General features: G+C 70.9%; 45 protein-coding genes and 1 pseudogene (1 of these 46 running past the window's edge). 23 read left to right on the top strand and 23 right to left on the bottom strand.

What is annotated here, in order from left to right; all coding sequences use genetic code 11:
• The 5 genes from DMB66_RS22410 to DMB66_RS22390 all read right to left on the bottom strand — a co-directional run.
• Positions 1-50, bottom strand: partial view of an SAVMC3_10250 family protein gene (locus DMB66_RS22410; protein ID WP_125806077.1) — the 5' end (the start) only. 574 nt of this gene lie to the left of the window's left edge; only the first 50 of its 624 coding nucleotides appear in the window; the start codon lies at positions 48-50; its stop codon lies beyond the left edge, outside the window.
• 53 nt (positions 51-103) lie between these two features.
• Entirely contained in the window at positions 104-1,006 is a 903-nt protein-coding gene (locus tag DMB66_RS22405; RefSeq protein ID WP_125806076.1) for a hypothetical protein, read from the bottom strand.
• 125 nt (positions 1,007-1,131) lie between these two features.
• Entirely contained in the window at positions 1,132-3,441 is a 2,310-nt protein-coding gene (gene lon, locus DMB66_RS22400) for an endopeptidase La (RefSeq protein WP_125806075.1), read from the bottom strand.
• Between the two features lie 158 nt (positions 3,442-3,599).
• Positions 3,600-5,093 (bottom strand): MFS transporter, encoded by a 1,494-nt coding sequence (locus DMB66_RS22395; RefSeq protein ID WP_125806074.1) that lies wholly within the window; start codon positions 5,091-5,093, stop codon positions 3,600-3,602.
• Positions 5,094-5,179: 86 nt separating this feature from the next.
• Complete coding sequence (locus DMB66_RS22390) at positions 5,180-5,803, bottom strand: TetR/AcrR family transcriptional regulator (RefSeq protein ID WP_125806073.1); 624 nt, start codon at positions 5,801-5,803, stop codon at positions 5,180-5,182.
• 588 nt (positions 5,804-6,391) lie between these two features.
• Here DMB66_RS22390 and DMB66_RS22385 point away from each other — a divergent pair.
• From DMB66_RS22385 to DMB66_RS22375, 4 genes are all read left to right on the top strand, one after another.
• Positions 6,392-7,774, top strand: coding sequence for an IS1380 family transposase (locus DMB66_RS22385; RefSeq protein ID WP_199752569.1), 1,383 nt, complete (start codon positions 6,392-6,394; stop codon positions 7,772-7,774).
• Positions 7,775-8,282: 508 nt separating this feature from the next.
• A complete protein-coding gene (locus tag DMB66_RS22380; RefSeq protein WP_158647321.1) occupies positions 8,283-9,236 on the top strand; it encodes a GNAT family N-acetyltransferase in 954 nt (317 codons plus the stop codon).
• 9 nt (positions 9,237-9,245) lie between these two features.
• Positions 9,246-9,383: a hypothetical protein gene (locus DMB66_RS63920; protein WP_233624766.1), complete on the top strand. Its 138-nt coding sequence runs from the start codon at positions 9,246-9,248 to the stop codon at positions 9,381-9,383.
• 122 nt (positions 9,384-9,505) lie between these two features.
• Positions 9,506-9,709: a cold-shock protein gene (locus tag DMB66_RS22375; protein ID WP_125806071.1), complete on the top strand. Its 204-nt coding sequence runs from the start codon at positions 9,506-9,508 to the stop codon at positions 9,707-9,709.
• An 86-nt stretch (positions 9,710-9,795) separates the two neighbouring features.
• Here the strand turns inward: DMB66_RS22375 and DMB66_RS22370 are convergent, their stop codons facing one another.
• On the bottom strand, positions 9,796-10,482 hold the full coding sequence (locus DMB66_RS22370; protein ID WP_125806070.1) for an SDR family NAD(P)-dependent oxidoreductase: 687 nt from the start codon (positions 10,480-10,482) through the stop codon (positions 9,796-9,798).
• Positions 10,483-10,626: 144 nt separating this feature from the next.
• Between DMB66_RS22370 and DMB66_RS22365 the strand changes: the two genes are divergently transcribed.
• The 4 genes from DMB66_RS22365 (at position 10,627) to DMB66_RS22350 (ending at position 14,465) form a co-directional block, all read left to right on the top strand.
• The gene (locus tag DMB66_RS22365) at positions 10,627-11,235 is read left to right on the top strand and encodes a TetR/AcrR family transcriptional regulator (protein WP_125806069.1); all 609 of its coding nucleotides are present in this window, start codon (positions 10,627-10,629) and stop codon (positions 11,233-11,235) included.
• Positions 11,236-11,342: 107 nt separating this feature from the next.
• On the top strand, positions 11,343-12,176 hold the full coding sequence (locus DMB66_RS22360; RefSeq protein WP_158647320.1) for a S1 family peptidase: 834 nt from the start codon (positions 11,343-11,345) through the stop codon (positions 12,174-12,176).
• Positions 12,177-12,324: 148 nt separating this feature from the next.
• Complete coding sequence (locus tag DMB66_RS22355) at positions 12,325-13,017, top strand: response regulator transcription factor (protein ID WP_125806067.1); 693 nt, start codon at positions 12,325-12,327, stop codon at positions 13,015-13,017.
• Positions 13,014-14,465, top strand: coding sequence for a HAMP domain-containing sensor histidine kinase (locus DMB66_RS22350; RefSeq protein WP_125806066.1), 1,452 nt, complete (start codon positions 13,014-13,016; stop codon positions 14,463-14,465). Before DMB66_RS22355 ends, DMB66_RS22350 begins: the two co-directional genes overlap by 4 nt.
• A gap of 206 nt (positions 14,466-14,671) precedes the next feature.
• Here the strand turns inward: DMB66_RS22350 and DMB66_RS22345 are convergent, their stop codons facing one another.
• A complete protein-coding gene (locus tag DMB66_RS22345) occupies positions 14,672-16,819 on the bottom strand; it encodes an MMPL family transporter (RefSeq protein WP_125806065.1) in 2,148 nt (715 codons plus the stop codon).
• Between the two features lie 484 nt (positions 16,820-17,303).
• On the opposite strand from DMB66_RS22345, the gene DMB66_RS22340 reads away from it, so the two are divergent.
• Both DMB66_RS22340 and DMB66_RS22335 read left to right on the top strand, forming a co-directional pair.
• Complete coding sequence (locus DMB66_RS22340) at positions 17,304-18,665, top strand: family 43 glycosylhydrolase (RefSeq protein WP_158647319.1); 1,362 nt, start codon at positions 17,304-17,306, stop codon at positions 18,663-18,665.
• 40 nt (positions 18,666-18,705) lie between these two features.
• A complete protein-coding gene (locus DMB66_RS22335) occupies positions 18,706-20,157 on the top strand; it encodes a glycoside hydrolase family 43 protein (RefSeq protein WP_125806063.1) in 1,452 nt (483 codons plus the stop codon).
• 85 nt (positions 20,158-20,242) lie between these two features.
• On the opposite strand, the gene DMB66_RS22330 is transcribed toward DMB66_RS22335, so the two are convergent.
• Positions 20,243-23,584 (bottom strand): S8 family serine peptidase, encoded by a 3,342-nt coding sequence (locus tag DMB66_RS22330; RefSeq protein WP_199752565.1) that lies wholly within the window; start codon positions 23,582-23,584, stop codon positions 20,243-20,245.
• A gap of 346 nt (positions 23,585-23,930) precedes the next feature.
• Between DMB66_RS22330 and DMB66_RS22325 the strand changes: the two genes are divergently transcribed.
• Together DMB66_RS22325 and DMB66_RS22320 are read left to right on the top strand one after the other, a co-directional pair.
• Positions 23,931-25,586 carry a sensor histidine kinase gene (locus DMB66_RS22325; protein WP_125806062.1) on the top strand — a complete coding sequence of 552 codons (1,656 nt, stop codon included), beginning with the start codon at positions 23,931-23,933 and terminating at the stop codon, positions 25,584-25,586.
• Positions 25,587-25,598: 12 nt separating this feature from the next.
• Complete coding sequence (locus tag DMB66_RS22320; RefSeq protein WP_125806061.1) at positions 25,599-26,273, top strand: response regulator transcription factor; 675 nt, start codon at positions 25,599-25,601, stop codon at positions 26,271-26,273.
• Between the two features lie 143 nt (positions 26,274-26,416).
• On the opposite strand, the gene DMB66_RS22315 is transcribed toward DMB66_RS22320, so the two are convergent.
• On the bottom strand, positions 26,417-27,220 hold the full coding sequence (locus tag DMB66_RS22315; protein WP_125806060.1) for a hypothetical protein: 804 nt from the start codon (positions 27,218-27,220) through the stop codon (positions 26,417-26,419).
• A gap of 331 nt (positions 27,221-27,551) precedes the next feature.
• Entirely contained in the window at positions 27,552-28,754 is a 1,203-nt protein-coding gene (locus DMB66_RS22310) for a histidine kinase (RefSeq protein WP_125806059.1), read from the bottom strand.
• Between the two features lie 130 nt (positions 28,755-28,884).
• On the opposite strand from DMB66_RS22310, the gene DMB66_RS22305 reads away from it, so the two are divergent.
• The 5 genes and pseudogenes from DMB66_RS22305 to DMB66_RS22285 form a co-directional block, all read left to right on the top strand.
• Positions 28,885-29,592: an ABC transporter ATP-binding protein gene (locus tag DMB66_RS22305; RefSeq protein ID WP_125806058.1), complete on the top strand. Its 708-nt coding sequence runs from the start codon at positions 28,885-28,887 to the stop codon at positions 29,590-29,592.
• Positions 29,547-31,583 (top strand): hypothetical protein, encoded by a 2,037-nt coding sequence (locus DMB66_RS22300; protein WP_199752564.1) that lies wholly within the window; start codon positions 29,547-29,549, stop codon positions 31,581-31,583. Before DMB66_RS22305 ends, DMB66_RS22300 begins: the two co-directional genes overlap by 46 nt.
• Before the next feature lie 54 nt (positions 31,584-31,637).
• Positions 31,638-32,357 (top strand): response regulator transcription factor, encoded by a 720-nt coding sequence (locus DMB66_RS22295; protein WP_125806057.1) that lies wholly within the window; start codon positions 31,638-31,640, stop codon positions 32,355-32,357.
• Positions 32,358-32,540: 183 nt separating this feature from the next.
• The gene (locus tag DMB66_RS22290; protein WP_125806056.1) at positions 32,541-32,960 is read left to right on the top strand and encodes an MmcQ/YjbR family DNA-binding protein; all 420 of its coding nucleotides are present in this window, start codon (positions 32,541-32,543) and stop codon (positions 32,958-32,960) included.
• Between the two features lie 148 nt (positions 32,961-33,108).
• Positions 33,109-33,459, top strand: a pseudogene (locus DMB66_RS22285) (ADP-ribosylation/crystallin J1); the annotation flags it as partial.
• A gap of 642 nt (positions 33,460-34,101) precedes the next feature.
• Here the strand turns inward: DMB66_RS22285 and DMB66_RS22280 are convergent.
• From DMB66_RS22280 to DMB66_RS22225, 12 genes are all read right to left on the bottom strand, one after another.
• Entirely contained in the window at positions 34,102-34,923 is an 822-nt protein-coding gene (locus DMB66_RS22280; protein WP_233624765.1) for a metallophosphoesterase, read from the bottom strand.
• Positions 34,924-35,025: 102 nt separating this feature from the next.
• Complete coding sequence (locus tag DMB66_RS22275; RefSeq protein ID WP_125806055.1) at positions 35,026-35,838, bottom strand: hypothetical protein; 813 nt, start codon at positions 35,836-35,838, stop codon at positions 35,026-35,028.
• An 87-nt stretch (positions 35,839-35,925) separates the two neighbouring features.
• Positions 35,926-37,512, bottom strand: coding sequence for a fatty-acid--CoA ligase FadD8 (gene fadD8 / locus DMB66_RS22270; protein ID WP_125806054.1), 1,587 nt, complete (start codon positions 37,510-37,512; stop codon positions 35,926-35,928).
• Entirely contained in the window at positions 37,512-38,708 is a 1,197-nt protein-coding gene (locus tag DMB66_RS22265) for a Nonspecific lipid-transfer protein (protein ID WP_125806053.1), read from the bottom strand. Before DMB66_RS22265 ends, fadD8 begins: the two co-directional genes overlap by 1 nt.
• Positions 38,705-39,862: a thiolase domain-containing protein gene (locus DMB66_RS22260; RefSeq protein ID WP_125806052.1), complete on the bottom strand. Its 1,158-nt coding sequence runs from the start codon at positions 39,860-39,862 to the stop codon at positions 38,705-38,707. The genes DMB66_RS22265 and DMB66_RS22260 overlap by 4 nt, the downstream gene beginning before the upstream one ends.
• A gap of 174 nt (positions 39,863-40,036) precedes the next feature.
• Positions 40,037-41,110 carry a lipid-transfer protein gene (locus tag DMB66_RS22255; RefSeq protein ID WP_125806051.1) on the bottom strand — a complete coding sequence of 358 codons (1,074 nt, stop codon included), beginning with the start codon at positions 41,108-41,110 and terminating at the stop codon, positions 40,037-40,039.
• Positions 41,103-41,570 (bottom strand): Zn-ribbon domain-containing OB-fold protein, encoded by a 468-nt coding sequence (locus DMB66_RS22250; RefSeq protein ID WP_199752562.1) that lies wholly within the window; start codon positions 41,568-41,570, stop codon positions 41,103-41,105. The genes DMB66_RS22255 and DMB66_RS22250 overlap by 8 nt, the downstream gene beginning before the upstream one ends.
• A gap of 52 nt (positions 41,571-41,622) precedes the next feature.
• Positions 41,623-42,051, bottom strand: coding sequence for a Zn-ribbon domain-containing OB-fold protein (locus DMB66_RS22245; RefSeq protein WP_199752561.1), 429 nt, complete (start codon positions 42,049-42,051; stop codon positions 41,623-41,625).
• 4 nt (positions 42,052-42,055) lie between these two features.
• A complete protein-coding gene (locus DMB66_RS22240) occupies positions 42,056-42,892 on the bottom strand; it encodes an SDR family NAD(P)-dependent oxidoreductase (RefSeq protein WP_233624764.1) in 837 nt (278 codons plus the stop codon).
• On the bottom strand, positions 42,889-44,334 hold the full coding sequence (locus DMB66_RS22235; protein WP_125806049.1) for an aldehyde dehydrogenase: 1,446 nt from the start codon (positions 44,332-44,334) through the stop codon (positions 42,889-42,891). The genes DMB66_RS22240 and DMB66_RS22235 overlap by 4 nt, the downstream gene beginning before the upstream one ends.
• 165 nt (positions 44,335-44,499) lie before the next feature.
• Complete coding sequence (locus DMB66_RS22230; RefSeq protein WP_125806048.1) at positions 44,500-45,834, bottom strand: acyltransferase; 1,335 nt, start codon at positions 45,832-45,834, stop codon at positions 44,500-44,502.
• Between the two features lie 322 nt (positions 45,835-46,156).
• Positions 46,157-47,074: a hypothetical protein gene (locus DMB66_RS22225; RefSeq protein ID WP_125806047.1), complete on the bottom strand. Its 918-nt coding sequence runs from the start codon at positions 47,072-47,074 to the stop codon at positions 46,157-46,159.
• A gap of 147 nt (positions 47,075-47,221) precedes the next feature.
• Between DMB66_RS22225 and DMB66_RS22220 the strand changes: the two genes are divergently transcribed.
• The 4 genes from DMB66_RS22220 to DMB66_RS22205 all read left to right on the top strand — a co-directional run bounded on the left by DMB66_RS22220 (position 47,222) and on the right by DMB66_RS22205 (position 53,590).
• Positions 47,222-48,178, top strand: a complete 957-nt coding sequence (locus DMB66_RS22220) for an acyl-ACP desaturase (protein WP_125806046.1) — start codon at positions 47,222-47,224, stop codon at positions 48,176-48,178.
• 92 nt (positions 48,179-48,270) lie between these two features.
• Positions 48,271-48,762 carry a DUF2975 domain-containing protein gene (locus DMB66_RS22215; RefSeq protein ID WP_125806045.1) on the top strand — a complete coding sequence of 164 codons (492 nt, stop codon included), beginning with the start codon at positions 48,271-48,273 and terminating at the stop codon, positions 48,760-48,762.
• Positions 48,762-48,983, top strand: coding sequence for a helix-turn-helix transcriptional regulator (locus DMB66_RS22210; protein ID WP_125806044.1), 222 nt, complete (start codon positions 48,762-48,764; stop codon positions 48,981-48,983). The genes DMB66_RS22215 and DMB66_RS22210 overlap by 1 nt, the downstream gene beginning before the upstream one ends.
• Positions 48,984-49,192: 209 nt before the next feature.
• Positions 49,193-53,590, top strand: a complete 4,398-nt coding sequence (locus tag DMB66_RS22205; RefSeq protein WP_125806043.1) for a S8 family serine peptidase — start codon at positions 49,193-49,195, stop codon at positions 53,588-53,590.
• Positions 53,591-53,641: 51 nt separating this feature from the next.
• On the opposite strand, the gene DMB66_RS22200 is transcribed toward DMB66_RS22205, so the two are convergent.
• Positions 53,642-54,151 carry a winged helix-turn-helix domain-containing protein gene (locus DMB66_RS22200; RefSeq protein WP_125806042.1) on the bottom strand — a complete coding sequence of 170 codons (510 nt, stop codon included), beginning with the start codon at positions 54,149-54,151 and terminating at the stop codon, positions 53,642-53,644.
• 505 nt (positions 54,152-54,656) lie between these two features.
• Here DMB66_RS22200 and DMB66_RS22195 point away from each other — a divergent pair.
• Both DMB66_RS22195 and DMB66_RS22190 read left to right on the top strand, forming a co-directional pair.
• Positions 54,657-56,969, top strand: a complete 2,313-nt coding sequence (locus tag DMB66_RS22195) for a hypothetical protein (RefSeq protein ID WP_125806041.1) — start codon at positions 54,657-54,659, stop codon at positions 56,967-56,969.
• 112 nt (positions 56,970-57,081) lie between these two features.
• Positions 57,082-57,671 (top strand): transposase (locus DMB66_RS22190; RefSeq protein ID WP_148112757.1); only part of this gene is annotated, 590 nt, incomplete at its 3' end.

Below are 57,671 nucleotides of genomic sequence, written 5' to 3'. Positions count from 1 at the left end.
ATCATCTCGACTTTGGAATCACTGATGTAAACGTAATAGCGGAGCGACACACCGCCACTGTACTGACACCGGGCTATCCGACCGGTCGTCACCGGCGCCGCGTTCAGATCCAGGCGGTGCTGCGGCTGTCGACGTCTTTCCAGGTCGCGATCCCGTACGCGCTGAGCAGGAGCTTGCGCAGCAGGACCAGCAGCGCCGGCACGACGGTGACGTCACCGATGCGGGACAGGTGCGCCAGGTCGGGCGGGTACGGCGGGAAGTCCGTGCCCATCCGCAGGTTGAGCTCGTTCTCCTCCAGCATGGCGCCGACCAGGGCGATCAGGCTGTCCCGATCGTCGGTGGCGCGCAGCCGGCGGGTGAACCGGTAGGGCGCGGCCGGCCCCTGCCCGGCGGTGAGTTCGGCGAGCAGCGTGCCCCGGTCCGTCTCCGGCAGATAGCGGATGATCGCGGTGAGCAGCGAGCCGGGATGAAAACGCACGAAGAAGCACGCGCGGTTCGGACCCTGCCCGACCGCGACGACCAGCGCGACGATTCTGTCGTCGCGCTGGTCGAGCAGCCGGTCGGTGGAGAGCAGCGTCAGCGGCGAGCGGGCCCGCTGTGCCCACGGCGGCTCATCGACCCGGTCCATCCGCGCGGCGGCCCGGCTCGCGAGCGTCTCGAGCTGCCCGTCGGTCGCCACGGCGAGCGCCAGCAGGGCCGCGCGGGCGTCGGGGGTGCCCATCTCGACGATCGCGTCGAGGACGATCTCCCTGGGCATCCCCATCAGGTCGGTGATCGAGATGAACGGAGCGCCCAGCGCGGCGCCGACCGACGCCGCGCAGAGTGGATCGCGCAGCGGGGTGAGGCGGAAGCCGTGATCCCGGAACAGCCCACGGAACTCGTCGAGCCGTCGCCGCACCGAGACGTCCGCCCCGGAGCGGTGCGAGCGCCAGATCTCGGTGTCGGAGTCCACTTCCCGCAACGTCGAAAAGGGGCTCGAGGTGTCCCGGCGCCGTCCGAAGAACATGCTGTCGATGATGACATCTCAGTGATGTGTCTCGATAGGCGCGGGGCCGGTAAAGGGCACGCGGCGTCCGCCGCCTCCCAGAAGATCGACGAGATCGCCGCGTCTTCTGGGAGGTCGGCCGGGCGTCAGGCTGCCGCGACCATGCCGGTGGACACCGGGTCCAGGGCGGTGCCGAGGATCTCGCGGACGTCGGAGACGATGTGCACGGTCAGCGCCTTCAGCACGTCGTCGGGGACGTCGTCGAGGTCGGGTTCGTTGCGCTGCGGCAGGTACACCTCGGTGAGGCCGGCCCGCTGGGCGGCGAGCAGCTTCTGCTTCACGCCGCCGATCGGCAGCACCCGGCCGGTCAGCGAGACCTCGCCGGTCATCCCGACCTCGGCGCGGATGGTGCGGCCGACCAGCAGCGAGACCAGCGCGGTCGTCATGGTGACGCCCGCCGAGGGCCCGTCCTTGGGCACCGCGCCCGCGGGCACGTGCAGGTGGATCGGGTGGTCGAGCTGCTCCGGCGAGATGCCGAGCTCGGCGGCGTGCGCCCTGACGTAGGAGAGCGCGATCTGCGCGGACTCCTTCATCACGTCGCCGAGCTGGCCGGTGACGGACAGCCCGCCCTTGTCGCCGGGCAGCAGCGACGCCTCGATGTAGAGCACGTCGCCGCCCATCCCGGTCACGGCCAGGCCGGTGGCCACGCCCGGGCCGGCGGTGCGTTCGGCCGACTCCGGGGTGAACCGCGGCCGCCCGATCAGGTCCTTGAGGTCGGCGGTGTCGACGGTGGCGGGCAGGTCCCGCAGCGCCACCTTGCGGAACGCCTTGGCGAGCAACCGCTCGAAGGACCGGACGCCGGCCTCCCGGGTGTAGTACGCGGCGATCTCGCGCAGCGCGTCCTCGCTGACCGTCACCTCCTCAGCGGACAGGGCGGCCCGCTCCAGCTGCCGGGGCACCAGGAAGTCGCGGGCGATGGCGACCTTGTCGTTCTCGGTGTAGCCGTCGATCGAGATCAGCTCCATCCGGTCGAACAGCGCCTGCGGGATGGTCTCCAGCACGTTCGCGGTCGCGATGAACAGCACGTCGGACAGGTCCAGGTCCAGGTCGAGGTAGTGGTCGCGGAAGGTGTGGTTCTGCGCCGGGTCCAGCACCTCCAGCAGCGCCGCCGCGGGGTCGCCGCGGTAGTCGCTGCCGACCTTGTCGACCTCGTCGAGCAGGACGACCGGGTTCGTCGAGCCGGCCTCCCGGATGGCCCGCACGATGCGGCCGGGCAGTGCGCCGACGTACGTCCGGCGGTGGCCGCGGATCTCCGCCTCGTCCCGGACGCCGCCGAGGGCGACCCGGACGAACTTGCGGCCCAGCGTGCGCGCGACCGACTCGCCCAGCGAGGTCTTGCCGACGCCGGGCGGGCCGGCCAGCAGGATCACCGCGCCGGACCCGCGGCCGCCGACGACCGTCAGGCCACGGGCCTCGCGGCGGGCGCGGATGCCGAGGTATTCGACGATGCGTTCCTTGACCTCGTCCAGGCCGTGGTGGTCGGCGTCGAGCACCGCCCGGGCCGCGGTGAGGTCGGTGGCGTCCGTGGTGCGGACGTTCCAGGGCAGGTCCAGCACCGTGTCGAGCCAGGTCCGGATCCAGCCCGCCTCGGGGTTCTGGTCGCCGGCGCGCTCCAGCTTGTCGACCTCGCGCAGCGCGGCCGCGCGGACCGCCTCGGGCAGATCGGCCGCCTCGACGCGGCTGCGGTAGTCGTCGGTGCCGTCGGACTCGCCCTCGCCGAGCTCCTTGCGGATCGCCTTGAGCTGTTCGCGCAGCAGGTACTCGCGGTTGCGCTTCTCGACGGACTCGCGTACGTCCGTCTCGATCTTGTCACTGACGTCGGACTCCGCCAGGAAGTCCCGGGTCCATTCGACGAGCAGCCGCAGCCGGGCCTCGACGTCGGGGGTCTCCAGCAGCTCCCGCTTGCGGTCGTTGGACAGATAAGGTGCCCAGCCCGCGGTGTCGGCCAGGTCGCTGGGATCGTCGATGGCGCTGACCGAGTCGATGACCTGCCACGCCTCGCGCCGCTGCAGCACCGAGACGACCAGCTGCTTGTATTCGGCGGCCAGCTCGCGGACGTGCTCGCTCGGCGTGCCGGCCGCGACCAGCTCGGCCTCGACCCACAGCGCCGCGCCCGGCCCGGTCACGCCACTGCCGATGCGGGCGCGCACGCCGGTGCGCAGCACGGCGGCCGGCGCGCCACCGCGGACCTTGCCGGTCCGCTCGACGCTGGCCACCACACCGTACGACGCGTAGCGGTCATCGAGCCGCGGGGCGATCAGCAGCTCGGAGCCGGCCGAGGTGCGGGACGCGTCAACGGCGGCCTGGGCCGCCTCGTCCAGCTCGACCGGGACGACCATGCCCGGCAGCAGGACGATGTCGTCGAGGAACAGCACAGGAAGTCGCTTGCTGGTCACGGGGACACCTCCGGAAAAGTTGAGTACAGGCGACTCAACCGCGCGAGGGCTCACGATCTTCCGGCGTTCGCTGCGGGCGAACACCGGCTCGCCGGCGCACGGTTCTGCCGCCCGCCGGGGTAGCGGCGGGCGGCAGAGTCGACGGTGCGGCGGGCTCGTCAGATCGCGACGGGCACGCCCTCGGTGTTGGCCACCTCGTCGTGGCTGGCCCGGACGAGGACCAGGGCGATCAGCGCGGCCAGCCCGATCAGCCCGGCACTCACCCAGAAGGCGACCGTGTAGCCGTGGATCGTCGCCGCCCCTTGGATCGCCGGTGACGCGGCCGATGCCGCGTGATCGGCGACGTATCCGGCCACCACCGAGGTGAAGATCGTGTTCAGCAGCGCCGTCCCCAGTGAGCCGCCGATCTGCTGGGTGGTGTTGATCAGCGCGCTGGCCACCCCGGCGTCGTGGTCGGCCACGCCGACCAGGGCGGTGTTCGACATCGGGCCGAAGGTCACGCCCATGCCGAAGCTGATCAGGAGTTCGCCCGGCAGGACGTGGGTCCAGAAGCTGGTGTCCGCGCCGATCCGGGTCAGCGCCACCATACCGATCGCGGACAGCAGCATGCCGCCGAACATCAGCGTGCGGGGGCCGACCCGGGTCAGCAACTGGGCGGAGAGGGCGGCGCCACCGATGATGCCGAAGGTGAACGGCAGGAACGCGACGCCGGTCATCATCGCCGAGTAGCCCAGCGTCACCTGCAGGTAGAAGGTCAGGAAGAGGAAGACGCCGAACATGCCGACGCCGATCAGCAGGGCGGACAGGAACGCGCCGCCCCGGTTGCGGTCGAGGATCACCCGCATCGGCAACAGCGGGTGCTCGGACCGGATCTCGATCACCACGAAGGCCACCAGCAGCACCACGGCGGCGACCAGGAAGGTGATGGTGCCGCCCGAGCCCCAGCCGTCGCTGGCCGCCTTGGTGAAGCCGTAGACCAGGGAGACCAGGCCGGCGGTCGACGTGATCGCGCCCGGCAGGTCGTACTTGGTGTTGCCCTCGGCCTTGCTCTCACTGACGTAGCGCACGGCGGCCAGGGCAGCCAGGACCGCGATCGGCGTGCCGACCAGCAGCGTCCAGCGCCACGAGGCGTACTCGGTGAGTACGCCGCCGAGCAGCAGGCCGATGGCGCCGCCGCCGCCGGCGATCGCGCCGTAGACGCCGAACGCGCGGGCCCGTTCCTTGGCGTCGGTGAAGGTGACCGTCAGCAGCGACAGCGCCGCCGGGGCCATCAGCGCACCGAAAGCGCCCTGCAACGCCCGGGCGGAGAAGAGCATTTCCGCGTTCTGGGCCAGGCCACCGAAGGCGGAGGCGGCGGCGAAGCCGAGCAGGCCGATGATGAAGGCCCGCTTCCGGCCGGTGTAGTCGGCGATCCGGCCGCCGAGCAGCAGCAACCCGCCGAAGGCGAGGGTGTAGGCGGTGATCATCCACTGCCGGTCGGCGTCGCTGATGTGCAGCGCCGTCTGGGCGGTGGGCAGCGCGATGTTGACGATCGTCGCGTCCAGCACGATCAGCAGCTGGGAAACGGCGATGACGGCGAGCGCCAGCCACTTACCTTTCCCATTTTCCGATGATATATCCGGTGCTGGTGGGACGGCGGCGGCAACGGACATGGGGGTCTCCTTGAATGAGCGTGCGGTAGCCCGCCCGGGCATAGCCGGGCGCCGAAGTGACGAAGGAAAGAAAGAGAGGGCTGGGGTTACTGCCGCAGCAGCGGCAGCACGATGTCGTCCACGACGTGGTCGATGAACTGCGCGTCGAGCGGCTTACCGAAAGCGAAGTGGTGCATGAAGAACAGGCCGGGCACGATCTCGTCGATCAGGCCGGCGTCGTATCCGGGGCGCAGCTCGCCGCGCTCCTCGGCCCGGGCGCAGATGGCCGCTGCGATCGGGGTCTTCGGGGAGCGCATCGACCGCAGCTCGGCGGCCAGCTCCGGATCCTGGTGCATCGCCATGAAGAGCCCGGCCATGATCGGGCCCTCCTCCCCGGCGACGGTCTCGCCGAGCACGCCGAACCAGGTCACCAGGTCGCCCCGCAGGTCGCCGGTGTCGGGCATGGTCTCCGCTGCGCCTTTGCAGAAGCGGACCGCGTCGGACACCAGGGCGGGCTTGGTGGGCCAGTGCCGGTAGAGGGTGGCCTTGCTGGCCTTGGCGCGGGCCGCGACCGCGTCGACGCGCAGCCCCTGATAACCGGCCTCACCCAGCAATTCGTAGGTCGCCCGGAGGATCGCCTGCTGCCGCTCGCCGTCGAGCGGACGGGGACCGCAGCCGAGGAACCCTGACACGCCGCCGGACTCTCGAACGGGGTCACCCTTGCTCGCCATCTGCCCTCCCCCACGCGATCCTGCCAGGACTGGTGATCAGAGTAGCCGACCGCCCAGCGAAACGAAACCGTTTCGTACACTACAGCCGGTGATCCACCCTGGCGCCCCCATGTGACGCGGGATACAGCCTCGAAGATCTCCCTCAGTCCGGTGGATCGGGCGGGAGCCGCCAGGACAGGCGGTCGCGGATTCCACACCAGACGGTCAAAAGCCGAGCGGCGCCTCGCCGCCGGCTGCCTCCAAGATCATGAAGATCTGGGGCGGTGCGGGCGGGCTGTCCACTCGGCGATACCGGGTCGATCCCGTACGACGTCGCACGGCGGCCCGGTGCGTCTCCGGTCGGAAACGCACCGGGCCCCTCTCAGCGACGCTTGTTGACGCGTTCGGAGAGGACGAGCATGCCGTCCCGGCCCGGTTTCGCCACTGTCGTGTCCTTTCGGTTTCGGAGCACTTCGCCGTTCTGCCTCAGCCTGGATCCACCGATGAATGTCGGATGGGTGGCGAGCCGGAGATAGAAGATGCCCTCTGAGCTGGAAGGATAGGAGTTCTTCAGGCTTCTATTCCGCCGCTCGAGAGGGCACCTCGCAGGTGAGATTACGCCATGACGCGCCGGTGGTCCGCGCAACCTTTGATGATCCGAATCTGGTGTCGTGTGCCGGGCTGGTGCCGGTGATGCGCCTGGCCCAGCAGGTGGGTCTGCACGACGCGGTCACCGACCGGGTTCGGCTGCCGACCGACAAGGGCGCGAACCCGGCAGGCAAGGTGGCCACGATCGTGGCCGGGATGCTGGCCGGCGCGGACAGCATCGACGACCTCGACATCGCCCGGCACGGCGGGATGCCGTCGCTGTTCACCAGCGTGTACGCCCCGTCAACGATCGGGTCATTCCTGCGCACCTTCACCCACGGTCACGTGCGGCAGTTGCAGGCCGCCGCCCGTGACACCTTGATCGGCCTGGCCGGGCGGGTGCCGATCCTTGCCGGTGCCGACGTTCTGACCTTTGTGGACGTCGACTCGGTGCTGCGCCGGGTCTACGGCAAACAGAAGCAGGGCATCGGGTTCGGCCATGCGAAGGTCGGCGGTTATGACGTCTGGCTGCGTGGCTACAACCCACTGATCGCCACGCTGTCCACACCACTGTCAGCACCGGTGATCGCCGCAACGAGGCTACGGGCGGGTAACGCCGGCTCCGCGCGGGGCGCCGCGAGCATGATCGCCGAGGCGATCACGACCGCCCGCGCGTGCGGCGCGTCGGGGGAGATCGTGGTGCGGGCCGATTCGGCGTTCTACGCCAAGACCGTGATCACCGCATGTCGGCGACGCAACGTGCGGTTCTCGGTCACCTGCCGGATCGACGCGAAGATCCGCACGGCGTGCGAGAGCATCAGCGAACACGAGTGGATCGACATCAAGTATCCGCAGGCCGTGTGGGATGAGGACGCCGGCAGGTGGATCTCCGATGCGCAGATCGCCGAAACCACCTACACCGCGTTCGCCGGCACCCGCTACCAGGTGACCGCACGGCTGATCGTGCGTCGGATCCGCCGTGACGACCCCGCCCAGCACCCCGGCCAGGGCGAACTGATGCCGTCTTATCGGTATCACGCGGTGCTCACCGACTCGCCGTTCGTGCTCGCCCAGGCCGAAGCGCAGCACCGCGGCCACGCGATCATCGAGCAGATCAACGCGGATCTGATCGCCGGGCCCCTGGCGCACCTGCCCTCGGGCCGGTTCAGCGCGAACGACGCCTGGCTTGCCTGCGCCGCGATCGCCCACAACCTCACCCGCGCCGCCGGTCATCTTGCCGCGGGCGCCTGGTCGGTCGCCCGGCCGGCGACCATCCGGACCCGGATCATCAACGTCGCCGCCCGGATCGCGCACCGGGCCCGCACCATCCACCTGCACCTACCCGACAGCTGGCCTTGGCAGACAGCGTTCGAGAACATCTACACCGCCACCGCACCAGGCTAAAAGCACCCCTACCGGACCGGAACAGGCGGCCGTCGCAGGCCACACCACCAACCCAACCATCCCGAAGACCACACCCCGGAGCGAGCCGACCACGAGATCGGCGGATTCCCCACGCCCACCGAAACGGCGAACCGCCCGACATCGAAACAATCAATCAGGGATCAGCGCCAACTGCGTCGGTGGATCCAGGCTCAGCGCCGATTCACAACCCGCTCGGAGAGCACGATCATGTTGTCGCGACCCGGACTGCTGCGGCGGTTGGTGTTTCGCATGGGCGTGTCCTTTCGCTGCACACCGGCCGTCCACACGGTGAAGTCCCGGACAACTGCCTCCCGGGACAACGGCCTTGGTGGGACGAGACGCTAGCCATTCGCTGCCGCCGCCGACAAGCACCGCCCGGGCAGCTGTCCGGAACACGCCTCAGCCATTGACGAAGATCCCGTCCGGCCGAACGCTGTGCGCACGCGGCGGGCACCCGACCGGCCGACCCTGAAGGATGGTGGCGACGATGTCGGTGGCGCTCGAACCGGTCCACGTAGGACCGTTGACCGAGGCGGAGCTCGGCTGGTGGGTCTCCGCCCTGGTCCACCAGCGGTCCACGGGGTCCGGCGCGGAGGCGGCCGATCTCGCGTTCGTCCGCCGCGTGGTCCGCGACGCGGTGGTCGCCGACGGCGGCGTCCTCGACACGGTGGCGGTGCGCCAGGCCGGTGTGGTGACGGCCGCGGCCCGGCTCTTCGAGTGCCTCCACCCACTGACACTCGCAGCCGACATGCGGCTCGACGGCCTGTGCGCGGCCGGGGCGCCGGCGGCGGCCCAACTGCTCGCCGCCGTGCCGCACCGGTGGGCGGTGCGGGCGGAACTGCCGCTGCGGGGTGACGCGGCGCCGCTGGCCGGGGTGCTTACGGCGGCCGGGTTTCAGCCCGAGGTGCTGACGATCCGCCGGTCGACGGCCGGCCTGGCCGAGGCGCCCGGCTGGCAGGTCCGCCCGGCGACCGCCGCCGACGCCGGCTTCGTCCGCTCATGCCTGGCCGCAGCGGTCCGCAACGGGCTGGCCGGCGAGACGACCCGGGTCGACGTCGACGCGTGGATCGCCGCCCGGTTCGCGGAACCGTTCCACCCGGAGGCCGCGTGCGTCGTCGCCGAGCGGGACGGCCGCCCGGTCGGGCACGGCTACGCCACCGTGGGCGACGACCGGTACCGCCCGGCGCGCGCGGCGACCGTCCACGACGTCTTCGTGCTGCCGGAGGCGAAGGGCACCGGAGGCGCGCACGCGATCACGGCCGCACTGGCGTCCGTGCTGCGGGCTCGAGGCGTACCGGTGATGGAGGGTGAGGTGATCATGAAGGGTGATCCGCAGGCGGCATTGCGCGCCGGCCTCGCCGGCACCGGCTGGCGCGAGGACCGGATGCGGTGGGTGCGCACGCCCGCGGATCCCGGGTCCGGTCATGAGCCGGTGCGATAGTCGCCGACGGTGGCCTGGATCCAGCGCCCGCAGGTGAGCCCGTTGTTCCACACGCCCATCTTTGGCGAGCTCGGCGCGGCCAGCGGGCTGCTGTGCTACGGTAACCCCGTTGCAGTTTTGATTTCCGTAGACGTTTTCGGCGCCTGATGGGTTATCCAAAACCCATTCCAGGCGCTTTTTCGTTTGTCGTGTCGGTTCGGCGCGGGTGATCAACGCAGCGGCGTGTGAGCCCGCACACTGCGGACTCCAACACCTGCGAAGGAGCAGACATGACTACAGGCACCGTGAAGTGGTTCAACGCCGACAAGGGCTTCGGCTTCATCACCCCCGACGACGGCGGCGCCGACGTCTTCGCCCACTTCTCCGCGATCTCGGCCAGCGGCTTCCGCAGCCTCGACGAGAACCAGAAGGTCGAATTCGACATCACCCAGGGCCAGAAGGGCCTCCAGGCGGAGAACATCCGCCCGCTCTGACCCACACGCACCACCGAACGGCGGCCCCCTGAACCAGCGGGCCGCCGTTCGGCGTCTCACTTCTCACCCGGGACGGTCCTGCGCGCCTACCAGCTCAGCTCTCCGAGCTCGTCCTGGAAGGTGCCGGTCGGGCCGTCCGCGCCGAGCGTGGCCAGGCGCACGACAGTCCTGGCGCTCTCCACCACCGATCTTCCGATGCCGAAGGCGGCGGTCATGTCGGTGGCGGTGGCACCGGGCTCGATCGCGTTGAACTTGATACCCGGCTGGGACTTGGCGTACTGGACAGTGAGCATGGTGGCTGCCGACTTGGACGCCGCGTAGAGCGCAAGCGGGAAATTGAACTCCGGCCGTTCGGGATTGGTCACCGCCCAGAAAGATCCCATGCTGCTCGAAACGGTGACCACCGTGGGGTTCGAGGACTTCCGCAGCAGCGGCAGCGCCGCCTCCGTGACCCGGACGATTCCCACCGCGTTGGTGTCGAACGCCCGCAGGGCCGCCGGCCCGTCGACGACTCCGTCCGCGAGGATGCCCGCGTTGTGCACCAGGACGTCGAGCCGGCCCTCGGCCGCAGCAACGGTTGCCAGCGCGTCGCTCACCGACGCGTCGTCGGTCACATCGAGCTGCACGAATCGTGCGCCCAGCTCCGCCGCGGCCTTCTCGCCCCGCTCGATGTCACGGGCTCCGATGTAGACGGTGTGGCCCACCTCCATGAGCTGCTTGGCTGTCTCGAAACCGATGCCCTTGTTCGCGCCGGTGATCAGTGTGACGGTCATGCGCTTCCTCTCGGTGTGCGGCCCGAGCGGCCGGCGTAGCGCCACCTCTTTTTGTACCGCCCGGTTGCGGGAAACCGTAGCAAGTTTTGTACCGCTCGGTTGGTGAGCCCGATCACCATTTGTACCGAGCGGTAGGATGGGCCGGTGAGCACTGAGACGCCCATCATCGGACGACCGCGGGCCTTCGACGAGGAGACGGTCCTCGGCCGGGCCGCCGAGGTCTTCTGGCGACACGGCTACGAGGGTGCGTCCATGACCGCCCTCACCAGCGCGATGGGCATCAACCGGCCGAGCCTGTACGCCACGTTCGGCAGCAAGCAGCAGCTGTTCCAGCGCGCCTTCGCCCGCTACCACGAGACCCAGGTGGCCAAGGCCCGCGCCGCACTCGACCAACCCACCGCGCACGCCGCCATCGAAGCCTTCCTGCGCTCCAGCGCCGATCGCCTCACCGCCAGCGATCAACCGCCGGGCTGCCTCTCCATCCAGGGCGGCCTGGCCTGCTCGCCGGAGAACGCCAGCATCTCCGAGATCCTGGCCGCCGGCCGAGCCGCCACCGAGACCGCCCTCGAAGAACGGCTGTCCCGCGCGGCAAGGGAAGGAGACCTCCCCCATGGCATGGATCCCCGGGCACTGGCACGATTCTTGATGGCGCTCAGCGAGGGTCACGCCGTCCACGCCGCGACCGGCGCGAGCCGCGAAGACCTCCAGGCCTCCGTCGACATCGCCCTGCGGGCCGTCACGCCCCACTCCTGACGGCCGTCAGGAGCAGCGCGACATTTTCCGACAGCGCCACCCGCACGGCCACGCCTATCATGGCCGCGACGCCCGGCCGGCGGCCGGGAGCGGAGGGAGGACACGCCATGCGCATCGGTCTTCGAGGGACAGTGGCAGGCATCGTGACCCTGGTGGTCATCCTCGTCAGCGGCGCCGCGGCCGTCGCCGCTCCGCCCGGCTCGGGCGCCGCCGTCCCCGGCACCGCCTGGTGGATCGACCCGGTAACCGCCCGGATCGTGGTCGCCGCCGACGACACGGTCACCGGTGCCGCCCTGGCCCGGCTCACCGGCGCGGTCGACCGGCTCGGCGGCCGCCTCGTTCGCGAGCCGGGCGTCCGCACCCGCCGGATCGCCGGCGGCGACGTGGTGTTCGGCAACGCCGGCTTCCGCTGCACGATCGGCTTCAACGCCCGCCAGGCGCTCAACGTCTACTTCCTCACCGCCGCGCACTGCGTCGGCGACATCGGCACCCCGGTATTCGCCGATCCGAACGGCCTCGTGCCGATCGGGGTGGTCGCGGCCAAGGACGAGACGCACGACTACGCCCTGGTCCGCTACACCGACGCCGCCATCCCGAAGCCCAGCGCCGTGAACCTGTACAACGGCACCCTCCAGCCGATCACGGCGGTGTCCGGCGGCTCCGTCGGACAGGCCGTGCAGCGCTCCGGCCCGGTCACCGGGGTGCGGAGCGGCCGGATCACCGCGCTGAACGTCACCGTCTACTTCGCCGGCGGCATGGTCACCAACCTGATCCGCACCACCGTCTGCGCCGAGCCCGGCGACAGCGGCGGACCGCTGTTCTCCGGCGCTACCGGGATCGGCATGACCGTCGGCGGCAGCGGCAACTGCACAGCCGGCGGCGTCACCTACTTCTCCCAGGTCACCCGGGCGATGAGCCAATACGGCGTGACCGTTTACTGAGTCCGCTCCCGATCATCGAGCAGCGCGGTTTCGCCGACGTCGTAGCGGTTGATCCGCGGTGAGGTGCCGGGCCGGGCGCTAATGCTGGTCTCAGGTTGATCGGGGAGGATGAGCGGCAAAAGCATCGACGGGAAGGGGGCGGGCCGGCGTGCGGATCATGATCGCGGATGATGATGCGGCCATCCGTGAGTCGCTGGAGCGGGTGCTCCAGGTCGAGGGTTACGACACCAGCACCGTCGCCAACGGTCTCGCCGTGCTCGACGGGGTCGGTGGGGCCGGCGGTGACACGCTGGATCTGCTGATCCTCGACGTGATGATGCCCCGCCTCGGCGGGTTGGAGACCTGCCGGCGGTTGCGGACCGCGGGCCGGGATCTGCCGGTGCTGATGCTGACCGCCCGTGACCAGGTCTCCGACCGGGTCGCGGGGCTGGACGCGGGCGCCGACGACTACCTGCCCAAGCCGTTCGCCACCGAGGAGTTGCTGGCCCGGGTGCGGGCCCTGCTGCGCCGGCGCACGCCGACCGACGGGGAGTCGCAGATCCTGTCGTTCGCCGACGTCCGGCTCGATCCCGACAGGTTCGAGGCGTGGCGTGGCGGGCGGCCACTGCGCCTGACCCGGACCGAGTTCTCCCTCCTGCAGGTCCTCGTGCGCAACGCGACCCGGGTCTTGACCCGCGACGCGCTGTTCGAGGCGATCTGGGGCTTCGACATGAGTGCCACCGCCAACAACCTCCAGGTATACGTGAGCTACCTGCGCCGCAAGATGGAGGCCGAGGGCGAGCCGCGAATGATCTACACGCTGCGCGGCCTGGGATACACGTTGCGGGAGACTCCTCCGTGAGCAGGCCCGCCAGCCGGGAACCGCGCCGGCTGAACCGATGGTGGCGCCGGCGGTCCCTGCGGACCAGGCTGACGGTGATCGCGGCGACGGCCATCGCGCTCAGCGTGTTCGTGGCCTTCCAGGTGGCCAGCGAGCTCCTGGCCTGGGAGCTGCGGCACACCGCCGAGAATCAGCTACGCGCCGACTCCCGCGTCCTGGCGACGAGCGCGGAGGGCGCCGGTCTGACCCGGGTCCAGCTACCGCCGTATCCCGGATCCGGTCGGCTGGTGCGGGTCATCCTGCCTGACGGCTCGACCCGGACGCCGGCCGGCCAACCCGCGCTGCCCCCCGTCAGCGAGCACGCCGGGCGCGTGGCGCAGGGCGCGTCGGCCGATCTGATGGAGTCGAACGACAGCGACGAGGACGGCTACATCATCTACACGCTGCGGGCGGGCGACGGCGCGGTCCAGGTGGCCCGCGTCGCCGACGACAGCCCGATCAACCAGTTCGGGTTGGGCATGCTGCTGATCGGGCTGCTCTGCGTGGTCGGCGGCGCCCTGGTCGGGCGTACCGTGGCGCGGACCGCGCTGGCACCGATCGACCGGCTGACCGCCGCCGCGGTACGTGTCGCGCACACCCGGGATCTCGACGCCGACATCCCGGATGAGGGCGGTGGGGAGATCCGGCGGCTGATCCAGTCGATCAACGACATGCTCGCCGCGCTCCGGGACTCCCGGCGGGCCCAGCGGCTGCTCGCCGAGGACGCCGCCCACGAGCTCAAGACCCCGCTCACCAGCCTGCGCCTCAACGTCGAGCTGCTGATCCGGCTCGATCGGCGCGGCACCCTGGACAGCGCACTGCCGGCGGAGAGCCGGACCCGGCTGCTCAACGATCTCGGCGCCCAGGTGGCCGAGTTGAGCACCCTTGCCGCCGAGCTGACCGACCTGGCGCGCGGCGACGTCAGCGACGAGAACACCGAGCTGCTCGACCTCGCCGACGTGGTGGTGGCCGCCGCGACCCGGGCGCGTTCCCGCGTGCCCGACATCGAGGTCGCGCTCGACGTGACCTCCGTGTGGGTGAGCGGGCGTCCCGCGGCGCTCGAGCGGGCGGTGCTCAACCTCATCGACAACGCCGGCAAATGGTCCCCCGCGGACCAGCCGATCCAGGTCCGGCTCCGGGCCGAGGGCGCGTCGGCGGTGCTCGAGGTCGACGACGCCGGGCCGGGCATCGACGCCGCCGACGCACCGCGGGTGTTCGACCGGTTCTACCGTGCCGACAGCGCCCGGGCGTTGCCGGGATCCGGTCTGGGACTGTCGATCGTGCAGCGGGTCGTCGACGCCCACGGCGGCCGGGCCACCGTCGCCCGCTCCGCACGCGGTGGCGCGCTGCTTCGGGTCGACCTTCCGGCCGCGGCCCCGCCCGCCCCGATCGCGCGGCTCGCCGCCGGGGAGGACACCGCGGTGCGCTGACCGCCCCGGTGGCGCGGCGCAGGACAAGGGACGGCGCCCCTCGGGCATCGCCCGGCGCGGCTCACCGTCGGGGGCAGGACACCGCGATGCGCCGACCCCAGCCCCGGCCGAACGGCGCAGGAGCACAGGGCGGCGACCGTCGGGCCCATGCAAAGATCCGGGACGGGGCTGGGTCCCCGTCCCGGATCTCGTCCGTGCCGCCGTGCTCACCGCTGCAGCGCGGGCTCCTTGTCGTCGGCGAGCGACTGTTGACCGTCCGGCAGCTCCGTCGCTGGACGGGACAGCCGGCTCGGCCACCAGATCCGCCGGCCGATCAGCAGGGTGAGGGCGGGCACCAGGACCGACCGCACCAGCAGGGCGTCGAGCAGCACGCCGAAGGCGACCAGGAACCCGACCTCGATCAGCATCACCAGCGGGAGTGTGGCGAGGACCGCGAACGTGGCCGCCAGGACCAGGCCCGCCGAGGTGATGACGCCACCGGTGGCGGAGAGGGCTTTGAGCATGCCCTCTCTGGTGCCGAGGCGCGCGGTCTCCTCCCGGGCCCGGCTGGCCAGGAAGATGTTGTAGTCGACGCCGAGCGCCACCAGGAACAGGAATGCCAGCAGCGGCACCGAATAGTCGACGCCCTTGAACCCGAGGATCGTGTCGAAGACGAACACGCTGCCGCCGAAGGCCGCGGCGAATGAGACGATCACGGTGGCCATCAGGATCAGCGGGGCCACGATCGCTCGGAGTAGCAGCCCGAGGACGATCAGGACGACGGCGAGCACCAGCGGGATCACCAGCTTCTCGTCGCGGCTGGTGGTCACCTCGGTGTCGAGGTTCTCCGCGCTCGGCCCGCCGACGATCGCCTCCGCCCCGCTCACCGCGTGCACGGCGGTGCGCACCCGCTTGATCGTGTCGTACTCTGCGACGGTGTCCGGCGCGTCCGTCGGGAACACGGAGATGTCGGCCCAGCCACCGCTGGTCTGACCCGGCATGGCCAGGGCCACCCCGCGAGTGCCCTTGACGATGTCGAGCACCCGCTCCTGGTGCGCCGGCCGCGTGAAGATCGTCATCGGCTGGCCGCCGAGCTCCGGGAAGTGCTGGCGGAGAACGGTGAAGCCGGTGACCGACTCCGGCGCGGACAGGAACTGGTCCTGCTCCCGCAGGGCGCCGGTGTTGCCCGCCAGCCCGATGGCGAGCACGCCGAGGATTCCGAACGAGCCGAGCGTCGCCACCCACCGGCGGCGGCTGATGGCGGCGCCGAGCCGTCCCCACACCCCCGGCTTCTCCTCCACGGCCGTGCTGAACCGCGGGATGGCCGGCCAGAAGATCCGCCTGCCGAGCACCACGAGCACCGCCGGGAAAAGCGTCAGCATGGCCACCAGCGCGCACAGGATGCCGGCCGCGCCGATCGGGCCCAACCCGCTGGTGCTGTTCAGGTCGGCGACGAGCAGGCAGAGCAGACCGGCGATCACGGTGGCCGCGGACGCGACGATGGCCGGCGCCGCGCCGCGCAGCGCGTGGACCATCGCGACCCGGACGTTCTCGTGGTGGTGCAGTGTTTCCCGATATCGAGCGATGAGCAACAGCGCGTAGTCCGTGCCGACGCCGAACACCAGGATCGTCAGCAGCGCCGAGTTCTGGTCGTTGACCACGATGCCGAAGCCCTTGACGAGCAGGTAGACGGTCGCCATCGCGGTCAGTGCGGCCGCGCCCACGGCCACGAGCGGGATGAACCACAACACCGGGCTGCGGTAGGTGAGGATGAGCAGGAGCGTGACGACGATGACGGTGGTGAGGAAGACCTGCAGGTCGATGCCGTCGAAGACGGCGTCCATGTCGCCGTCGATCGCGGCCGGGCCGGTCACGTCGAGTTCCAGGCCGGCGGGGCGGTCCTTCGCGGCGTCACGCAACGGGCCGACGAGGGCCTCCGGCGCGCCGTAGGTCGTGCTCACCTCGAGGGTGAACATCATCGCCTTGCCGTCGGTGGAGGGTCTCGTCGGTGGACCCTCGTCGTCGTCGGCCGGGGCCGCCACCTTCGGCGGGTACCGCTTGGCAAGGGTGTTGTAGTGGCGCTCGACCGTCGCGCGGTCGGCGTCGGTCATGCCGCCGGCGCGGTGGTAGACGAAGACGAACGTGTTGTCCTCACCGCCGGGGAGACTGTCCTCCAGTATCGCGACCTTGGTGGACTCGGCGCTGGCCGGCAAGGTGTCCGCGGCGCTGTCGGTGGTGACCGAACTCAACTTTCCGCTCAGCGGCACCATGACCGCCGCCAGCGCCACCCACAAGCCGATCACCAACCACGGCACCCACCGGCCTGCCAACCGACCGACCGGCGCTTCCCCGGACGGCGCTGCGTTGACTGCCATCACTAGCCTCCTACATACGGGTTACATCGCTTATCTGACGCCAACTTCCTAACGAGCGAACCTGAGACGACCGTTAGAGAGCCTGCGAAGTAACCGGCGTCCGTTGTAGATGGTGGTGTTGATCGGCGAGGCCGGCGCGGCGCAGCCGTCCTGCGGCGTCGAGCCAGCAGAGTGCGACCGGGTCCCGGCGGGCGGGGTCGAGCCAGCGGGTCGCTTCTCGGGCGTTGAATCCAGCTCCCGCATAACGCTTTTCGGCGACGACACTTTTCTCATCATCGCTGGTCAGAGTCGGCATGCACGGGGCTCGAGGCGATTCGCGACCCGACGCCGAGGAGGGCTTGACACCCAGGATGTGAACGATAACACTCACTCGAAATAGCGCCGTAACCATCGAGGTCCGCCAGTCCCCTTCGCCATTCCCCCGCAACACCTTTGGCGATTCATCCAGGGAGAGCAGTCCGCCATGGCACGACCGTCCCCGCTCATGCGTACCCTCACTGTCTTTGTTGTCGTCGCCGTCGTCACCGCCGGCCTCGGCCGGCCCGCTCAGGCCGCCGACATCCCCGCCGGGGCCCGATCGCTGGAGTCGGTCAACTACCCCGGCTCCTACCTCCGGCACGGCGATTACCTCGGCGGCATCGCCGCCGTCACCGCGGCCAGCTCGCCACAGGCGAAGGCCGACGCCACCTTCACCGTCACCCCCGGCCTCGCCGGCGGCACCGGCTGCGTGTCCCTGCAGGCCGCCAATGGCATGTGGCTGCGCCACCGCGATTACCGCATCCGGCTCGAGACCAACACCGGCACCCCACTGTTCCTCGCCGACGCCACCTTCTGCGTCCGCGACGGCTCAATCAGCGGATCGGTACGGCTGGAAGCGTCGAACTCGCCCGGCCGGTTCCTGCGGCACCGCGACAAGGAACTGTGGCTCGACCCGTCGACCGTCAACCCGGCCACCTTCGCCGCGGACAGCTCGTTCCGCATCGCCGCACCCTGGGCCACCGGCCGGCGCAGCCCCGTCATCAAAGGTCTCTACGCCGACCCGGACATCGCCTACCTCAACGGCCGCTACTACCTCTACCCCACCACCGACGGCTACACCGGCTGGAGCAGCAGCAGGTTCAAGGCCTTCTCGTCCACCGACCTCACCACCTGGACCGACCACGGCACCATTCTCGACCTCGGCCCGCAGATCACCTGGGCCGACAGCCGCGCCTGGGCGCCCGCCATCGCCTACCGCGACAACCGCTACTACTTCTACTTCTCCGCCGATACCAACATCGGGGTAGCCACCTCCGCCAGCCCCACCGGCCCGTTCACCGATCCGCTCGGCCGGCCGCTGATCGCCGCCGGCTTCCGCAGCGGCCAGATGATCGACCCGGCCGTGTTCACCGACGACGACGGGCAGTCGTACCTGTACTGGGGCAACGGCTCCGCCTATGCCGTGCGCCTCAACCCGGACATGACCTCGTTCGACCCGGCACAGGTCCGCACGTTCAGCCCGCCCAACTATCGCGAAGGCAGCTTCGTCTTCAAACGCGACGGCCGCTACTACTTGTCGTACTCCGTCGACGACACCCGCTCGGAGAACTACCACGTCGAATACGCGACCGGCACGACACCGTTCGGCCCGTGGACGCATCGCGGCACGATCCTGGCGAAGAACCTCAGCCTCGGCATCAAGGGCACCGGCCACCACTCGATCGTGATGGCGCCGACCGGCGAGTGGCACATCGCCTACCACCGCTTCGCCGTCCCGGCCGGCAACGGCTACAACCGCGAAGTCACGGTCGACCCGCTGCGATTCAACGCCGACGGCACTATCCAGCCGGTCATCCCCACCCTGTGAGGACGATTCTCCGTCCGCCATCGGCACCAAGGAGATTGCATTGTCTACGTCCAAACCCTTGGCCAGGCTGGGTGCGCTGCTCGCATTCGCCTGCCTGATATTCGCGTCCTGGTCGGTGGCGGCGCCGAAGCCAGCGGCCGCCCTGGATCCGTTCACCGGCTATCTGATGGTGCATTTCATCGGGGAGGGCGCGACCGGCCAGCAGATGTACCTGTCGCACAGCACGGACGGGCTGAACTGGACCGACCTGAACAACGGCGGAATGGTGCTGCGTTCCCCGATCGGCACCAAGGGTGTACGCGACCCCGCCCTGGTCCGCTCGCCGGACGGCAGCCGGTACTGGATCATCGCGACCGACCTGTGCATCGACTGCGGGCAGACCTGGGGCGACGCGATCAACAACGGCAGCCGCAACCTCGTGGTGTGGGAGTCGACCGACCTGGTCAGCTGGTCGGCGCCGTGGCTGCTCAACGTCGCCGGCGCGATCCCCGAGGGGCGCAACGCCTGGGCGCCGGAGGCGATCTGGAACGCGGCCACCGGTGACTACGTGCTCTACTGGGCGACGAACGGGGCGCTGAACGGCGTGCAGAAGCACCGGATCTACTCCGCCCGCACGACGAACTTCCGCAGCATCACGACGCCGCAGGTGTACATCAACCGGCCGGGCACCCAGGAGATCATCGACACCCAGATCGTCGAGCTTCCCTCCGGCGTCGGCAACCACCGCTATGTGCGGGCCTCCGGCGACGGCCAGATCACCCTCGAGGGCAGCAACTCCATCCTCGGGACGTGGACCACCCTCGGCAACCTCTCCGGCATCGGGCTGACCGGCGCGCAGGTGGAGGGTCCGATGTGGACGAAGTTCAACAACCGCAACGAGTGGGCGCTCTACCTGGACCAGTACGCCGCCGGCAGGGGGTATCTGCCGGTTCTGACCGCGAACCCGTCCAGCCCTGGCGTCTTCCGGCTGCCGGCGTCGGGCACCTACAACCTGGGCGCGACCAGGAAGCGGCACGGTTCGATCCTCAACCTGACCGCGGCCGAGACGACCCGGGTGTTCGCCAAGTGGGGCCCCTCGGCGCCGCGGCCCCGCCTCCAGTCGTACAACTTCCAGGACCGCTACGTGCGGCACGCGAATCTCGACGTACGGATCGACGCGAACGTCAGCCCGGTTCAGGACTCCCAGTTCCGGCTGGTTCCGGGCCTGGCGAACAATTCCGGCTACGTGTCGATCGAGTCCGTCAACTTTCCCGGTTACTACCTGCGGCACACCGGGTTCGACTTCTCGCTGGCGCCCAACGACGGCACGGCGTCGTACGCGGCGGACGCCACCTTCCGTCAGGTCGCCGGCCTGGCCGACGCGGGGTGGACGTCGTTCCAGTCGTACAACCACCCCGACCGGTACATCCGGCACTACGGGTTCGTCCTCCGGCTCGACCCGATCACCAACGCGGTCGGGCGCGGCGACGCCACGTTCCGCCTGACGTCCTGAGTTTCCGTCCCATCACGGCGGAGCCGAACGCACGAGCGGCCCCGGAACTGACGGTTCCGGGGCCGCTTCGCGGATCAGGGCGGTGTCACCTGCCGAGGTAGGCGTTGTGGATCGACACGGTGGACGTGTTCCCCGTTCTGTCCGAGAGCACGGTGCGGAAGGCGATGCCCTTGCCCCTGGCCGGGTTCCTGACGGAGACCTTGCCCCTGCTGACGGTCAGTTTCTTCCAGGTCCGGCCGCCGTCGTATGAGGCGTAGACCGACAGCGACCGGAGACTTCCGCGCGCCGCGGCGCCTTGCACGGTCACCGGAACGGACTGGGTCCGGCCGGCGGGAGCCGTGCTGTCCGGGCCGAGCGCGGGATGGAGGCGCGCCGTGGAGAGCGGCATCCAAACCGGCCCGGCGGTCCGCTGGGAGCGGAAGGTCCAACTCGCGTCGATACGGGTGGAGGTGGCTCCCACGGTCGCGCTGCGCGTGACGGACGTGGCCAGTTCGTACCAGGCCGGCGCGGCCGGGACCACGGCCGGCGGCCGGCGCCCCCAGGGCCGATCCGCATCGTCAGCGATCTTGACGCCGTCGCGGTAGAGGACCGTCCGGACCGACGTGTAGTCCGAGTCGCCGGGATGTCCCTTGCCGTCGGAGTAGACCCGCACATCGGCGGTCATCTGGTCGCCGTCGCGGCGGACACCGGTGTTCCTGGGCAGGGCCGGCCCGATGACGCCGACGCCGAAGGCCTCCTGGTAGGTCCTGCCACCCCGGTACGCCTGCGGGCCGGCATGCTGGAAACCGACTTCGCGCGCCGACCCCTCGGCCTGGAACTGCGCGGACGCGAGCGACCACCGGACCTGATCGGCCGTCGACAGGTATATGGTGCGCGTGTGCGGCAGCCTGTGCTCTACCGGATTCCCGGAGCCAGGGGCGACCGAGGGCAGCACGCCGGTAGCAGTGAGCTCGCCCGTCTTGCCCGGGGCGGCCGCCCCGACGGTGGCCTGCACGGTGGCGAACTGCGGGCGCGTGAAGTGCTTGGTGTAGCCGGTGGCGAGCTTCTGCACCGGGCCGCCGGACACCGTGTTGTACTCGGCTTTCGAACCCCGCACCCATTGGCTCGACCATTGCTGGGCCAGGCCCCGGGCGACCTGCGGGCCCAGATGAGCGGTGCGGAACGCCTTGATCGAATTCGTCCAGAACTCCCCGCCGGCCTCGAAGCCCTCGTCCGTGTACCCGTAGGACGATCCGGCAGTCGCCGGCTTGGCTCGAGCGTCCGGCACCGTCACATCGACCGGCTTGGTGGTGCGCGCGTCAATCGTCACCGTCATGTTCCTGGTGACCTCCAGCCTCGGCTGGACCAGCCAGTCGGTGCCCTTCGCGTCGTCGATGAGGTCCACGAAGATCCCACAATCGAGCAGATAGCTGCCCTTGGCCAGGCGGAGCCTGACAGCGCCGGACTCGTCGGGCTCCGGCCAGGCGAGGTATCCCCTGCCCAGACCGCTCGTGCCGCCCAGAATGGTGCCGGTGTTGTCGGCGGACGCCGGCTTGCCGTCGCGCGCTGTGTACCTCAGCGTCACGTCGTACGATTCGACCTCGCGGTTCACGCCCACCGCTGTCCGCACGTTCTGGCCGCCGCCCGTGGCCGCGACGTACAGGGAGTATCCCCCGTCCGTGCTGCCACCGAGCCTGGTGTCGGCGGTCACGTCGACCGAGGCCCGGCCGCCCGCCGGGACGGTGACAGCCGTGGCGCCGAGCGTGAAGAAGCCGGCCGGGACGGCCTGCCCCTTCGGGTCGGTGCCGGTCGTCGCGAGGTTCAGCGTGACGTCCCGCGTCCCGAGGTTGCGGTAGGTCAATTTCTTGGTGACCGGCGTATCGTCGACGTGCGGCCAGGCCTGCGTGCCCAGGTTCACCGAGGACGGCTCGGCGATCACGGACTGTTCGACGGCCTCGTCCACCTGGATCCGGCCCGCACCCTGCTGGAGAACCTGGTACGGACCGCCCTTGGCGGAGCCGATCAGGGCAGCCTTGAGCTCGGCATACCGCCAATCCGGGTGGGCCTGCTTGAGGATCGCCGCCGCGCCCGCGACGTGCGGTGTCGACATCGACGTACCTTCGATGCTCGCGTAGCCGGGCGGGTTCTGGCCCACGTTCCTGGCGATGATGCTGTCCGCCGGCACGGCGGCGGTGATGTCGACGCCCGGAGCGGTCACGTCGGGCTTGAGGCCGCCGTCGGCGGTCGGGCCCACACTGGACCAATCGGCCCATTGGTCCTTGTCGTCGACCGCACCGACGGTGAGCGCCGCCTCCGCGCTGCCGGGCGAGCCGAGCGTGCCGATGCCGGGGCCGCCGTTGCCCGCCGAGATGGTGAACAGGATGCCCCGCTCTGCCGACAGCTTGTTGACCGTGGCCTCGATCGGGTCCTCCCCGGGGCGGTCCTGGCCACCGAGGCTCATGCTCACGATGTCCGCGCCCTGTTCAGCGGCCCATTCCATGCCCGCGATGATGGTGGAGTCGGCACCGCTGTTGTCCTCGCCGAGCACCTTGCCGTTGAGAATCCGCGCGCCCGGCGCGACGCCCTTGAACTTGCCGCCGGACCTGGCGCCGGTGCCGGCCACAGTGGACGCGACGTGGGTGCCGTGGCCGATGCGGTCCCCGGCGTCGGGGGTTGTCGTGAAGTTCTTCTCGGCGATCACCTGGGTCCTGAGGTCGGGATGGGTGGCGTCGACACCCGAGTCCAGCACGGCGACCTTGACGCCCTTGCCGTCGTATCCCGCGGCCCACGCCCCGGGCGCACCGACCTGCGGGACGCTCTTGTCCAAGGTGGCCTCGCGGACCCCGTCCAGCCAGACGTGGTCCACGCCGGGTGCGGTGGCACGGAGACCGGAACGCTGCACCCTGGTGAGGGTCTGCCACAACTGCGTGGCGTCCGGCCGAGGCGTGGTGACCAGGTCGGCGTTCAGGGCCTTGAAGGTCCGGCGCACCTCGGTGTCGCCGGCGGCGCGGAGCGCGGACCTCGTGGTGGTGGCGGCGCCCCGGTAGCCGACGATCACGCGCACGCTGTCGTCCCGGCCCCTGAGCCTGGCCACCTTGGCCAACTCGCCGACGTCGAAGAGCCGCTGGTCGAGCCTGCCGTCGGCGATCATGCGGTACGCGTCCGCGGGAACGACCAGAGTGCGGCCGTTCAGCCGGTGCACCCGGAGCGTCACCTTCTCCCTTCCCTTCGCCGGTTCCGCGGCGATCAGGCGGCCGTCGGTGTCGACGTCGATCTGGTCACCGGTGAGCAGACTGACGCGGTATCCGGACGCGGATCGCATGGTCGCTCCGGCCGCAGCCCGGCCGCCCACCGCGTCCGCCCTGGCCGGTTCGCCCTCGGCGCCGGCCGACGCGGGACTGGCCAGGCCGGCGACCAGAACCATGGTTGTCGCCGCGGTGACGGCCACGAGACGAGCGCCGCCGACTGGTCCAGGCGGGTTCAGCGGTGGGGGGAGCAAGCCAACGGGCCGGTGTCTGTTACGCATACGGAACCCTTCTGCGAGGAATGCGACACGGCGTCGCGACCCGGCAGCCGCCAGGGGAATCGGTCACGAGATGAGCTGGACCGTTGCGGCGTTCATCAGCGCGTCGAGCACGCGATCGCCGTCGGCAGAACCATAGGCATTCTTGGATGGGCGCGTCCTCTACCGAACGAGCCAATCAGCTATACCGGTCGATATAGCCGCGCGCGCCGCCGACGGTCGGTGAACTACTGCTCAGCTGGACTCGTACTTACGCACATGAGGGGAGCCGATGCGGGTGTCTGAGTGGCGCGGCCGCACGGTCGCGCGGGAGCTCGGTCTGGCCGGGTTGATCGCCGCGGTCACGTGGGCCTCCGCCCAGGTGTCGTTCGACTTCGCCTGGACGTCCGCGCAGTGCGCGCCTGAATCGCCGTGGATCTGGCTCTTGATCGCGGGCACGGCCCTGCTGGGGCTGCTCCGGCTGAGACTTCCCGGGGTGGCCCTCGTCGGGGCGGCCGCACTGTTCGGCGCATGGCCGGCGGCCGGCAGCCTGCTGGCGCTGACCGTCTTCCACGCCTCGACGCACATCCAGCCGACGCGACGGCTGCGCGCCGTGCTCGGGTTGGCGGTGCTCACCGACTGCGGCGCCGCGCTGCTGTCGGCGCAATACGGCTGGCCGATCGTGGTGGTCGGGCACGCGGTCGCCCTCGCCGTCTGCATCGGGCTCCCGGTCGGCGGGCAGTTCCTGCTCCGCAAGGCGGACCGCCTGGTCAGCGCCCTCCGCGAACGCACCCACTACCTCGAGGACAACTACCGGCTGGCGCACTCGACCGCCCGGCTTCAGGAACGCTCGCGCATCGCCCAGGAGATGCACGACCAACTCGGCCACCGGCTGAGCCTCATCTCGCTGTACGCCGGCGCCCTGGAACTCACCACCGCGGGAAAGGTACCCAAGGCGACCGACGAGGCCCGGCTGATCCGCAGCACCGTGCACACCGCGATGCAGGAGCTACGCGGCACGCTCGGCATACTGCGCACCGCCGAGCCGGATCAGCCGCAGTTGCAGCCGGTGGACGAAACCGGCACACCCGCCGGCCTGGCCCGGCTGATCGCCCAGTCCCGCTCGGCCGGCGTACCGGTGGAACTCACCTGGCGCGGAGCCGATCTCGCAGACGCACCACCGGCTGTCCGGTGGGCCGTGCATCGCATCGTCCGCGAATGCCTCACCAACATCCATCGACACGCGGTCGGCGCCGCGGCGAACGTCGTGATCGAACGCGACCCGGAGCGAGTGCGCGTCGAAGTCACCAGCGGTTCCCCCATCGCTTCCGAGCCGAGGCCGGCCGCCTCGGGCACCGGCCTGGGCCTGGTCGGTGTCCAGGAACGGATTCGCCTGCTCAACGGGGACTTCCGCGCGGGCTCCACCCCCGACGGCGGCTTCCGGGTCTCGGCCGGGTTGCCGCTGGTCGGCTCCGCGCCACCTGACGGATTCAGCGGACCGTGGCCGGGCGTACCGAACGGCAGGATCATCCATCCGGCCGCCGGCACCGGACAGGCGGGTGGCGGCCTCCGGGGCAGCCTGCGCGACGGCCGGGGGGTGGCCGCGCTTCTCGCCGTCGGCCTGGTTGGCGTACCGGCACTGGTCTCTGTCGTCCTCAACGCCGCATCACTCGTCGTGCCGGGCAGCACCCCCTTCGACGCGCCCGTCGAATCTGCTCGGATCGGCATGACCAAGACAGAGGTCATCTCCCTCATCGGCGAGGACGACCCGCTCGCCCGGATGGCCGCCCAGACGATCGAAAAGCCCCCGCCGCCCGGCGCGACCTGCCTGTACTCGCAGACGTGGAGCGAAGCAACGGGCACAGCGGTCCTCCGGTACTGCTTCCAAGGAGACCGCCTGTCCCTGATGGACCGGCTCGCGGTTCCCGCCAGCCCCGAGGGACCGTAGGATGCGACCAACATGATCAACGACGCCCGAACGGTACGGGTTCTGCTGGCCGACGACGAGAGACTGGTCCGCGCGGGCCTGCGCCTGGTGCTGTCGCACGCCGACGACATCGAGATCGTCGCCGAGGCGGGCAACGGCGCGGAGGCAGTCGACCTGGCCACCCGGCACGACATCGATGTGGTGCTGATGGACATCCGGATGCCGGGAACGGACGGCCTGACCGCGGCGAAGGAGCTGGCCGCGCGCGCCCCGTCGGTCCAGGTCGTCATGCTGACGACCTTCGGCGAGGACGAGTACGTGGCCCAGGCGCTGCTGGCCGGGGCGGCGGGCTTCCTGCTCAAGGACAGCGGACCCGAGGAACTCATCCACGCCGTCCGCGCCGCGGCCGACGGACACGCGATCCTCTCGCCCCGCATCACCCGCGAGCTGATCGACCGCTACGTCGTCACCAGCGCCGGCCGGATCACCGAGGCCCGCCGCCGGGTCAGCGCGCTGACCGACCGGGAACGCGAGGTGCTCGCCATGATCGGCTCAGGACTCTCCAACGCCGAGGCGGGCAGGCAGCTCTTCATGGGCGAAGGCACCGTCAAGACCCACGTGCGACACATCCTGACCAAGCTGGACTGCGCCAACCGGGTCCAAGCGGCGATCCTCGCACGAGACGCGGGCCTGCTGCCGACAACCTGACGCCCCGTTCCGCACCAACCCCCGCGCATGGGCGGCGATCCACAGGAGTGGGCCTGATCGCACTGCACGGCAAGGCGCCCGTCGCCGTCGGAATGCTTGACGCGTGACGACAACGGGCGTCCGTGCCTGGGCTTACCGGCCCGCTACTGCGCTCCGGAGTTCCTGGCCGTGTTCTCCATGTTGTTCATGTCCCGCTGGTTCTCGGCCGAGCCGTCGGCTCCGTCGCCCTGCGCGTTCCCATTCTGCTGACCCTGGTTCTGGTTGGCGTTCTGGTTGTTGCAGCGGCGCCCGTTCTGGCCCTGCCCCTGACCGTTCTGACCCTGCCCCTGACCGTTCTGGCCTTGACCGTTCTGGTTCTGGTTCTGGTTCTGGTTCTGGTTCTGGTTCTGGTTCTGGTTCTGGTTCTGGTTCTGGTTCTGGTTCTGGTTCTGGCCATTTTGTTTGGCGGCTTTCTCCGCCGCGCGCAACTCGCCCAGGGCCTGTCGCGCGTTGTTCAGCGCCTGGTTCGTCGCCGTCCGCTGGGTGCGGAAGCGCGCGAGTGCGGCCTGCGCCGCTGCCGCCTTGTTCTGTGCGTCCTGCTGAAGTGCGGCGTTGCCCTGGTTGGCTGCGGCGTTGCCCTGGGCGGCCCGAGCAGCCCGGGCCGCATTGCGGGCCTCAGTCCGGGCCGCGCGGAGCTGCTTCGCCTGAGCGGCGAAGGCCTGTCGCGCGGCGTTGAACCGGGTCCGGGCCGCCTGCACACCGCCGGCACCATCCTGCTTCTGGCCCTGGTTCTGGTTGGCGTTCTGCGCGCCCGCGTCGGCATTCTGGACGGCACAGTTGGCGCCGGCGGCGCGACCGTTCTCGCGTGCCGAGCTGATGCCGGGAATCGTCGCGAGGGCACCCGCTGCCATCACGGCCGCGGCAACAATAGCGATCTTGATGCCTTTCTTGTTTCTGACTCTCCGCATGACTCTCCACCTCTCCGCTGGTCTGCCGTCTACTGGCAGCTGACCGTTCCTACGTCGCGAGAGAAGCTTCCAGTTCAATCCGAATTGAATTTTTTATTGATGTCTATCAATGCCCAGAACGCATTGCCCCGTGCCTTTTCAACAAGGGGCGACAGTAATTGTCCACGTGGGATCACGGGGAACCCGACATTGGTCAAGAGCCTCGCAGACGACCCGGGCCCAACGCGTCTCCCGACCGGCCGGACCGCCTCTCCCGATCGGGAGAGCATCAAGCGACAGGCACGGCGGCGCCCGCCGAGGAGACGTGCTTGTGGCCGATGGGAGAGCTGCCCTACCGGTGGAGAGAGTCGCTCGTCGGCAGCCGGGCCGCCACGCGCCAGCCACCGGTGGGCTCCGGTCCGGCGTGGAGGTGACCGCCGAGGGCGCTGACCCGTTCGGTGAGGCCGATCAGGCCGTAGTGGTCGCTGCGGCCACTCGCGGGCCGGGTCCGGCTGGTGCCGTCGTTGTGCACCGTCACCTCCAGGTGCCCGTCATCGCACCGGAGGTCGATGGTGGTCTCGGTGGCGTCGGTGGCGTGCCGTCCCACGTTGGTCAGCGCTTCCTGGATGACCCGGTAGGCGGCGGCCTGGACTTCCGGCGGCAGGGTGTCCGGCACACCCGGGTCGCGGTGCAGGGTGGCGTGAATGCGGTGGGCCGCGGTGAAACCGCTGACGAGGTCGGGGACCGCGGCCAGGTCGCCGGCGGCGGGGTGGTCGGCGTCGCTGCTGCGCAGGATGCCGACGGTACGCCGCATCGCGCCGAGGGCCTCGCCGGCCGCGTGTTCGATGCGTTCGAGCACGGGGTCGAGGCGGTCGGGTTCGCCGCCGGCGGCCAGTGCCCGGGCCATCTGCGTCTGGACCAGGATGCCGGTGACGTGGTGCGCGACGAAGTCGTGCAGGTCCGCCGCCATGGACAGCCGCTCGGTCCGGCGGGTCCGGGCGATCGCGGCTTCTCGACGACGGTCGAGGGAGCGCAGGTAGCCACCGAGCGCTGCGCCGCCGCTGGCGAGCACGGCGAGCACGGCCGAGACCGCGTAGGAGACGCCGGCCTCGCCGGGACTGCCGACGCTGACACGCAGGGGCGTCACGACGATGCTCGCGCCGATGACGAACGCGGCCACCGCGGCCGTTCCCGGCCGGCAGTTGCGGACCGCGACGACGAGCAGGCAGATCAGGATCAAGGGCTCGCCCGGTCCGATCGCGGTCGGCGTGCCGCCGAGCAGGACCCCGATCGTGTACGCCGCGGAGCCGAGCGCGGGCACGATGGTTCGCACCGGCGGGGTCAGCCACGGCGGACGGGCGCCCGCAGGCCACAGCAGCGCTGTCAGCCCCACCGCCAGGACGAGCAGGGTCACCCAGACCCGGTCGCCGTTGGTGGCCACGACGAGCAGATCGATGGTGGCGGCGAGGCCGAGCGCGATGATTCCGCCGATCGCCAGGCCGCCGCGCCGCCGCGTACGGGCGGTTGTGGTGTTCTCGGTCTGGCTGATCTCCATGGGCTTACGGTATGCGGCCGGGCCGCGGCCGCAGGGTCGGTCAAAAGAACGGTTCTGCGGCGGGGCACGCCGTCAACCATGGTCAGGTGACCGAGGCGCGAGGTGCGGTGCCTATCCGATCGTGGAGGCCATGAGCGACGTGCTGGCCGGATACGGCCTTGTCAAGAAGTACGGACCGACGACTGCCCTCGCCGGCGCCGAAGTGGCGGTCCGAGCGGGTGAACTGCTGGCGATCATGGGGCCGTCCGGCTCCGGAAAGTCCACCCTCCTGCACGTCCTGGCCGGCGTGATCCGGCCCGACGACGGCCGGGTCATGCTGGGCGAGGAACGCATCGACCGGTTGGGCGAGAACAGGCTCAGCGCACTGCGCCGCGACCGTTTCGGCTTCGTGTTCCAGTCCGGCCAGCTGCTTCCGGAGTTGCCGGCCGAGGAGAACGTCGCCCTGCCGCTGATGCTGTCCGGGATGCGCCGCCGGGACGCGGTGGCCCGGGCCCGCCGCTGGTTCGGCCCGCTCGGCCTCGACGGCCTGGAACGGCGCCGGCCGGGGCAGCTGTCCGGCGGGCAGGCGCAGCGAGTGGCGATCGCCCGCGCCCTGGTCGTCGAGCCGGACGTGGTGTTCGCCGACGAACCCACCGGCGCGCTCGACCAGGCCACCGGCGAGGAGGTGATCCGGTTGCTCACCACCGTGTCCCGGTCGCTCGGATCCGCGCTGGTGATGGTCACCCATGACGCCGGCGTCGCCGCCCACTGCGACCGGATCGTGCAGGTGCGGGACGGACACATCGTCGATGAGTGGCACCCCGCCGCCGCGGCTGCCCGGAACGGCGCGACCCGATGAACGTCATCGCCCTGACCTGGAGGTTCAACCGCGCCGGCGGTCGGCGCGGCTGGCAGGGCCACCTGCTGGCAGCCGCCGCCGCGGCGGTCAGCGCCTTGATTCTGCTCCTGGTGCTCGCCGTCTACCTCGGCGCCGGCACCCGTGGCGACCACGCCGCGTGGCGCACCCCCAGCCCCGATCCGCGCGGCACCGCGGTGCAGGCGTTGTCCACCACGTTCGTCCGGGGCACCCCGGTCACCGTGGTCCAGCTGGCCCAGCTGCCCGGACGTCCGGCCACCGCGGCGCCGCCCGGACTGGGCGCTTTTCCCCGGCCGGGCCAGGTCTACCTCTCCCCGGCGCTGGCCGCGCTCGCCCGGGAACTCCCCGCGGGGCAACTCGCCGACCGCTTCCCCCACCCGGCGTCGTACCGGACGATCAGCCGGGCCGGGCTGGCCTCACCCGACGAACTCGTCGCGGTGATCGGCCGTACCCCCGCCGACCCGGCGATCAGCGCCGCACCGACCTCCGACGCCGGGCTGGGCCTGGCCGCTCGTGCGGTCGTCGCCGGCTTCGCCCGTACCGCGGACAAGCCCGGCGGGTTCTTCGCCTTCGACCGGCTGGGTGCGCTGGTCGCGGCCGGCCTGCTCGTCGTACCCGTGTTGGTGCTCGCCGCGGCCTCCGGCCGGCTCGGCGCCGCCCGGCGTGAGCAGCGGCTCGCCGGGCTCCGGCTGGCCGGCGCGACACCCCGGCAGATCCTCGCCATGACCGGTGTCGAAGCCTTCGCGGTCGGCGCCGCCGGGGCGACGGCCGGCGCCGCCGCATACGGCCTGCTGCTGCCGGCGGTCGCCCGAGTTCCCTACGGTGTCGGCGCCTGGTATACCAGCGCGCTCTGGGTCGGCCCGGCCTACCTGGCCGCGATGGTCGTCGTGATCGCCGCCGTGATCGCGGTCAGCGCCATGTCGGCGCTGCGGCGGGTGGCGGTGGCCCCGCTCGGCGTCGCCCAGCAGGCCGATCCGCGCCGTACCCGGGTCGTCCGGCTCCTCGTGTTCCTCGCGGCGGCGGGGTACGTGGGGATCCGGGCGCGCGACGGCCACCTGGGCACCAGCGGCGCGGTCACGCTGATGGTGTTGTTCTACGGTGCGTACCTGACGCTCGGTCCCTGGGTCGTCGACCAGCTCGGCCGGATCCTCGGCCGCTTCGCCCGGCGCCCGACCACGCTGCTGGCCGCCCGCCGGCTCAGCGATGACCCGCGCGGCGCCTGGCGCACTGTCAGCGGCCTGGTCCTGGCCGGGTTCGTGGCCGGCTTCTGCAGTGTCGCCCAGCTCGGCGCCATCGGCGCGAGCTACCCCGGCCAGGTCGCCGTGGCGAGCACCCAGGCAGACGGTGCGAAGACCGACGAAGCCCTGGCCGAGCGGGCCCGTGACCGACTCCGGGCGGCCGGCGTCAAGGCCACCGTCGAGGCCGATCCCGAGGACTCCGTGCTGTGGGAAACCGGGATCGTGGCCCGGGTCGCCGGCGGCCCGGCCGAGATCGACACGGCGCTGACCGCACTGACCGGCCTCGTGCCGGGCGCGGTGCCCTTCACCCAGGAGCTGGGCAACGCCGACATCGCGATGACGGTCCGCCAGTTGGGCCAGGTCGGGTTCGGGGCGCTGGTGCTGAGCTTCCTGACCGCGGCGACCTCGGCCGGGCTCACCGCCGCCGCCACGGTGCTCGATCGCCGGCGCACGTACCGGCTGCTGCGCCTGGCCGGCACCCCGCTCGCCCTGCTCAACCGGGCCCGGACCTGGGAGACCGCGGTTCCGCTCGTCGTTCTCGCCGGCGGCACCACCGCGATCGGCGTCTTCGCCGCCACCAGGTTGAACAGCTCGATCGGCGGGGCGCAGAGCACCAATGCCGGGCTGCTCGCCGGGTGCGTGCTGATCGGCGCGCTGGCGATGGTCGCCGCGATCGGAGCCAGCAGACCGCTGCTTCGCGCGGTCACCGCGGATCCGGTACGCGCCGACGACTGACGAACGGGCAGGTCGGAGACGGGGTGGGGCACCGTGGCAGGCGATGATGTGACCATGGCAGCCCCACCCATCCGCGTCCTGATCGCCGACGACCAGGACATGATCCGCTCGGCGTTCCACTTCTTCCTGGACGCCCAGCCGGACATCACCGTCATCGCCCAGGCGACCGACGGCGAACAAGCCGTCACCCTGGCCCGGCAGCTCCGCCCGGATGTCTGCCTGTTCGACATCCGCATGCCCAAGCTCGACGGCCTCGCCGCCACCCGGCTGCTCGCCGGCCCCGACGTCGCGAAACCCCTGCGCGTCGTCGTGGTCACCACCTTCGACCTCGACGAGTATGTCTACACCGCCCTGCGCAACGGCGCCTGCGGCTTCCTGCTCAAGGACGCCGGCCCGGCCCTGCTCGCCGAGGCCGTCCGCGCCGCCGCGAACGGCGATGCGCTCGTCTCCCCGTCGATCACCGTCCGGCTGCTCAAACACCTGACCTCCGGACTCGCCGCCGAGGCCCGCGCGGACGACCGATCCGAACCGCCCGCCGCGCAAGGCCGGCAACCCCTGTCCGAACGCGAACTCGACGTCGTGCGCCTCGCCGCGCACGGCCGCACCAACGCCGAGATCGCCGCCACCCTCTACGTCTCCCTGTCCACCGTCAAGACCCACCTCGCCAGCGTCCAAGCCAAGCTCGACGCCCGCAACCGCGTCGAGATCGCCGCCTGGGCCTGGCAACACGGCCATGCCGAAGCCGCTCCGGGCCCTCGGCAGCTCCCCGGCTGACGAGCATCGCGGCCGTTCGGCGCTTCCGGGCGGGCGCGCATCCGTCGCGCGTGGGAGCGCACCTCTATTGGGAAAGGGCGTATGTCCGGACGGGGTCGAGGTGCAGGTGGCTGACGACCTGGGGTGCGGACCGCACGGGCTGTTGAGTGCGCGAAGTTCGCTGGCTGCCGCTACTGTCGGCCTATGTCCGGCCCTGGAGACGTGCCCCCGGAAATCCTGGACCGGTTGCGACCGATCTGCCGAGGGCTGCCCGAATCGTACGAGGAGCCGGCCTGGATCGGCATCCGCTGGCGGATCCGCAAGCGGACAATCGCCCATGTCTACATGCCAGACGTCGAACGTTTTCCGTTCTACGCCCGGTATCAGCTCGCCGGCGAGCCGCCGACCGTGCTGACGTTCCGCGTCCCCGCCGAGGATCTGCTCGGCCTGACCTCCGGCGGCCTTCCGTTCTTCCGCGCCCCATGGGGCCACAACGTCGCCGGCGCCCTCCTCGGCGACCACACCGACTGGACCGAGATCGCCGAGCTGATCGCCGACAGCTACTGCGAAATGGCCCCGAAGTTCCTCGTCGCCCGGGTCGTTCTTCCCCCGCCGACCAGCTGATCGGCAGCAGTGTCACACCAGTGGCGTGGCGGCTGCGCCGGCGAGGCGCTGGAATTCGTCGAGGGCCCGTTCAAAAGTTTTGGGCGCCGTCGATACTCGCAGGTCCGGCAATGCTGGGACTGTTACAGCAATTGGTGAGGAGCAGACCATCATCGACGACTCCGGCGCGATCACTCTGTGGCGGCCCACCGGCCAGGCTGAGCTGGACCTCGTGGCGGCGTCCGGCTGGCGGGCGTGGCCACCACGCCTGCCGGACCAGCCGATCTTCTATCCCGTGCTCAATCGCTGGTACGCCACGAAGATCGCCCGCGAGTGGAACGTGCCCGCCGAAGGCGTGGGTTACGTGACCCGGTTCGACGCAGCGCGTTCTTATCTGGACCGTCATGAGGTGCACCAGGCCGGTGGTCGCGACGTGCTGGAATACTGGATCCCGGCGGAGGAACTCGCCGATCTCAACGCCCACATCGTCGGAGCGATCACGGAGGAGTCCGAATACCGCGGCCCGGTGAGCGACCAGGAGTTCACCACCGCCGGCGACGCGTTGGGCGGAGCCCTGCCCCCGGCGTGGCGAGCCTACCTACAGGGTGAGTCCTGGTTTCGGCGAGGCTGGATGACGAACGGTGCCTACGTCTGCCTCAACACGCCACGCCAAATGCTCGAGCTGCACGAAGCGTGGGGCGAAAGCATCGAGGCGCACCCTGGCATCGCGATCATCGGTGGTGACGGCTCGCGTGAACAACTCGTGCTCGACTTGCGCAGCGACCCCGCACCGGTGTTGCTGATCGACATCGCAAGCGACGGATGGGGCAGTGGGATCCGGCAGGCCGACGATGTCAGCCGGTTCATCGATCGCCTTGAGGCCGGCACCTTCGAGTTCACTGCCGAGGAATAGCCGGGTCGGACGGGAGTCCACGGCATCCGAGCCGGATCTGATCGACCGGCTCGCCGTCCCGCCTCCGTTCGAGGTGATCTGCGAGCTGCTCGGCATCCCGTCGAGATGATCTGCGAGCTGCTCGGCGGACGCCTTGCCTGTTCGCCTCCGAACCGGGGCGTCACGATCACGCTGAGCGCCGCGGCTCGACGCTGTCGATGGTGCCGCCGACGGCGGCCGCCGCCACCCGGCCGGTGGCAGCCCGCTCGGTCACGGCTCGTCGCCGAGGATCCGGCGCATCGGCTTCGGCGTGTCCCCGGATCTTTTTTGCCATTCCCGGGGATAGCCCAGCGAGACCTCCTCGAAGCGCACCCCGTCGTGCCGCGTGGTGCGGGGGATGTGCAGGTGGCCGTAGACGGCCGCGGCGGCACGGTAGCGGATGTGCCAGTCCCGGGTCAGCTCGGTGCCGCACCATTGCGCGAACTCCGGATACCACATGACGTCGGTCGGCTCGCGCACCAGCGGCCAGTGGCTGAGCAGCACGGTCCGGGCCGCCGGGTCCAGGGCGTCCAGCCGCTCGCGGGTGGCGGCGACCCGGGCCCGGCACCAGGACTCGCGATCCGGGTACGGGTCGGGGTGCAGCATGAACTCATCCGTGCAGACCACGCCCGCCGCGTACGCCCGGCGCAGCGACTCGTCCTTGGTGTCGACGCCCGGCACCCGGAACGAGTAGTCGTACAGCTGGAAGATCGGCACGATCGTGACGTCGCCCCAGACCGGATAGTCGTCCTCCGGCGTGATCACGTCCAGCTCCCGGCAGCGGGCGACCAGCGCGTCGTACCGGGCCACCCCGCGCAGCGCGACCGGGTCGCCCGGGCGCGTCCACAGCTCGTGGTTGCCCGGCGCCCAGACCACGGTCGCGAACCGCTCTCTGAGCATGCCGAGGGTGCGGACGATGTCTGCGAAATCCTCGCCCACGTCACCCGCCACCAGCAACCAGTCCGTCGGCGACTCGGGCCGCAGCCCGTCCACGATCGCCCGGTTCTGCGGGTGCCCGACGTGCAGGTCGCTGACCGCGAACAAACTTCCCACCCTCTGATCATGCCCGACCGGGATCGACAACGGTCGACGATCGCCCGGCGCGCCGGGCCCCGGTTCCGGTGATCCTCAGCCTGCGGTTGTGCCCTGGCTCGATCAGTACGGCGGACCGAGGACCGCGTCGACCGCCTCGTCCAATGCCCGTTCGGGATTCTCGGGCCAGGGGGGATCGCACAGCGTTCGGAGCATGAGGTACGCCTTGCCGGTGTCGCGGGCCGCCGTGACGAAGACGATGTCGATCGTGTAGGGCGGGCCGGGGTTCGCGATCCGGCAGCCCGCGTGGTTGATCGGCCTGACCGGTGGCAGCGCCTTGTCGAGCGCCGCCGCGAAGACAGCCAGATCACCCGCGACCGGGCCGCGCGTCAGGGTGTTGTGGCCTTCGCTGGTGTCGAAGGTGCTGTGCTCGTAGCGGCACAGTGTCACCGCCGACACCCGTTCTGGCCAGGTGGTGGCGTCCCAGGGGTTGTGGGTGGGAAGTCGCATCGGATCCACCGACGTGGGACAGGTGCCTGAGGGTGGCAACGGCGCGTCACGGGGCGGCAGGTCCGTCGGGTACGGCGTGTCCGGCCCGGGCGAGACGGTCACGTACGCCTGGGACACCGCCGGGCTCGCGAAGGCCGAGGTCGCGACCTGACCGCTCGGGTGCGCGGTCACCGGCTGACCGTTCGACGGCACGGCCGGAGGCGCGGTCCGACTGTTCGGGTGCGCTGCCACGTTCTCCAGGTGGCGTTCCTGGGCCGGGATTCCCAGCAGGGCGCCGACCACCGCCACCCCGGCTACCGCCGCCACCGCAGCCACCGCCGCCATCGCTGCCGAGCCCGTCCGGCCTCGTCGTCGCGCCGTGGCCCGATCGGACAGCACCGCCAACCGGTCCGGCCGCTCGGGCAGTCTGACCTCGTCCTCGCTCATCGCGGGTCCTCCTCATCGTTACCGACTCGGGTCTCCGACGGTCGGGCACGATGATCCGTTCCCGCGCGGGTCAGCGGCGGGCAGCGGTCACGAGGTGGGCGAGTACGTCGCGCGGAGGGCCTTCTTGTCGGGCTTGCCGAGGGCGGTCAGCGGCAACCGGTCGGTCATGATCACGTGCTTGGGGGTGTGCACGGGACCCTTACGCTCGCGTACGGATGCCTTGATCTCCTCCTCGAGCGTGGCGGCGGCCGCGTCGTCGTGGGGCTTCTCGCGGGGCACCACGATCGCCGTGACGGCTTCGCCCCAGGTCGCGTCGGGCACGCCGATGACGCCGACCTGGGCGACCGCGGGATGCGCCGCCACCGCGTCCTCCACCTCGCGGGGGAAGACGTTGAAACCGCCGGTGACGATCATGTCCTTGACCCGGTCGACGATGAACAGGAACCCGTCGGAGTCCTCGCGGGCCACGTCGCCGGTGTGCAGCCAGCCGTCGCGGAACGCCTCCCCGGTCGCCTCGGGCTGGTGCCAGTAACCGCCCGCGAGCAGCGGCCCGGCCACGCACACCTCACCCGGCTCGCCCGGGGGGACCTCGCTGCCGTGCTCGTCGAGCAGGGCGACGCGCAGGAACGCCGAGGGCCGGCCGCAGGAGGCCAGCCGGGCGTCGTCGTGTTGCGCCCGGGCCAGGTAGCTGATCGCCATGGGCGCCTCGGTCTGGCCGAAGAACTGCGCGAAGATCGGCCCGAACCGGTCGATCGCCTCACGCAGCCGCACCGGGTTGATCGCGGCGGCGCCGTAGTAGACCGTCCGCAGCGAGGACAGGTCGCGGGTGTGCGAGTCCGGGTGGTCGAGCAGCGCGTACAGCATGGTCGGCACCAGCATGGTGGCGGTGATCCGGTGCTCCTCGATCGCCCGCAGCACCTCGCCCGGGTTGAACCCGGGCAGCACCACGAGCGATCCGCCCTTGATCAGGGTCGGGGCGAAGAACGCGGCGCCCGCGTGCGACAACGGCGTGCACACCAGGAACCTGGGCTCGGCCGGCCACTCCCACTCGGCCAGCTGAATCTGGGTCATGGTGAGCATCGACTGCGCGGTGCCGATCACGCCCTTCGGCTTGCCGGTGGTGCCGCCGGTGTAGGTGATCGAGACGATGTGGTCGGGCGGCAGGGTGGCGGGGCGCAGCGGCTGCGCGTCATAGCCGGCCGCGGCGGCGACCAGGTCGCGGGCGTCGGTGCCGGCCAGCGCCTCGGGCACCGGGCCGATGGTGAGCACCTGCTTGAGGCCGGGCACCCGCTCCAGCAGCCCCAGGGCACGCTCCACGAAGGCCGGCACCGGATCGATGATCAGCGTGGTGATGCCGGCGTCGTCGATGGCGTACGCGTGATCGTCGAGCGAGCCCAGCGGGTGCAGCGCGGTGCGCCGCGAGCCCCGCATCTGCCCCGCCGCGATGATCAGCAGGACCTCCGGGCGGTTCAGCGACAGCAGCGCCGACGGGGAGCCGGTGCCCACCCCGAGCGCCTCGAAGGCCTGCGCGTACCGGCTGACCGCCTCGGCGGTCTGGCCGCCGGTCAGGGTCGTGTCGCCGAGCCGCAGCACCGGCTTGTCCCGGTGCTGCCGCAGGGCGGACACGACCAGGTGTCCGAGGTGGTTCGGATGCCGCATCTCCTGATCGGTCACTATCGTCCTTCCCCTCGATCCGACGGGGCGCCGTAGAGGGTGACCACGCAGGCGCCGCCCAGTCCCAGGTTGTGTGCCAGTCCCAGCCTGGCCGCGGGCACTTGACGGTCGCCGGCCTCGCCGCGCAGCTGCCAGGTCAGCTCCGCGCACTGGGCCAGCCCGGTCGCACCCAGCGGGTGCCCCTTCGAGATCAGCCCGCCGGACGGATTGACCACCCACTCGCCGCCGTAGGTGGTGGCACCGGAGCGCACCAGCCCGGCGCCCTCGCCCTCGGCGCACATGCCCATCGCCTCGCAGCTGAGGATCTCGTTGATCGAGAAGCAGTCGTGCAGCTCGACCACGTCCACGTCGCCGATGCCCACGCCCGCGTCGGCCAGCACCGCGCGCACGGCCCGGCGGGTCATCGGGGTGCCCACCACGTCGATCGCCGAGCCGGTGGAGAACGCGTCCGGGCCGTCGGTGACCAGCCGCTGGGCCAGGATCTCCACGCGCCTGCCCGCCGGCAGCTGCCGGCGGGCGAACCGCTCGCTCACCAGCACGGCCGCGGCGGCACCGTCCGACATGGGCGAGCATTGCGTACGGGTCAGCGGGCCGGCCACCGGCTTGTCCGCGAGCACCTCGCCGAGCGTGAACGGCCGCTGGAACTGGGCCAGGGGGTTGCGGGTGGAGTGCTCGTGGTTCTTCACGGCCACCCGGGCCAGGTCCTCGGCCGTGCTGCCGAAGCGGCGCATGTGCTCCTCGGCGGCCCGGGCGAAGAGCCGCGCGGTCAGCGGCGCGCCGTCGCCGGGCTCGGGCGGGAGCGCGGCCAGATGGTGGTCGATTGTGGACACTCCGGTCGGGCGGCCGGACATGGCTTCCCGGGACATCTGCTCGAAGCCGACGGCGAGCGCCACGTCAGCGAGGCCGCTCTGCACCCACTCCCGGGCGAGCAGCAGCGCGGTGGAGCCGGTGGCGCAGTTGTTGTTCACGTTGACCACCGGGATGCCGGTCTGGCCGAGGCCGTAGAGGGCACGCTGGCCGGCGGCGGACGGCTGGAACACGTACCCGACGGCGGCGCGCTCGACCTGGCCGTACTCAAGTCCGGCGTCGGCCAGCGCCGCACCGACCGCCGTGGCGACCAACTGCGGGTAGGTGACTTCGCCGCCGATCCTGACGAACGGCGTCATCCCGACGCCCGCGACCACCACGCTGCTCATGCCGGCACCTCGCTGCCCACGACCCAGAGCGCGTGGAACTGGGACGCGCCGCCCATCGCGTGCCCCACCGCACGCCGCGCCCCGTCGACCTGGTGCTCGCCGGCCAGCCCGCGCACCTGCAGCGCCGCCTCGGCGAATCGCAGCAGCCCGGTGGCGCCGGTGGGATTGCCGGCCAGGACGCCGCCGGACGGGTTGACCGGCAGGTCGCCGCCGAACGCGGTGCGGTCGTCGTCGACGAGCCGCCAGCCTCGGTGCTCCTCGGCCAGGCCGATGTTCTCCAGCCACATCGGCTCATACCAGCTGTACGGGATGTACAGCTCCGCCACGTCGATCTCGCGCGCCGGGTCGGCGATCCCGGCCTGCCGGTAGGCCTCGGCCGCGCAGTCCCGGCCGGCCCGCGGGTTCACCTCGTCCCGACCGGCGAAGTGCCCCGTCTCGGTCCGCCAGGCCATGCCGTGGATCCAGGCCGGCGGCCGAGGCGCCCGCGCCGCCAGTTCCGCGCCCGTGATCACCACGGCGCAGGAGCCGTCCGAGGACGGGCACGACTCCAGGTACCGGATCGGATCCCAGAGCATGGGGGAATCGCGGACCTCCGCCAGCGTGATCCCGGCGCGCCGGACGTGCGCGTACGGGTTGCGGGTGGCGTTGCGGCGGTGGTTGACCGCGACCTTCCAGCCGATATGCTCCGGCGCCCGGGACCGGCGGATGTACTCACGGATCACCGGCGCGAAGTGCCCGCCGGCACCCGCACCGAGGTGTGCGCTGAACGGCAGGCCCCGCGACAGCGCCCAGGTGAAGTTGCCCTCCGACTCCTTGGAGTATGCGACCACCAGCACCCGGCGAGCGAGCCCGGCCGCCACCAGGTGCGCGCCGAAGATCGCGGCGTGCCCGCCCACGCTGCCCCCGGTGAAGACCCGGGTCACCGGCAGCCCCACCGCGCCCATCGCGTCGGCCAGGTAGAGCTCGGGGTTCATCACCCCGTCGAACAGGTCTGGGGTCTTGCTCAGCACGACGGCGTCGATGTTGGCGAAGCCCAGCTCGGCGTCGGCGAGGGCGGCATCCACCGCCTCCCGCACCAGCGCGCCGATGGTGACCTCGCGGCGCTTCGCCTGCCGGCTCTGCCCGACCCCGATGACGGCGAGCGCGGTGCTCATGCTCTGCCTGCCCTCGGCATGCCCTCGCGGCCCTCACCGGCGAGGCCGTCGACCGGCGCAGCCGGGTGCCGCTCGGTGCGCGAACTCATGCGGTGCCCCACTCTGGCATGCCCTCGCGGCCCTCGCCCGCGAGGCCGTCGGCCGGCGCAGCCGGGTGTCGCTCGGTGCGCGAGCTCATGCCGGGTCCGCGGCGAGTAGGCACACCAGGTTGTGCTGCAGGGCCGGCCCGTTGGTCGCGTGGGCGACGGCGCGCTCGGCGCCGCCTTCCATGATCTGGCGGGCGGCCTCTCCGATCCGCACCAGACCGGTCGCGGTCGCCGGCCGGCCGGTCAGCGGACCACCGGACGGGTTCACCGCCGCGCCGCCCAGGCCCAGGGCCGTCACCAGCAGCGGCTCCTGGTGGCTGTACTCGGTGTGCAACTCGGCCACCTCCGCCCGCGCCGCCGAGAAGCCGGCCATTTCCGCGGCGCGCTCGGCCGCCATCCGCGCGGATCCGGCACGCGTGAGGTCGCGTACCCCTGGGTAGTGGGTCTCCATCCGGTGGTCGAGCCCGCGCACCCAGGCCGGGCGCCCGGTCGGCCGCGTCGCCGCCGGGCCGGCGGCGAGCACCACCACCGCGGCGGCGTCGCCCTGCGGGGCGACGTCATGCTCGCGCAACGGCGCGGCGACGTACGGCTTGGCCAGCAGGTCGTCGACCCGCACCCGGCCGGACCGCTGCGCCGCCGGGTTGGCGGTGGCCGCGCCCAGGCAGCGGGCCACGACCTCGGCGAGGTGCCGCTCGCTGGTGAGTCCGGCGTCCACCATGGCGTTCGCCTGCAGCCCGGCGAGCGCGTCCCGGTGTGGTCGCAGCGGGGCGAGCAGGTACGGGTCGAGCTGGGCGGGCATCACCTGGTCCAGGTCGGTGGCCAGCGACCCGCGCCCGATGCCGTAGACGAGCGCGACGTCGCCCTCGCCGAGCTGCAGCCACGTCCACGCCTCGGCCAGCGCCCAGGCCGCGTCCATCTCGACGTGCGACTCGGAGATCGGCGGCCAGGCGCCTACCGCGTCCAGCGACTCGATGTAGGAGAACGTGCGGCCCTCGAAGAAGTCGTGGCTGCCGGAGGCGAAGAAGTCGACGTCGTCGCGGTCGAGGCCGGCGGCGTCCAGCGCTTCGCGGAGCACCGGCTGCACCATCTCGGCCATGTCGTGCTCCCGGTCGGCCGGCACGCACGGCGACTGGGCGAACGACACCACGGCGACCTCACGCATCGGCCGGCCCCACCGGGCGGTAGTGCCGGATGCTGGTCGCCGACGCGGCCAGCTCCTCGTCGGGCACCCACACCGGCTCGACGCGCATGCCGATGCGCACCCGCTCCGGAGCCACCTCCCGGACCAGATGCATCAGCCGGGTGTCGGCGCCGTCCAGCCGGATGTGCGCCACCACGTAGGGCGGCTCGTGCACCTGGCCCGGGAACGGGAAGTTGACCACGCAGAACGTCGACACGACGCCGCGGCCGTCCAGCTCGAACGGCGGGCCTACCGGCCGCAGGCAGCGGGAGCACAGCTCCGGCGCCGGGACGTAGACCCGCTCGCAGCCGGGGCAGCGGCGGGCCAGCACCCGGCGCCCGGCCAGCCCGCGCAGAAACACCGAGCGCCCGGCACCGGCCACGTAGGTGTAGTCCATCCGCAGCGGGCCGGCCATCGTCGTGACCGGCTCGGGCAGCGTCACGGCGCCGCCTCCCACAGCAGGCCGGCCATCGTGGTGACCAGCCCGGGCAGCGTCACGGCGCCGCCTCGAAGCACTGCAGGTCGCGCAGGTCGCCCACCCGCTCGGGCCGCCACCGGGCCCGCACCCGCAGGCCGGTGCGCATCCGGGCCAGGTCGCCGCCCACGTCGACGGCGTGGAAGAGGGCGCCGACCGTGCCGTCGACGGCGATCAGCGCCCAGGCGAAGTCGTGCGGCACCGGGTCGCCCGGCCGGGCCGGCACCCAGGTCCACGCGGTGACCACGCCGGCCGGCGTCAGTTCGACCAGCTCGTCGGTCTCCGCGCCGGTGACCGGGTCGAACTCCAGCGGCGGGCAGAGCACGCCGCGCGGGGTCCGCACGCCGAACAGGCGCGCTTCGCGCAGCCCGGCGAGGAACGTCCCGATCTTGGGCCCGACGGTGCGCTGAAAGGGAAATTCGATCGTGTACGGCGCGGCCAGGCTCACCGGCTCACCCCTCACCGGCGGCGCGCCGCTCGTAGGCGAGCCGATCCGCCGACCCGATGGCGCCCAGCACCGCCGCGTCGGCGCCCGACGCGCGCTGAAGCCAGTCACCGAACCGGCGGCCGGCCAGCGACCCCAGCCTCAATGTCACGCCGACGCTGCCCGGCACGTACACCTCGAAGCGTGGCCGGCGCACCACCCGGACCACCGCGTCGGCCACCGTGGCGGGTGTGACCGGCCGGAAGCCGGGCACCGCGACGCCGGCCGACAGCTCGGTCGCGACCAGGCCGGGCAGCACACAGGACACCTGGACGCCGCTGCCGCGCAGCTCCGCCCGCAGCGCCCCGGAGAAGGCCACCACCCCCGACTTGCTGGCGGCGTAGGTGGCCGCGCCGGGGCCGGGCGCCTTGGCGGCCACCGACGCCATGTTCACGATGTGGCCCCGCCCGCGCGGCCGCATCCGGACCACCGCCTCCCGGCTGCCGTGGATCACGGCGTGCAGGTTCACTGCCAGGATGCGCGCGGTGGTCGCGTCGGGCTCGTCCTCGATCCGGGACAGCGGCATGATCCCGGCGTTGTTGACCAGCACGTCGAGCGGGCCGAGACGGCTCTCGGCCGCGTCGAGGAAGGCGGTGAGCCCGTCCCGGTCGGCGACGTCCACCGGCAGCGCCGTCGCCGCCTCGCCGATGTCGCGGGCGGTCGCCTCGGCCAGCGCGAGGTCGAGGTCGCCGACCACGACCCGCGCACCCGCGCGGGCGAGCGCCGCGGCGACGGCGGCGCCGATGCCGCGGGCGCCGCCGGTCACCACGGCCGTCCGGCCGGTCAGCGGGAGCACCGTGGTCACCCGAAGGGAAGCGCGACGGACTTCAGCTCGACGTACGCGTCGATGCCCTCGGGGCCGAACTCGCGCCCTATGCCGCTGGCCTTGAAACCGCCGAACGGCGAGTTGAAATCCAGCATGTACTGGTTGATGCCGAGCGTGCCGGTGCGGACCCGCCGGGCGACCTCCAGGCCATGCTCGACGTCGGCCGTCCACACCGTGCCGGCCAGCCCGTAGTCGGAGTCGTTCGCGATCCGGACCGCGTCGTCCTCGTCGTCGTACGGGATGACACACAGCACCGGGCCGAAGATCTCCTCGCGGGCGACCCGCATGCCGTTGTCGACCGAGGCGAACAGCGTGGGACGCACGTACCACCCGGTCTCCAGGCCGTCCGGCATGCCCGTGCCGCCCACGACCAGCCGGGCGCCCTCCTCCTGGCCGGCGCGGATGTATGACTCGACGCGCTCCTGCTGGCGGCGCGCCACCATCGGCCCGATGTAGTTGTTCATGTCCATCGGATCGCCCACGGTGAGCCCACCCACCATCTCGGCGAGCGCGTCGACCACCTCGTCGTACCGGTGCCGCGGGGCGAGGATCCGGCTCTGCGCGATGCAGGCCTGGCCGCTGTTCATCAGCGAGGCCATCTGCAGGCCCTGCGCGACCTGCCCCGGATCGGCGTCGTCCAGGATGATCGCGGCCGACTTGCCACCCAGCTCCAGGGTGACCCGCCGCAGGTGCTGCCCGCAGAGCGCGGCGATCCGCCGGCCGGCGGCCGTCGAGCCGGTGAACGCGATCTTGTCGACGCCCGGGTGGCGCACCAGGTGCTCGCCGACCTCGCGGCCCGCCGGCAACACGCTGACGACCCCCGCGGGCAGGCCCGCCTCGTGCAGGATCTCACCGAGCACCAGGCCCGACGCCGGCGCCTCCGGGGCCGGTTTCAGCACCACGGCGCACCCCGCGAGCAGGGCCGGCACGAGCTTGGCCATCGTGACGAAATGCGGCACGTTCCACGGCGTGATCACGCCCACGACGCCGACCGGCTCGCGGCGCACGACCATCGGGTTGCCCAGCGAGCCGAGCCGCTGCTCCTCCCACCCGTAACCCTCGGCGACGGAGAGGAAGGCGTCCAGCGCCATCAGGGTCGCGCCGACCTGCCCGACGTGCGAGAACCAGAGCGGCGCCCCCATCTCGGTGCTGATCAGCTCGGCGAGCTCCTCCTGCCGGGCCAGGTAGGCGGCGGCGAACCGGCGCACCGCGGCGATTCGCTCGGCCGGCTCCAAGCGCGGCCAGGGCCCGGTGTCGAACGCCCGGCGGGCGGCCTCGACGGCCCGGTCCACATCCTGCTCGGTGGCCTCGGGCGTGCTGCCGATGGTCTGCGTGGAATGCGGCGAGACGATGGGGATCCGCCGGTCGGTCGCCGGTGCCGCCCAGTTGCCGCCGACGTAGAGCTCCTTGTATTCCAGCATCGCCGCTCCTTGAGCCGAAACTAGAACGCGTTCTTGCGACTCTATACCGTCCGGCGGCCTCCGAAATAGGCCATCCGGCAGCGAAGTTGAAACAGGTTGCACCGAGCTGGCGGGTGGGCTCGATGCCGGGCGGCGGCTACGCCGCCCGATCTCGCCGACGCGCGCTCAGGGTCGCTGGCTGTTCTTGGGCGTGTGCTGGCGCAGTCTGGGGGTCAGGGATTCCCGCGTGGCCGCCCGGCGCCTCTGGTGCCCACCCGCCGCCCCCTCCGCCCGAGCCGGCGGAGGGGTCGCCGCACTGCCCTGTCCGTCCGCACTGCTCCACTCCGCCGGGCGGCCCTGCTCTGCCGGGTGGCGTACGAGAGCGGGCTCGCGGGCCGGTGCCGGCCGGGCGCTCTCCGCGACGGCGGTGGCAGCGATTCCCCGGCGCAGCGCGGCCCGCACCACGGTGGTCAGCGGCCGTTCCACGTAGCGGTGCACGCACCAGGCGACGACCAGCATGCCGAGCATCGTGACCAGGACCAGGGACCACATCGGTGCCGTCGTGTGCTGGAATGCGGCCCGCATGGCGGTCTGCCCGATTCTCATGTGGAGCAGATAGAACGGATAGGTCAGGGCGCCGGCGACGGTCAGCCATCGCCACGCTATCCGGTCGGTTCGGCCCAGGGCGATGAGCAGGAGCGCGGCGAAACCAGCGGTGATGATGGCGATGCCGGGCCAGTCGGACATCGGGAAACCCGGCCTCATCATGGCGATCCGGTTGTGGACGCGGGACAGGCAGACCAACAATGCCATCCCGGTGACGCCGTACAGCAGCGGGGACGGCCCGAACCGGTGGATCAGATAGAGGGCGATGCCCCCGATGAAGTAGGGCGCGTAGTCGGTGATGAGGAGCAGGTTCAAGGCCGGGATGCCGAGCGACGGCACGATCACGGCGGCGGTCAGCCACCCCGCGCAGAGGATCACCGCCCGCCGGTAGGTCAGCCCCCAGTGCAGCACCACGGCCATGATCAGGTAGAAGCGCAGTTCGACGAAGAGGGTCCAGTACACGCTGTCGATGTCGGGCACCCCGAGCGGCTGCTGGAGCATGGTGAGATTGGTCAGGACGGCGCCGAAGCCGGGCGGCGGAGTCGTCGTCGGGACCAGCACGGCCACCGCCGCGGTGAGCAGCACCGCGGCCCAGTAGGCGGGGTAGAGCCGGCTCGCCCGCGAGACGAAGAAGTCACCGAGCCCGCGGCCCCATCCGCTCATGCAGATCACGAAGCCGCTGATCAGGAAGAACACCTCGACGCCGAGGAAGCCGTAGACGCTCCAGTGCACGGTCTGCGGAAGGTAGTATTCCGGGGTCCGCACGCCGTCGATCCGCCACGCCACGGTGTAGTGGTAGAACGCCACGGCCAGCGCGGCCAACAGCCGCAGCCCGTCGATGACTGCCAGACGGGGACCACGTACCGCTTTGCCGGTCGAGCCACGCTCGCGTTGATACGACCTCGAACTAACCATTACGTGAACCAACCCTAGACGACTCGGCCGCTGGAAACCGTCAAGGGCACGCCCGGCAGCGGCTTCCGTACGGCAGACCGGTTTTCTGATCTCCAGACGATGCGAGCGACCCGCGGCGGAGGGTCACCCAGCCGAACAGCACACTTGTCCGGACATGTCCTGTGCACCCCCGGGCAGCGGACGAGATCTCGTTGGCTCTCAAACGAAGGTCGCGGCGAGCGATCTTGGCGATGGCTCCATGCAACATAGCTTGCAACGTCAACCGGCACCACGGCGTCACGGCGACCGCGACGATTCGTCCCGGGCCGACCGGGTCAAAGCCTCAGGAAGGGCCCGCTGGCAGCACACCCTTCCGGCGGCGGCGACTTGCCGCCACGTCCAGCATGATCAGCAAGCCCGGCACCGCACCCAGCAGCAGGATTCCGGCCAACGGCCAGTGAATCATCGAGGACACCGCGCCGCCGATCCGTGGCATCTCACCGACCAGATAGGACGCTTGAGCGTCCGAAGACCGGCAGGTCAGGGTGTAGACGCCCGGCCCGGGCGCGCGAAACCAGGCCACCCACGCGTACGTCGCCGCGTCGCCGCCATAGTCGCTCGGCGGAACAGTCACCGGCTCCACCCGGTCCACGCCCGTGACCGAACAGGCGGGCCGGGAGGGAGAGAAACCCACCGCGAGGATCGCGTAGCGCCCCGCCGCCGGCAAGGTCACCGCCCCCGGCCCGGCCCCGCCGTAACGGCCCTCGTCGTACGAGATCGTGCTGTCCTCGGCGCCGAGCCGCACGGTCGTCTGCGCGAGGAACGCACCGGCCACGGCCACCATCACACCGGCGAGATATCCGACCCGCGACCGGCTGCGGCCTACGCCACGCGACCCGACCAGGTAACCGATCAGCGAGCCGACGACCGCGGCCACGGCACCTGCCAACAGCACCACGCGCCAGCCGACCGTACCCTGCAAGGGAATGACCCACCGGAACACCGCGAGCGACCCACCCAGCAGGGCCAGGCTGATCAGCGTGGTCGCGGCGACCTCGCGGGGCCGGCCCGGGCCCCGGCGGGCCGCCGCCACGGCGGCCAGCAGTGGCACGCAGGCGACACACCACCACACCGCGGAAGCGACGCCCTGGTTCTCTTCCCACCGGTGGGTCGCGCCGAAGTACAGCAGCGGAGCGGGCACCGTCGCCGCGATCCACAGGGCGAGCCCGCCGGGACCGATCAGCCGATTTCCGTCACGCATGATCCGATAATGGGCCACGGCCGCCGCTCCGGATCACCTCGAGGGTGCGGACGGGCAGCATGACCGGACCGAAACCTCTTGAACGAGCGCCGGACGACGTAACCTACGCAACCGTAACCAACAAATGCTTCCGATGGAGTTGCCGCCATGGCTGATCGCTTGTCGACGACCGAACTGCTCCTCGAACTGGAGCCGGTGGTCGAGACCAATCTCAACCGGCACCTGGCCACCGCCAAGGAGTGGTTCCCGCACGAGTATGTGCCCTGGAGCCAGGGCACCGACTTCGACGGGATCCTCGGCGGCGAGGCCTGGTCGACCGAACAATCCAAGCTCTCCGACGTGGCGCGCACCTCCCTCATCGTCAACCTGCTCACCGAGGACAATCTGCCCAGCTACCACCACGAGATCGCCCAGATGTTCGGCCGCGACGGCGCCTGGGGCACCTGGGTGCACCGGTGGACCGCCGAGGAGGGCCGCCACGGGATCGCCATCCGCGACTACCTGCTGGCGACCCGCGCCGTGGACCCGGTCGCCCTGGAACGCGCCCGGATGGTGCACATGGGCGCCGGATTCACCAACGCGTACCTCGAGGACACGGTGCTGCACGGCATCGCGTACGTGTCCTTTCAGGAACTCGCCACCCGGGTCTCGCACCGCAACACCGGCCGGATCAGCGCCGACCCGATCTGCGACCAGCTGCTGGCCAAGGTCGCCGCCGACGAGAACCTGCACATGATCTTCTACCGCAACCTGCTCGGTGCCGCGTTCGAACTGGTGCCCGACGCCGCCATGCGCGCCGTCAGCGACGTCGTCAGGACGTTCCAGATGCCCGGCCACGGCATCGAGAACTTCGGCCGCAAGTCGGTCCAGATCGCCATGGCCGGCGTCTACGACCTGCGGATCCACCACGACGAGGTGGTCATTCCGGTGCTGCGCAACCTGAAGGCCCTCGACACCGCCGGGCTCACCGGCGACGGCGAGGCGGCCCGCGACGAGCTGGTGGCATTCCTCGACAACCTGGACCGCCAGGCAACCCGGTTCACCGAACGGCGCGACCAGATCAACGCCGGCAAGGCAGCACGGCTGGCCGCCAGCTCCGGCTGACGCTCGGACGCCGCCGCGGACCGAGTCCCCGCCCTTGCCATGCCTATCGAAATTCGATAGATTCCCATCGTAAATCGATGGAGGGGTGGGTCATGGGAAGACTGACAGTGGGCGCGCTGCGCGCTGTGCTCGTGCTGGTGTTCGCCGGCACCGTGTTCATACAGGCGTCGATGGCGTGGGTGTTGATCAGCGGGAACGACCCGGAGGACGGCTCGCTCCCGCTGACCCCATTGCGCGTGATCACGATCCTGGGCATGGTGTCGGTCCAGGTCGCCCTGGTCTGCGTGTGGCGGCTGGTGACGATGGTGCGACGCGGAACCGTGTTCTCCCACGCCGCCTTCCGGTACGTGGACGTCATGATCGGCGCGATCGTGGCGGCTGCCCTCGTGTGGTTCGCGGTCACCGCCGTCAACGCGCCGGGCCAGCGGGACGACCCCGGCGTCACCGTCATCATGGCCGGGGTCGGCCTGGCCATCCTGGGGGTCGCCCTCATCGTGCTCGTGCTGCGGATGTTGCTCGCCCAGGCCGTCGCGCGCGACGTCGAAGCGGCGCGCATGCGGGCCGAGCTGGACGAGGTGATCTGATGCCGATCGCCGTCGACATCGACGTGATGCTGGCCAGGCGGAAGATGTCCGTGGGCGAGCTCGCGGACCGCGTCGGGATCACACCCGCCAACCTGGCGGTGCTCAAGAACGGCCGCGCCAAGGCGGTGCGCTTCGCGACGCTCGCCGCCCTCTGCGAGGTGCTCGACTGCCAGCCGGGCGACCTGCTGCGCTGGGAGGCCGGGGAGGAGGCCGCGGGCTGATCACGCGCCCGGGCGGGCGGGCACGAACGGCGCGGGCGACCTCGGTGGCGGCCCGGGCGCCGGGCTCCCGATCAGCAAAGCGAGCAATGTCGTCAGCACGGATAGTGACGAGTTGCTTACGTATCCGCTTGATCACCTATCGATGTCGATCATAGTGTCCAACCGGGCTCGAGCCTTCCCCACAAGGTCGTCCGAAGGAGACTGCATCGATGTTGAGACGTCCACAATCCAGGCGCTTCGCCAGGTCACTGGTGTATGCGGGCACCGCGGTCCTCGTCGCCGCGGGACTGGCAGTGATCGGCTCGAACGCACAGGCCGCGCCGGTGGCCGGCGCGGTCAAGGAGGACAAGATCCGTCCCGAGCTCGCCGGCCAGCTACGGGCCAAGAGCGGGGCGGACTTCTGGATCCGGTTCGGCGCCAAGGCCGACCTGAAGGCCGCCGGCGCGATCAAGGACTGGGACAAGCGCGGCAAGGCGGTCGCCGACGCGCTGAAGAAGACCGCCGCCGGGAGCCAGGCCGCGGTCCGGTCCGAACTCGATGCCGCGGGCACCAAGTACCAGACGTTCTGGGCGACCAACGCCATCAAGGTGAGCGGTGGCTCGCCGGAGATGGTGCAGAGCTTCGCCGCGCACGCCGAGGTCGAGGGCCTCTACGCGGCCAACGAGTACGAAGTTCCCAAGGTCACCAAGGGCACCACCGAGAAGACCGTGAACGCCCTCGAGTGGGGCGTCGCCAACATCAACGCCGATGACGTCTGGTCCCGGTACGGCGTCACGGGCGAGGGCATCACGATCGCGAACATCGACACCGGGGTCCAGTTCGACCACCCGGCGCTGGTGGGCTCGTACCGTGGCAACAACGGCGACGGCACGTTCGACCACGACTACAACTGGTTCGACGCGGCTGGGGCCTGTGACGGCGCGCCCTGTGACACCAACGGGCACGGCAGCCACACCATGGGCACGATGGCCGGCGCGGACGGCGCGAACCAGATCGGCGTCGCACCCGGCGTCAAGTGGATCGCCGCCAACGGCTGCTGCCCGTCGGACGCCGCGCTCATCACCTCCGGCGAGTGGATGCTCGAGCCGACCGACCTCAACGGTCAGAACCCGGACGCGAGCAAACGCCCGAACATCATCAACAACTCCTGGGGTTCGACGCTGCCCTCCAACGACCCCTTCATGGAGGACGTGACCCAGGCCTGGACCGCGTCGGGCATCTTCGGCGCCTGGTCCAACGGCAACAGCGGCGCCTCGTGCCAGACCAGTGGCTCGCCGGGCAGCCTGGCCAGCAACTACTCCACCGGCGCGTACGACATCAACAACAACATCGCCGGCTTCTCGGGCCGGGGCGCCGGTCAGAACGGCGAGCTCAAGCCCAACATCGCCGCGCCCGGCGTCAACGTGCGGTCGAGCATCCCGGGCGGCGGCTACGCCAGCTACAACGGCACCTCGATGGCGGCACCGCACCTCGCCGGCGCGATCGCGCTGCTGTGGTCGGCGGCACCCACGCTCGCCGGCGACGTGGCCGCGACGCGGGCGCTGCTGGACGGCACGGCTGTCGACAAGGGCGACGCCCAGTGCGGTGGCACCGACGACGACAACAACGTGTTCGGCGAGGGCCGGCTGGACGCGCTCGCGCTGGTGGCCGCCGCACCCATCGGCGACACCGGCACCCTGGCCGGCACGGTCACCAACGAGGCGAACGGCGACCCGGTCGCGAACGCCACGGTGGCGCTCACCGGGCCGGTGGCCCGCGATCTGGTCACCGGACCGGACGGGAAGTTCACCAGCCTGCTGCCGGTCGGCGACTACCAGGCCGCCGTGACCGCGTTCGGCTACCGGGCCGAGACGGCGCCGGGCACGGTCACCAAGGGCGCGACCACCACGCTCGACGTGGCGCTGGCCGCCGTGCCGAGCGTCACGGTCGGCGGGGCGGTCACCGACGGTTCGGGACACGGCTGGCCGCTCTACGCCAAGGTCAGCGTCGCGGGTCCCGCCGGGGTGTCCGACTACACCGCACCGATCAACGGCCGCTACAGCCTCTCGCTGCCCGCCGGTGCCACCTACAGCGTCACCGTCGACCCGGAGGCCCCGGGCTACAAGAGCGTCACCAAGGACGTCGTGGTCGGCTCGCGCAACGTCACCAGCAACGTCGCCGTACCGGTCGACACCGCTTCCTGCGTGACGGCGCCCGGCTATGTCAACAGCTCCGACGGCGAGTATGAGACCTTCGACGGTGACAAGGCGCCGTCCGGCTGGTCGGTGCTGGACAACAAAGGCAACGGCCAGGCCTGGAAGTTCACCGACGCCCGTAACCGCGGCAACCTCACCGGCGGCGGCGGCGGTTTCGCGATCATCGACAGCGACAACTACGGCTCCGGTGGCAGCCAGGACTCGTCGCTGGTCAGCCCGATCGTCGACCTGACCGCGGTCACCGCACCCGTGATCCGGTTCAACCAGGACTTCAACTTCCTCGGCACCGACCGGGCCGACGTCGAGCTCAGCATCGACGGCGGCGCCACCTGGGCGAGCGTGCTCGATCAGAAGGCCGCCGTCCGCGGTCCGCGGGTCACCACGATTCCCATCCCGCAGGCCGCCGGCAAGCCGGAGGTCCAGGTCCGCTTCCACTACTACGACGCTTCGTACTCATGGTGGTGGCAGGTCGACAACGTGCTGATCGGCACCGAGGTTGTCTGCGAGCCGGTCAACGGCGGCCTGGTGCTCGGCCACGTCAAGGACACCAACACCGGCGGCTACGTCAACGGCGTCTCCGTCACCAGCGACGACGCCCCGGCCGAGACCGCCGTCACGGTGGCGACCCCGGACGACACCGGGCTGGCGGACGGCTTCTTCTGGCTGTTCTCCAGCAAGACCGGGGAGCACAAGTTCACCGCGAAGGCCGGCAACTATGTGACCCAGAAGAAGGCGGTCGACGTCGAGGCCGACTGGACCACCGCCGCGGCCTTCGACCTCGCGGCCGCACAGCTGCAGGTCACGCCGGCCGAACTGGGCGCCGCCGTGCAGATGCCGGACGGCAAGACCAGCAAGTCGTTCACGGTGACCAACACCGGCGACGCGCCGGCCAACGTCGAGTTCAGCGAGCGTGACGGCGGGTTCGAGCTCCTGCGGGCCGACGGCACCAAGGTGAACCGGCAGCAGATCCTCGGCGCCGACGGGGCGCCGGAGCAGCGGCTCAAGGTGGCGACGTCGTTCGGGGCGAAGGCCACCATGGGCACCACCGCGGCCGCGCCGGCCCCGGTCGGCCCGCAGGCCGCACCCTGGACGAACGTCGCCGACTACCCGGCCGTCGTGATGGACAACCGGGTGGTGAACCTCGACGGCAAGGTCTATTCGATCGCGGGCGGCAACGGCGGGGCGTCGACGGCGAAGAACTACGTCTACGACCCGATCGCGCAGAGCTGGACCTCGATCGCCGACCTGCCCGCCGCGCGCAACGCCATGACCGTGGGCGTCGTCGACGGGCAGATCATCGCGACCGGCGGCTGGGGGCCGACCGGTCCCGACGCCACCACCTGGGCATATGACCCGTCCGCGAACACCTGGACGAAGAGGGCCGACAACCCGCTGCCGCGCTCCGCGGCGGGCCAGGCGGTCGTCGACGGCAAGCTGTACGCGGTGGGCGGCTGCACCACCTCGGGCTGCACGCCGATGTCGAACGACGTCGCACGCTACGACGCGGCCGCCAACACCTGGGAGACCCTGCCCGACTACCCGAAGTCGGTCGCCTTCGCATCGTGCGGTGGCATCGACGGCATCCTCTACTGCACCGGCGGCAACGACGGTGCGACCGCGCAGAAGGGCGGCTACGCCTTCGACCCCGGCGCCGGCGCCTGGACCGCCATCGCCGACTCCCCGGCCGACCACTGGGCCGCGTCGTTCGCCGTCGCCAACGGCAAGCTGCTGGTGGTCGGCGGCGTCCAGGCCGGCGCCGTCACCAACGCGGGCTTCGCCTTCGACCCGGCCACCGGGTCATGGTCGGGCCTGCCGAACGCCAACTCGCCCCGGTACCGCGGCGGCGCGGCGTGCGGCTTCTACAAGGTCGGCGGATCGTCCGGCGGCTTCAACCCCACGGCGAGCAGCGAGGCCCTGCCGGGCTTCGAGGAGTGCGCCGAGGGCGGCGACGTCAGCTGGATGACGATCGACAAGACGGCGGCCACCCTGGCGCCGGGCGAGAAGGTCAAGGTCACCGTCACGATGACGGCGAACGTCGACCAGCCGGGCGCCTACTCCGGCGCTGTCTCGATCAAGGAGAACACCCCGTACTCGGTGCAGCCGGTCACGGTGACGATGACCGCGAAGCAGCCGAAGACGTGGGGCAAGCTGATGGGCACGGTGACCGGGACGAGTTGTGCCGGCGCCGGCGCACCGATCAAGGACGCGATCGTCCAGGTGGACTCGTGGGCGCAGTCGCTTACGTTCTCCACCGATGCCGCCGGCAAGTACGCCTACTGGCTGGACAAGCGCAACAACCCGCTGACGATGATCGCCGCCAAGGACGGCTGGAAGCCACAGACCCGCACCACAAAGATCAACACCAGCACGCCCACGGTGGAGGACTTCGCCCTGACGCCCGTACGCTGCTGATCGCCTGACCGGCCGGCCCGCCTGCCGCCAGCAGGCGGGCCGGTTCGTCGCTCAGATCGGGGCAGTCAGGCGGAAGCCCACGCCCCGGACGGCATGGATTCTCGCCGTGGCGTTCAGCAGGGCCAGCTTGGCCCGCACCCGGCGGACGACCGAATGGATGTCGGAGCCGCGGCCGAGATGCTCGGTTCCCCACACCTCGAGGTGCAGCCGCTGAAAGGTCCAGACCTGTCCGGGGCCGGTGACCAGGCAGCGCATCAGGGCGTGTTCCAGCGGGGTCAGCTCGATCTCACGGTGCTGCCAGCGCAGCACGCGCCGCTCGGAGTCGACGCTCAACGCCGGCCGGGTCGCCTCCGGCACGGGCTCGGCGGCCGGTGGGTCCGGCGGCTTGCCCGCCGCCGCGGACGCCTCGACGACGTTCAGGAAGTGCCGGGCCTGGTCCACACTCGAGACGATGAGGAACGCCTCGGTCGCGCCCAGCACCTGCGCGAGCCGCTGGCGGTCCTCCGGCGAGGAGGCGATGCCGATGGTCAGAGTGACTGAATTCCCCGTTGCGTCCCACATTCCCGACCCTTTCCGGAATACCGCGTTCCGGTGCATCTTTGGGTGAATTGACGACCAAGGGCCGACGATAATATGGATTTGTCACACCTGGGTTAAGCGGTTCAGACCCTGCCCCTTTCGACGGCGACCACCCCGGGCGACGCACCCGCGGGCACCACCGCCCACCGTCCCACATCTCGGCGCTGAACTGGGAAAAGGGCATTCAGGATCCGATGTGGACGGGCGCATCCGCCGCAAATGGCGCGGTGTTGACATGTCACTTCTACGCCAACGGTTCGGCTTGCCGCGCACGCCCGTCACGCACCGGCACCGCTTGACTGTTAATGTTACTTCTTGTTCCAATATGGGCGCTATGCGGTTGGACCACCGCGCCCTGCTGACCGGCGCGCCCGAGCCAGAGTGGCGCGCACCCGAGAGCCCCGAACGGGTGATCTTCGCCGGAGGCCCGGCTGATACGTCGGATCGGTGACTGCGGCCCAGGTCGTACGGTGGTAGACCCAGCGCCATGGCTGGTTGGGTGGAACGTGGCACGCCGGAGTGGACCGAGCTGCGGGTGCACGGGGTGTCGGGCACACCACCGGAGAGCATGCTCGAGCACCCGACGGTGCACCGGGTCTCCGGCGACGCTTCGAGCGGCTTCTACCGGCGCGTCTGGCAAGCCGAGTCGATCGCGGAGGACACCGGCGCGACCGTGCTCGAGGCGTACTCGTGGGGTGGTCTGACCGCGGGCAGCAAGCTGCGGGCGTTGTGGCTGCTGCTGATCCCGTTCCTGCTGGCCAACGTCGCCTTCTACGCCCGGCCGACGCACCGGCCGGGGCTCCGGCAGGGCGTCGGCGAGGCGGTGCAGCGGCTGTTCGCCCTGACCATCACCGCCACGCTCGTGCTCGCGACGGTGAACGTGTCGATGGACTTCCTGGGCTGGCAGTGTGTCCGCCCGGACGGCGGGGATTCCTGCGGTTCGGCGGGGGCGGGCTGGCTGTCGTGGCCGTGGCTGGACAGCACGGGACGCCGGATCGCGGTGACCGCCCTGCTCCCGCTGGCCGTGATCGCCCTGCTGTGGTGGCTGGCCCACAAGACCTGGGCCGCCAACGAGGTCACTCCGGTCGAGGACGCCACACCCGCCGAGAAACCCCCGCTGCCGCCGCTGGAGAACCGGCGGATGTGGAACAGTGCGAAGCCGGTGCGCCGGCTGCGGGCCGTGCACATCTCGGGCGCGCTGGCGCTGGTCGGGATCCTGGCACTGGCACCGTTCACCCGCGACTGGCCGGCCGGGCCGACACTCGGCGAGGTGCTGATGGTCATCCTGCTCGCGGTGGGCCTGTCCAGCGTCGTCCTGGCCGTGCTGCCGAGCATGTCGGACCGGCCCACCAAGAGCGACGAGGCCAAGGGCACCGGCCTCACCGTGGTCATCACCGCGCTGCCCTGGGTCGCGGTCGCGCTCATCGTGGCGGCCTTGTCCTGGCTCTGGTTCGCGCAGCCGGTGCCCACCGGAGCTCCGGGAGCGACGCGCACCTCACTGCCGTGGCTGTCAGCGGCCGTGCACGTCGATATCGCGGCCCAGGCGGTGCTGCTGTTCGTCATGGTGCTCCTGCTGTCCTTGATGCGACGGGCCCCCGCCGATCCGGAGAACCCGGTGGCCTGGCACGGCTACGCCACCGCGGTGCTGATGCTGTTCGGCTCGGCGCTGTCCGGGGCTTACGCGGCCGCCCTAGTGCTGGCCGTGGCCCACCTGCTCGGCAAGCCGATGGCCCGGGACGTGGGCATCGATCCGATGGTCACGCCGATGCCGTACTTCTGGGCCGCGGCGGTCGCGCTGGTCCTCGCCGCCATCGCCCTGGTCCTCGGCATCGCCGGCTACGTGACCGTGCGCTGGGTCACCAGCGCCAAGAACCTGCAGGCCGTTCTCAAGGAATATCCCGGCAACGCCGAGGACGACCCGCGCGCGAAGGCGATCGCCCGGCAACGGGCCGGGGCCACCGTGGATGACAAGCTCCGTAAGGTCACCGGCTGGTTCGTCATCCTCATGGTGCTGGTGATCGGCGCCGCCTCGGTCGGCTACCGGGTGAATCAGACGGCGGTCACCGACACGGTGATCCTGCGCGGCATGGCCAACGTCGGCGACTGGCTGATCGGCCTGTTCGCGGCCGGGCTGATCTACCTGGGCCGGCGGGCCTATCAGGATGCGAACACCCGGCGGATCGTCGGCGTCATCTGGGACCTCGGCACGTTCTGGCCCCGGGCGGCGCATCCGCTCGCCCCGCCGTGCTACGCCGAGCGGGCGGTGCCCGAGCTGATCAACCGGATCGAGCACCTGCGCCGGGAAGGCAAGAGCAACGTCCTGCTCTCCTGCCACTCCCAGGGCACGATCCTGGGCGCGGCGGTCGTCATGCAGCTGACGTACGAACAGAGCAGCTCCGTGGCGCTTCTCACCTACGGCTCTCCGCTGCGCCGGCTGTACTCCCGGTTCTTCCCCGCCTACTTCGGCCCGGCCGAGCTGCATCGCACCGGCTCGTTCCTGCTCGGCAAGCCGGACGCCCCGATGGCCGGGTGGCCGTGGCGCAATCTCTACCGGCCCAGCGACCCGATCGGCGGCCCGGTCTTCGATCCCTCCTGCATCGACTGCCGGCTCCAGGATCCGGCCTACGGCAAGCCGGCCGGCGACATCGCGGATCCGCCGACGCTGGGCCACTCGTTCTATCCGGAGGACTGCTCGTGGGCCGCCACGGTCAAGACGGTGAAGGCCCTCCGGGCCGCCGGGCAGCAGCCGGGTCACGACGCCGAACGCCTCGACGAGCCGCGCGAACCGCAGCTCACCTAGCTTGAGTTTTAACGTGCGGCTGGGTGACATCGACCCCGGCTGATCATGAGGACAGCCCTTGATCGATCATTCCTCTTGTCTAGGGAAGAAGAACCGAACCAAGGGCTGTCTGATGATCAGTGTGCCTGACGTCGATCCGGCTGGTGCTCTCGGGCGCTTGGCCGGGTTCCGGGCCGAGTTCCATCGCTGTCTGACCGCACGCGCCGATGCGTTGTTCGAACTGGCAGACGCTGTGTTGTGCGGGGACACACCGGTGCGTTCGCTGGCCGAGTTGTCGTTGGCCGGGCAGCATCGGCGTGGCCACGGCGCGATGTATGCGGCGCTGAATCGCGGCCGGATCGATGTCGACCGGCTGCGGACCGCCCTGTCCGCGGTGCCGGTCCCGCGGGCTGCCGACGGCAGGATCGTCCTCGCGGTGGACGTGACGTGCTGGCTGCGCCCGGAGGCCCACACCAGTCCGCAGCGGGTGTTGTGTCACACCTACGGCCGCACCAAGGACACCCATATCGGTGTCCCGGGCTGGCCGTATTCGGTGGTCGTCGCTTTGCAGAGCGGACGTCATTCGTGGACCGCGCCGCTGGACGCCCGCCGGCTCATCCCCGGTAACGACGCCGCGACGGTGACCGCCGCTCAACTACGTGAGGTCGTGCAACGCCTGATCTCAGCCGGGCAGTGGCAGCCAGGCGAGGCCGACATCTGGAT

The sequence above is a fragment of the Actinoplanes sp. ATCC 53533 genome (genome assembly GCF_003947245.1).
This window is presented reverse-complemented; position numbering and strand designations above follow the sequence as displayed.

What these genes read in the sequence shown, in the direction of transcription:
- DMB66_RS22235 (WP_125806049.1), bottom strand. Translation starts at nt 44,334, where the DNA reads ATGCTGGAATACAAGGAGCTCTACGTCGGCGGCAACTGGGCGGCACCG.
- DMB66_RS22305 (WP_125806058.1), top strand. Translation starts at nt 28,885, where the DNA reads ATGAGCGACGTGCTGGCCGGATACGGCCTTGTCAAGAAGTACGGACCG.
- DMB66_RS22215 (WP_125806045.1), top strand. Translation starts at nt 48,271, where the DNA reads ATGGGAAGACTGACAGTGGGCGCGCTGCGCGCTGTGCTCGTGCTGGTG.
- DMB66_RS22260 (WP_125806052.1), bottom strand. Translation starts at nt 39,862, where the DNA reads ATGAGCACCGCGCTCGCCGTCATCGGGGTCGGGCAGAGCCGGCAGGCG.
- DMB66_RS22295 (WP_125806057.1), top strand. Translation starts at nt 31,638, where the DNA reads ATGGCAGCCCCACCCATCCGCGTCCTGATCGCCGACGACCAGGACATG.
- DMB66_RS22320 (WP_125806061.1), top strand. Translation starts at nt 25,599, where the DNA reads ATGATCAACGACGCCCGAACGGTACGGGTTCTGCTGGCCGACGACGAG.
- DMB66_RS22360 (WP_158647320.1), top strand. Translation starts at nt 11,343, where the DNA reads ATGCGCATCGGTCTTCGAGGGACAGTGGCAGGCATCGTGACCCTGGTG.
- DMB66_RS22195 (WP_125806041.1), top strand. Translation starts at nt 54,657, where the DNA reads ATGGCTGGTTGGGTGGAACGTGGCACGCCGGAGTGGACCGAGCTGCGG.
- DMB66_RS22230 (WP_125806048.1), bottom strand. Translation starts at nt 45,834, where the DNA reads ATGGTTAGTTCGAGGTCGTATCAACGCGAGCGTGGCTCGACCGGCAAA.
- DMB66_RS22315 (WP_125806060.1), bottom strand. Translation starts at nt 27,220, where the DNA reads ATGCGGAGAGTCAGAAACAAGAAAGGCATCAAGATCGCTATTGTTGCC.
- DMB66_RS22275 (WP_125806055.1), bottom strand. Translation starts at nt 35,838, where the DNA reads ATGAGCGAGGACGAGGTCAGACTGCCCGAGCGGCCGGACCGGTTGGCG.
- DMB66_RS22220 (WP_125806046.1), top strand. Translation starts at nt 47,222, where the DNA reads ATGGCTGATCGCTTGTCGACGACCGAACTGCTCCTCGAACTGGAGCCG.
- DMB66_RS22290 (WP_125806056.1), top strand. Translation starts at nt 32,541, where the DNA reads ATGTCCGGCCCTGGAGACGTGCCCCCGGAAATCCTGGACCGGTTGCGA.
- DMB66_RS22225 (WP_125806047.1), bottom strand. Translation starts at nt 47,074, where the DNA reads ATGCGTGACGGAAATCGGCTGATCGGTCCCGGCGGGCTCGCCCTGTGG.
- DMB66_RS22325 (WP_125806062.1), top strand. Translation starts at nt 23,931, where the DNA reads ATGCGGGTGTCTGAGTGGCGCGGCCGCACGGTCGCGCGGGAGCTCGGT.
- DMB66_RS22200 (WP_125806042.1), bottom strand. Translation starts at nt 54,151, where the DNA reads ATGTGGGACGCAACGGGGAATTCAGTCACTCTGACCATCGGCATCGCC.
- DMB66_RS22205 (WP_125806043.1), top strand. Translation starts at nt 49,193, where the DNA reads ATGTTGAGACGTCCACAATCCAGGCGCTTCGCCAGGTCACTGGTGTAT.
- DMB66_RS22405 (WP_125806076.1), bottom strand. Translation starts at nt 1,006, where the DNA reads ATGTTCTTCGGACGGCGCCGGGACACCTCGAGCCCCTTTTCGACGTTG.
- DMB66_RS22395 (WP_125806074.1), bottom strand. Translation starts at nt 5,093, where the DNA reads ATGTCCGTTGCCGCCGCCGTCCCACCAGCACCGGATATATCATCGGAA.
- DMB66_RS22265 (WP_125806053.1), bottom strand. Translation starts at nt 38,708, where the DNA reads ATGAGCAGCGTGGTGGTCGCGGGCGTCGGGATGACGCCGTTCGTCAGG.
- DMB66_RS22370 (WP_125806070.1), bottom strand. Translation starts at nt 10,482, where the DNA reads ATGACCGTCACACTGATCACCGGCGCGAACAAGGGCATCGGTTTCGAG.
- DMB66_RS22380 (WP_158647321.1), top strand. Translation starts at nt 8,283, where the DNA reads ATGTCGGTGGCGCTCGAACCGGTCCACGTAGGACCGTTGACCGAGGCG.
- DMB66_RS22390 (WP_125806073.1), bottom strand. Translation starts at nt 5,803, where the DNA reads ATGGCGAGCAAGGGTGACCCCGTTCGAGAGTCCGGCGGCGTGTCAGGG.
- DMB66_RS22375 (WP_125806071.1), top strand. Translation starts at nt 9,506, where the DNA reads ATGACTACAGGCACCGTGAAGTGGTTCAACGCCGACAAGGGCTTCGGC.
- DMB66_RS22255 (WP_125806051.1), bottom strand. Translation starts at nt 41,110, where the DNA reads ATGCGTGAGGTCGCCGTGGTGTCGTTCGCCCAGTCGCCGTGCGTGCCG.
- DMB66_RS22210 (WP_125806044.1), top strand. Translation starts at nt 48,762, where the DNA reads ATGCCGATCGCCGTCGACATCGACGTGATGCTGGCCAGGCGGAAGATG.
- DMB66_RS22310 (WP_125806059.1), bottom strand. Translation starts at nt 28,754, where the DNA reads ATGGAGATCAGCCAGACCGAGAACACCACAACCGCCCGTACGCGGCGG.
- DMB66_RS22345 (WP_125806065.1), bottom strand. Translation starts at nt 16,819, where the DNA reads ATGGCAGTCAACGCAGCGCCGTCCGGGGAAGCGCCGGTCGGTCGGTTG.
- DMB66_RS22340 (WP_158647319.1), top strand. Translation starts at nt 17,304, where the DNA reads ATGCGTACCCTCACTGTCTTTGTTGTCGTCGCCGTCGTCACCGCCGGC.